Source organism: Deferrivibrio sp., assembly GCF_055117995.1.
Genome location: NZ_JBSQOT010000006.1, coordinates 1 through 57,671 on the forward strand (window position 1 = coordinate 1; position 57,671 = coordinate 57,671).

Here is a 57,671-nt window from a genome sequence, read left to right on the forward strand (position 1 = left end):
TTTGGCAAAATTGTCGGCAAAGTTATTCATCTCATCAACACTTTCAAATGTTTCTAAGATAAAATTAGCTTCTTTCATAAACTCTGCATCCACCATATCTCCAAACAAAAATAATTTTTGTAAATAAGCAGGTTTCATCAGTCTTGGCAATCTTTGTGTCCCTCCAAAACCTGTAATTATTCCAAGCTTTGCTCCCGGATGAGCAAATTTACTCTTTTTAGTAGCAAGCCTAAAATCGCAGCTTGCAGCAAAATCAACCCCGCCACCCATACAAAATCCGTCAATCTCCCCAATTATTACCTGAGGGATACTGTCCATAAGTTTAAAAAGGGAGTTGCCAAGTATAGAAAACTTCTTTGCAGTAAATCCGCTGTATTTAATCATTTGTCTGATATCTGCACCTACGGCAAATGAGCCGCCGTGCCCTTTGACCCTTATCACCTTCGCCTGCGATATAGAAATCTCCTTAAAAGTCTCCCTTAATTTGATTATTGTTGGGATATTTAAAATATTAAATTTATCGTCCGGGAAAAGCTCTATTACGGCTATTTCTTGGTTAATTGTAAATTTTATCATTTTGACTCCATATTTTTATTTATTATCCACTTACCTTTTTTTGTACTTCCCTCTCTTGCGATGATATCTTTTTTCTTTAATATGCTCATATAATTTTTTGTAGTTCTTGTACTTTTATTTATAATTTTACTGATTGCATCAACAGTGATGTAGGGATTCTTTGTGATTATTTCAATCAATTTTGTCACAATTTCTGGTGCAATTTCTGGTGCAATTTCTGGTGCAATTTCTGGTGCAACATAATCTTTAGTGTTAAATATTGTTACCTTGAAAAAGTTGTTAGTGCTTTCAAAAATTGGCTCAGGTAAAAAGGCCTTATTAAATGCATCTATGACTCTTTTTATTCCTGATCCATATTTCTCAATTAAGCCTGCTTCTTTAAATAGAGTGGCAATTAACTTATTTCTTGGAGTTGAGATAAAATTCCCCGACTTTAGATGTTCAATGGTTAATCCTTCCGGCAACCCGCCCGGATTTATAAACTCTATTTTATTGTTAAAAATTTTTATGATTGAGTCGTAGCTACTTTTGTAGTCCCTATGTACAATCATATTTATAACTATCTCTCTTATAGCTTCCATAGGGTAATCCCACTTTTCTTCTCGTTGCGGTTTTCCCGTAAAGATAAGGGCTTTATTTATATGTTTGGAAATAAAATTTATTATTAGTTCGACCTCAGAGAATAAATCTTCCCTAATGGTTACATCATCTTTGATACTAATATCATCTATAAATCTCCCCATTTCAATTGTGGACATTATTGGATTGTCTTTAGTAAATAGTAGATACGCACCAAATGTGATTTTATTATCTCTGATTGCTTGAAGTTTTGTCAAAACAGTCAATGGATCATCTGTTATAGGAAAAGCTCTTTTTTGGTTAGCCATTGAAATAAAACGGTTTATTTTTTCAAATGAAATGTCTTCAATAGTATGCATAGAGTCTTGAAAAAAATCCCAACTTGAGTTTATGGTTTTTAAATGTTCATCGGAAATTTCAGTTGGTGACATTTGATGGTTTGAATTGTTTATCCTTTTAAAGTATCTTCCTTTATAACTTATAGGTTTGATAGGTTGCTCAGTTACATGTATCACTGCTATCGATTTTCCTTTTACCTCTACTTGTTCGATTTCAGGTATGACAGAGGGAGATGTTGATGTTTTAATTTGGTTAATCCAACTTTGGAATGTTTCATCATTTATTTTTAAGCCTTTCAATATGCCATTGTCTGTAACACCAACAATAAGCTTACCCCCTTTTGCATTAGCAAAGGCACAAACTGACTCAATAGCTTCTTTATCAAAAGAAGCTTTAAACTCTACAACTTCAGATTCCCCCTGACTTATTAGTTTATTAAGTTTTTCTATATCCATATTTATAGACTATTTTATCTCCTCAAAATCTTCCCACCTGTCTTTAAACTGTGGTGCTCTTTTTTGAAGAAAGGCGCTCATCCCTTCAATTTTGTCATTGCTGGCAAAGGCTACGGTAAAGGCGTTTTGCTCTATGAGGAGGGCTTGGTTAAAATCCGTTTCAAGTCCGTTATTGATTGTCTCTTTAGCAAGGCCTATTGCAAAGAGGCTTTTTGATTCGAACTTTTCGAGAATTAAATTTAAATTTAACTCCAATTCGTTTTTATCTTTGTAGGTGCTTAAAAATATGCCATACCTTTTAAGAAAGTCCGCATCGACTTTTTCTCCGGTAAAAACCAAGTATTTAGCAAGTGTTTCGTGAGATTTTTTGGCAATTATCTGACTGCCGCCAAACCCCGGGATAAGTCCGAAATTTACCTCGTCAAATCCAAATCTTGCATCGCTTGTGGCAAGAATCAAATCGCAGGCAAGTACAATCTCAAAGCTACCGCCTAAAGTGTCGCCGCATACACAAGCAATTACAGGTTTTTTAATCTCTCGTATCTTTTTTATGATATTTTGGCCTAATTTAGCATAAATTTTTGATTCAGCTTCATTAAACTTGACAAGCTCATCGATAGGCGCACCTTTTGAAAAATACTCAAGCTCGCTTTTTATGACTATGACATCAATGTTTTTGTCTTTTTCCCCTTTTTCAAGTGCGGAGTAAATATTGTTTAGCATACTGACAGTTAGTCTGTTTTCATTGGATTTACTGTTGAGTGATATAAAAAATGCCCTTTTTGAAATTTCAGATTTGATCATCTCTCCCTCTCTAAATTGTGTGCTATAAATTACCCAAACTCACATTTTTATTTATTGCTTATAGTAAAAAATATTGATATTTACAAGAAAATTAAACTTGGAGCGTGCCATGGCAAAGGTCAATCACAGGTCGATGCGACTTTTTGAAGACAGATTAACTGATAGACAGCAAAAATTTATAGATGAATTTTCAATACTTTACGGCAAAAAGTTTGAGTCTTCCAAAAAATGGATTGAGGAGAAAAGATTTGTTTATTGCGACTGGATGAATGCTCTGACTTTTAAAAAAAGTATCAAAGAGCTTATATTCCCCATATTTTCAAAGAGCTCAAAAGGAGCGCATTTTGAGGATATTGACGGAAATATTTTGACAGATATCGCTATGGGGTATGGTGTCAATTTTTGGGGGCACAATCCTGATTTTGTAAAAGAAGCTATTTCAGAAAGACTTGAGCTTGGGCTTGAGCTTGGTCCTCAGCTTAAATTGTCTGCTGAGGTGGCTGAGCTTATTTCTGAGCTGACAGGAGTAGAGCGGGTAGCTTTTTGCAACTCAGGGACTGAGGCAGTTATGACGGCAATCCGAATTGCAAGGGGGAAGACCGGCAAAGATAAAATTGTCATCTTTAAAGGCTCATACCACGGGACATTTGACGGGGTGCTCGGTGTAGGAAGTTGTGAAAATGTTGAGCCGATTTCTATTGGGACACCGGATAACTTTGTAAGAGATTTGTATGTTTTGGATTATGGGGCTACAGAGTCATTAGAATTTATAAAGGAAAATGCGAAAGAGATTGCAGCAGTAATGGTTGAGCCTGTCCAAAGCAGAAACCCGGCACTGAGGCCGAAAGAATTTTTGCAAAATTTAAGAGAGATTACCTTAAATACAGGGGTAGCACTGATTTTTGATGAAACGATAACGGGATTTAGAATACACCCGGGAGGTGCTCAAAAGTATTTTGATGTGATTGCAGACTTGGTTATCTATGGCAAGGCGTTAGGTGGTGGAATGCCGATAAGTGCCGTTGCGGGCAAAGATGAATATATGCAGCTTTTGGATGGCGGAATGTGGCAATTTGGAGATGACAGTATGCCGCATGATAACGTGATATTTCACGCCGGGACTTATTACAAACATCCTTTGTCAATTGCTGCTGCAAAAGCATCGTTGACTGAGATAAAAAAGAGAAGAAATACAGTATATGATGAGATGCGAAACAACATGACCTATCTTGCTGATTCGTTAAACAGCTATTTTAAAGATGAAAATATCCCTCTCAGGCTTGATTATTGCGAAACAATGTTTAGATTTTTCGGGCTTGGGCGATATGACTTGACTCTTGAGCCTTTGGAGCTGGATTTGCTGTTTAAAATTTTGATTTATAACAATATCTACACATGGGAGAAAAGGACATGCTTTATTTCAGATGCCCACACAAAAGAGGATATTGATAAGATAATTGCTTCATTCAAAAAGTCTGTAGAAACCTTAAGAAATGGTGGTTTTGAATTTATAATCGATTGATGAAAAAATATTTTTAAAGTTTAAAAAAAGTGTTGACTTTTTTGTTAGTCTTTTCTAACTTCTCTCAGTGGTTGTTGTAAAAAAGGAGAGGTTATGACAGGCAATAATAAATATAAGGTTTTATTGGTAGGAAATCCCAATGTAGGGAAAAGTCTTTTATTTTACCATATTACAGGCAAATACGCTTCCGTTTCCAATTACCCTGGCACAACGGTTGCAATCACAAAGGGGGTGGCAAAAATTGGTAGCCACCATGAGCTTGAAGTAATAGATACGCCTGGTTTTTACAATATGATTACTATTACTGAAGAGGAAGCTGTTACCAAAAGGATAATTTTTGAAGAAAAACCTGATGTCATACTTCATGTAATCGATGCAAAAAATATTGAGAGAATGCTCCCTTTGACATTGCAGCTTTTGGAGGCAAATTTGCCTGTAATACTTGTGCTCAATATGTATGATGAGCTTAAAAGAAGGGGGCTTGAGATAGAACTTTCCCATCTTGAGCATGACCTTGGAATCCCTGTTGTGTGTACAATTGCCACGAAGAAATATGGCATTGATAATCTGATTTCAAGAATAATAAGTGTAGCTGAAAAAAGATACAAGTTTCAGCCGATTAAAATAGGTTATTCTACGCTTGTAGAAGATGCAATTACAAGGGTAGTAGAGTTAATTAAGAATGAGTATCCGATAAGCAAAAGGTCGCTTGCTACACTACTTTTACAGGGGGACGTTGAGGCCTACAAACTTATTGATAAAGAAGAAGCTGTTGATGAAATCTCGAAGTTTGCAGGTGGTTTTGTAAAAAATGATATCAGTCTTAAGATTGCATATGACAGACACAGGATGGCTGTGGATATTATCGGTGAAAATATTTATGAAAATGAGAAAAAAAAGGTGTCTGGAATAAAGAATCTGCTTGATAAACTTACTCTTCATCCAATCTTCGGATTTATAGCGGTGTTTATAATTTTGTATTTTGGTTTTTACAAATTTGTCGGAGGATTTGGTGCGGGGACACTTGTGGACCTTATTGAAACAAACCTCTTTGAGGAGATTATAAACCCCTATGTAAACAGTTTCTTTTCAAAAATACTGGGAGACAGCATATTTTTTAGTCTTTTTGCGGGGGACTATGGGATTATTACATTGGGTGTAAGATATGCCTTTGCAATAGTGTTGCCGGTAGTCTCAACTTTTTTCCTTATGTTTTCAGTTATTGAAGATTCTGGTTTTTTGGTGAGAATTTCAATGTTGCTTGATAAAATACTCAAAAAAATAGGGCTCAGTGGTAGGTCTGTTATTCCACTTATTTTGGGCCTTGGCTGCGGGACAATGGCAACCGTAGTTACCAGGACTCTTGAAACAAAAAGGGAAAGATATCTTGTTACATTTTTACTGGCGCTAACAATTCCATGCTCGGCACAGCTTGGTGTAATTTTGGGGCTTCTTGGTGGCAGTTTTTCGATGTTGATGATATGGTTTGTGTCCATACTTGTTATTTTCCTGATTTCAGGATTTGTGCTTAACAAATATACAAAAGGGGAGCAGGCTACCTTTTTTATGGAAATCCCACCCATAAGGATGCCAAAACTTGGCAACGTGATGGTAAAAACATTTTCAAGACTAAAATGGTATGCCTTTGAAATTATCCCGATATTTATTTATGCAAGTGCGCTTATATGGATAGGAAAAATTACCAAAATTTTTGACTTTTTGACGTATATATTGACATTCCCAGCAAAATGGGCGGGACTTCCGGATAAAATGGGGGAAATTTTTCTTTACGGCTTTTTCAGGAGAGATTTTGGTGCAGCAGGACTTTATGATATACAGGATATTATGACCAACAAACAGCTTGTGGTAGCATCAGTGGTTTTGACACTTTTTGTCCCCTGTATTGCACAGTTTGCGGTGATGATTAAGGAAAGAGGGCTTAAAACCTCAATTTTTATATTCCTGTCCGTAATACCTTTTGCGTTTATTTTTGGAATGATATTAAACAGTATTCTTGGAATTTGGGGGTATTGATGAATCTTATTGAAGCAAAACTCAACGAGACATATATTGTGGAAAGTATAGATTCAAAGGACGATAATGCTATGAAAAAGCTTCTGTCTATGGGTATTTTGCCAGGGACCGAGTTAAAAGTTTTACAGAAAAAACCTACAATTGTTTTTGAGGTTTATCACAGCAGATTTGCAATAGACAATAGTTTAGGAGAGAAGGTATATGTCACAAAAAATCACCCACAGGGGTAAAGTTGTAAAGAAGGTAGACAAAAATAAATATCTGGTAGAAGTTTTACCTATGTCGGCCTGCTCATCATGCTCCATGAGCGGTGGGTGTCACGGTGCTTCGGAATCGTCTCAGAAGACTTTTACTGTTGTTTCTGACAGGGATATTCAGGTAAGCAGCGAGGTTATAATTTCCCTTACAAAGAAGAATTTACTGTTTTCTATTTTTACTGCATATATTTTGCCGGTTGTCCTTATGCTTGTTATTGCTCTTATAACCGATAAATTGATTGGCAGAGATATAGTTACCGCAATTTTGTCTCTTGCGGTACTTGGCATATATTTTATAATTTTGAAATTTTTTCTTAAAGGTAATTCAAAATTAAATGTCAGTATAGAAAAGGTAGAAGGGGGAGTGTAGCTCCCCTTTGCTATTTTGTAAGAATCTCCATAATTTCAAGATATTTTTTGGAAGTTTGAGATGCAACTTCTTCGGGCAGTTCTGGGCCTGGAGCTGTTTTATCCCAGTCAAGCGTCTCAAGATAATCTCTTACATATTGTTTATCCATACTTTGCTGAGGTTTGCCAACTTCGTATTTTTCCTTAAACCAGAACCTTGAAGAATCAGGTGTAAGGAGCTCATCGATGATAATTATTTTGCCATCATACAGCCCAAATTCCATTTTTGTATCGGCAATTATAATCCCCTTTTGGGCTGCATATTCAGAAGCTTTTAGATAAATTTTGACGGCAAGATTTTTTAGTGTATCCGCATACTCTTCCCCTACAACCTGCTTGAATCTATCAAAATCTATATTCTCATCATGAAGGCCTACTTCAGCTTTTGTGGCAGGCGTAAAAATGGGCTCAGGCAGTTTTTCAGACTCTCTAAGTCCTTCAGGTAATTTAATTCCGCAGACAGCGCCTGTTTTTTGATAGTCTTTCCAGCCAGAGCCGCTTAAATATCCTCTTACGACACATTCAGCCATAAATGGTTTTGCTTTTTTCACAAGCATGCTTCTGCCGTCAAGCTCATCTTTGTACTTTTGGCAAATTACCGGCATTTCATCTACATTTGTTGTTACAATATGGTTTTCCACTATATCTTCCATCATTTCAAACCAGAACTTTGAAAGCTGGGTTAATACATACCCTTTTTTTGGAATTCCTGTCGGTAAAATTACATCAAATGCAGATAGTCTGTCTGTGGTAACTATCAAAAGGTGTTCGCCAAGGTCATAAATATCCCTTACCTTTCCTCTTCCCACCAGTTTCAAATCTTTGAAATCTGTTTTCAATAGAACGTTCATAGTGCCCCCTGATATATTTTTTTAAACCTCTTCACAGCTTCAATCCCCCCCAGAATATTGTAGGCTTTGAAACCCAAGTTTCTAAGAATCCTTGTGGCAAGATATCCTCTAAATCCCACAGCACAGTATACTACAACAGGGGTATCTTTATCAAGAATACCAAGATGGTTTCTCAAATCATTTATATAAATATTTATCGAATTTTCAAGGTGAAACATTTTGTGCTCTATTTTGGTTCTTACATCAAGAAGTTGGAAGTGCCAGTCCCCCTTCTCAAGTTCAAGAAAATATTCAGGGGTGATTCCAAACCCTTCGCCTCTTAACTGGTTTGATGCCACATATCCTGCCATATGCTCCACATCTTTTGCTGAACCATGCGGTGGCGAGTAACAAAGGTCCAAATTTTCAAGGTCAAAAACGGTCATATTTCCATAAATTGCAGTAGAAATAACATCAATTCTTCTTGCAACCCCTTCTTCGCCTGATGCAGTTGCACCGAGGATTTTTCCCGAAGATTTGTCATATATAAGTTTTAAAAAGATAAACTTGGGGTCAGGGTAGTATTCGGCATGATGGGCGTTTTCCACATATATACACTGGGCATCAAAGCCTTCATTTAAAGCCTGCTTCATGGTAAGACCGGTATGTGCTACAACGGCATTGTTAAAACTTACCACTGAAGCACCTACCACACCTTTAAATGTCATATCCCCACCTGCTGCATTGCAGCCTGCCACTCTGCCTTCCCTGTTGGCAGGGCCAGCAAGGGGCATCAGACAGTTTTTTCCTGTTATCAGATTATGTTTTTCTACCATATCCCCTGCGGCGTATATATCTTTTACGGATGTTTCCATCTTTTCGTTTACGATTACACCGCCAAGCTCTCCGATTTTTATCCCGGCAGTTTGGGCAAGTGATGTGTCTGGTCTTACCCCCGTTGCAAGAATCAACAAATCGACTGCAATCTCCCTTTTGTCGGAAAGATAACATTTTATTTTATCATCTACCTTTTCAACCTTTATTAATGCAGTACCTGTTCTAATATCAATGCCACACTTAATTGCTTCATCATATATTTTCAGTGAACACTCAGGCTCAAAAATGGGGAGTATATTTTTTTCATATTCTACAAGGGTTGTATTTAAACCGGCATGGTAGAAGGCTTCGGCCATTTCTATGCCAATGTACCCACCTCCAACGATGAGCACACTTTTTGCAGTGTCCAGTTTTTCTACAATATTTTCGGCATCTTCTACGCTTCTTACAAAATGATATTCAACATCATTCAAACCTTCAATATCAGGAACAACAGGCTTGCCGCCGGTGGCAAGAATCAGTTTGTCATATTCGATTACCTGTCTGCCGCTGTTATTTTCTGCCACAATCTTTTTGGTCTCAGGGTCTATGAATGTAGCAGTAGTATTTAGCATTACATTTGTGTTAAATCTGTTTGAAAATGTGCTTTTTGTGTGAAGGATAATATTTTTTTTCTGTGGGATTATTTTGCCTATGTAGTAAGGCAGTCCACAGTTGGCATATGAAATATATGAATTCTTTTCTATTATTGTTATTTCGGCATCTTCGGATACCCTTCTTGCCTTTGCCGCAGCAGTTGCTCCAGCAGCGACTCCACCCACTATAACAATTTTTTTACCCATTTATCTTCTCCACTATAAGATTTCCGTCAAATGTTACGCTGACAACTTTTGCCTTTATAAAAATATTCCTTTCTATATCTGTCAAAAAGGTTGATTCAAGATAGTTATCCGTAAGCCCTTTGTTATCTTTTTCTGTCAAAATATTTACATTGTTGCCGAAGAATTTTTTTGCAAAATTAAAGTTAAGACTTTCGGAGATTTGCCTTAAATGTTTTGCTCTTTCATTTCTAATTTTTACCGGGACACTGTGGGGCATACTGGCAGCACCTGTGCCTTCCCTTTCGGAGTAGGGGAAAACATGGAGATAATTTATTCCTGAATCATAAATTGTCTGCTCCGTTTCCAAAAATTCATCTTCCCCTTCCCCCGGGAAACCAACAATAACGTCGCTGCCCACACTTGCAAGGGGGTCGGCTTGTTTGATTTTTGAAACGGTTTTGATGAAATCACTTTTTGTGTACTTTCTGTTCATAAGATTTAAGATTTTGTCGCTCCCGCTTTGCATTGGGATATGGAAATGGGAGCAAAATTTATTGCTGTTAATAACGAGGTCAATAATTTCATCATCTATTTCATTTACTTCCAGAGAGGAGAGTCTTATTCTGAAATCTCCTTCTACCTTTTCAAGGTCAAAGAGCAGTTTTTTCAACGAATAGCCTATATCATGGCCATATTTTCCTATATGTATCCCTACAAGAACAATCTCCTTGTATCCGTTGTCTATAAAATTTTTGAATGCAGTCATTACATTTTCAGGTTTTCTGCTTCTTGGCTTTCCACGTAGAGTAGGTATTATGCAGTAAGAGCAAAATGAGTCGCAACCATCCTGAATTTTCAAATATCCCCTTGTTTTGTCCTTTACAAGAGTTTCATTAAATTCCTCAAAATGTTCCACCGTACTGATATCTGTTATAAAATCGGATTCATTTGATATATATTCAAAAATGTTCGTTTTACCTGCGTTGGTAATTATAAGGTCCGCTGTTCCTTTTATCTTTTGCCCCATAAGGTCAGCGCCGCATCCGGTAATGGCAATTTTCTTTTCCGGGAAACTTTTTTTTATTTTTTTTGTAAAAGCTATAAACTTTTTTACAGCCTTATCGGTAACAGCGCAGGAGTTTAAAATAACCATGTCCGATTCTTCCAATGTGTTTACAACTTTGATGTTTTTGGATTCAGCATCGAGCTTTAAATTTTCAGTTTCTACTTGATTTACTTTGCAGCCTTGTGTATAAAAGTATATTTTCACCGTTTCTCCTAAATTTTTTATTGAACTTTATACAATATTGTATATCTTTAGTATGCCCCTGTAGGTTCAACACATAAAGTTACCTTGGCACCCTTAAGTAATTTTGGGTGCTTTTTTATTTTATACCTTGAATAAAAAAAGTGAAGTATTTTATTTAAAAAAAATTGATTATTTGTTATATTATTAATATGGACAGGAAGAAAATTTATATATTAATTTCCGTGGTGCTTGCAGTGTTTTTGATATTGTTTTCCATGAGAGGGCGTATTAATCTTTCTCTTAACTATCTTGTAAATAAAATTGATTTTAAAAATGACACTGTGTTTAAAAACTTCAGTATTACAGATACAAAGGTCAACGGCGAGTATGCAGTCCAGTTCAGGGACATTGTAGCAGGTACAGGGGATATAGAGAAAAGATATTTTCGGGTTGATATGACAATAACAGTCAGCGGAAAAAATGGGCAGAAAATGATTGTGAAAAATGATGCCCTGGCTGCAGCAGTGATAGCCAGTACATTGTCAAATTTTAAAGTCAGTGATGTGTCAACTGTTCGTGGGAAAGAGTTTTTGAAGAAAACAATCAAGAAAAACCTTGAAAATAAATTTGGGGACAATCTTGTAAAGGATGTATACTTTGAAAAATTTATCTACAATTAATCTTGAAAATTTAAAAAATAATTTCTGGTCAGAGTGGAATAATATAAAGGATAACCGGCTTAAAATAACTACATCATGGCAGATAATGAGCAGGTTGACATCTCTTTGTGACAGAACGGTTATTGATATTTTCAAAAGTATCAAAAGTACTACAAACAATATTTGCATTGTTGCCCTTGGTGGATATGCCAGGCAGGAGATGGCTCCATATTCTGATATAGACATTTTGATACTTCATAAAAAAAGATTAAAAGGGGAAGATAAGGATTTAATAAACTTTTTTTCAACTTCACTGTGGGATATGAATCTCCAGCCAGGTATCCAGATAAAACAGCTATCAGAAATAACTGAAGCTGCAGTGGAGGACGAAATAGTAAAAACTTCATTTCTTGACAACAGGTATCTTGCCGGTGAAAAAGGGATATATGATGAGTTTTTGAAAATAGTCGATGAAAAGGTGATAAGCAGAGGGAAAGAAAAATTTCTTCTCCAAAAAGTTTCTGAGCTAAGAAACAGATCAAAGAAATACAGGGATTCCATTTACAAGATTGAACCCAATATCAAAGAAGGCAAAGGTGGAATAAGAGATATCAATACGATTTATTGGACTTCAAAGACACTTTACAAAGATAGTACGCTTAGAAAATTTATAGAGGCAGGAATTATTGATATTTCTGACTATGACAACCTTATTTCTGCTGCGGAATTTTTGTATAGAGTCAGAGTTGAAATCCATTATTTTCACAAAAGAAAATACGATGTGCTCAGTATGGAGTCCCAGAAACAGATTGCTGAAAATTTTGGCTATTTAAATACTTCCAGTATGATGGCAGTCGAAGTCTTTCTTATGGACTATTACAGGGCGGCAAGAAAGATTAAGGAGATTTCAAGAAAAGTTATTGATAACACAATTGTAAAATTTATTTTTAAGGATAAGACTTCAAAGTCTATTCGAAATATTACATCTGATCTTTTTAAATATGAAAACCTTATAACAACAAATAATAAGGATTACTTTTTATCTAACCATAAAAACATACTTTACGTTTTTTACTATGCTGCACAGAATTCATTGAAATTTTCAGACTCTTTGCGGGAGCTTTTAAGTGAAAGTCTTTACCTGATTTCAGAAGGGTTTGTGAAAAAGCATGGGGGACTTTTTTTGAAAATTATTTCCAGTACTCCTTTTGCATCCAAAATACTTACCCTTATGGCTGATACCGGCGTGTTGCAAAAATTTATCCCGGAATTTGAAAAAATTGTCTGCAAGCCTCAGTTTGATATGTATCACCATTATACTGTAGACGAACACACGATACTTGCAGTAAACTATATTGATAAACTTCATGAAATATTGCCGGATAAATATATTGATTACCAGAACGAGTTCAAGGAATTAAAAAGAAAAGATTTGCTTATTCTTGCGATACTTTTACACGATATAGGCAAAGGGCAGGGGAAGAATCATTCGGTTGTGGGTGCCAAGATGTCCAAAATAATCTGCAAAAGGCTGGGAATGAATATGGATGATACGGACACCATTTATAACCTTGTGGAACAACATCTTTTGATGAGCCATATTTCACAGAGAAGGGACATTCATGATATCGAGGTAATAGAGCACTTTATAAGCCATTTGAATAACAAAGAAGAACTCAGATTGTTGTATCTGCTGACATATGCGGATATGAATGCAGTAGGCGGGACTTTGTTTAATGAATGGAAAAACTCTCTGCTTACTGAACTTTACAAGCGAGCATCCATGATGTTTGATCAGGATGATTTGCAGACAGAGTTTCAAAATGTGGTGGAAAACAAGAAAAAAAGGTTGCTGGAAAGAATTGCTGAAGATGAAGAGCTTGTGCAGATTTACAATATGCTTGAAGACGACTATATTTTTTCCAACAAAATCAAACATATTGTAAGACATATAAAGCTTGCGGCAAGTCTGAAAAATAATATTGCCATGCTTGACTATGCTATCAGGAGGGATTTAAATGCAGTTAACATAATGGTCTGCACAAGAGACAAGGCAGGTATACTTAAAAAGCTTGTGGGCGTATTTTCATATTACGGCTTTAACATACTTGGGGCACAGATAAATACTTTTGGGAAAAATATTGCGGTAGATGCCTTTCAGATTTCAGGTGAAAATATTGATTATGAAAAGATTGAGTCAATTATCCATAAACTGGATGACTCAATCAAGAAGGTTTTGTCAGGGGAGACGGATATCGATTATATTTTACAAAAGGCGGGTTCAGGCTTGTTTTTAAAGAAAAAAATCCAGAGAGAGCTTTCTTCCAAAGTAAATATAGACAACAAAATTTCTTCGCAATACTCGGTAATAGATGTCTACACTTATGATTACAGAGGGCTTTTATATGACATTCTCAAGGTTTTTGAAGATAACAGGATATATGTTCAGAATGCTAAAATCTCTACTGATGTTGACAGGGTGGTAGACTCCTTTGCAATCACTGACTTTGACGGCAAAAAACTGACGGATGAGTTTCTTAATGAAAAAGTCAAGCCGGCCATTTTGGAAAAACTTAACAGCAATACAAAAACGTTGCAATAGCAAAAATTAATCTTCTTTGATTACAGTAAGCCTCAAAACTTCTTCTATTGTTGTAATCCCCATTTTTGCAAGCTTTAGACCTGAGTCAAACATGGTGCGAAAACCCATATCAAGGGCTGATTTTCTGATATCTTCAGAGTTGGCACCTTTTACAATCATTTCTCGAAGTTTCGCATTTACCTTTAACACTTCATAAATTCCTATTCGTCCCTGATAACCTGTATAGTGGCATTCTTCACACCCTTCACCCTTTACAAACCTGACATTTTCTTCTATCTCTCCGATTCTGTCCAGAAATTCCTGCGGTGGTGTGTATTCAGTGGCGCAATTTATGCATACTTTCCTTACAAGCCTTTGCCCGACAATTCCAATGAGTGATGAGCCCACAAGAAAAGGTTCAATCCCCATATCAACAAGTCTCACTATCCCGCTTACTGCATCATTGGTATGGATAGTTGAAAGGACAAGATGACCGGTAAGAGATGCCTGTACGGCTATCTCTGCAGTTTCTTTGTCCCTGATTTCCCCAACCATTATAATATCGGGGTCCTGTCTTAAAATAGAGCGAAGTGTTGAAGCAAAGGTAACATCGGCTGATTCATCTACCTGCACTTGATTAATGAGCTTAAAATTGTATTCTATAGGGTCTTCTACCGTAACAATATTTTTTTCTATAGAGTTTAATTTTGCAAGGGTTGCATATAATGTTGTTGTTTTACCGCTCCCTGTTGGGCCTGAGATTAATATTATCCCATAGGGTCTTGAAATTATTGATTCATAAATTTCAAGACTTGAGCTGTCCATTCCTATGCTTTTCAAATCAAGCACAACGTTGCTTCTGTCAAGAATCCTCAAAACAATTTTTTCGCCAAAATAGGTTGGAAGTGTTGAGGCACGGAAGTCTACATCTTTAAAATTTACCCGTATTTTAAACCTACCATCCTGAGGTGCCCTTTTCTCGGCAATGTTCATATTGGAAAGGATTTTAATCCTTGATACAAGGGGGGCATGGAGGTTTTTATTTACGGCAAGGACTTCGTGTAATATCCCGTCTATCCGATACCTTATTCTCAATTTATCTTCGTCAGGCTCAATATGTATGTCACTGGCAGCCTCATTGATTGCTTTGGCAAGAATACCATCTACAAAGCTGATTACAGGGGCATCCTGGGAGAGGCTTTCTAAAAAGTCCTCATCAGAAAGATTGCCTGCAATCTTTTTTCCACATCTGTTGCTATTTTAAAAAGCCTATCTTCAGTGCCATATATCTTTTCCATTCCGTAATAAAGGTCATCGGTTGTCAGAAGTACCGGAGTAATATTTTTTTTTGTTAGCCTTGAAATTTCATCCATTGCATCTATGTTCATAGGGTCGTTTGTGGCAACAACGATGCTGTTATTTTCTATCTTAAGTGGGATTATCTTAAATTTTCTTGCAAACTGTTCCGGTATAAGCTTTTTCAAATCAGGACTAAGGTCATAGTCTAAAATGGAAACAAAACTTACCCCTACCTGTTCTGCCACCGCTCTTAAAAGTTCATATTCGGTAATATAGTTTAGTTCTATGAGTGTTTCCCCAAGCTTTTTACCTGTCCTTGCCTGCTCACTGAGGGCTACCTTATGTTGAGCTTCGCTAATAAGGTTTTTATTGACGAGTAGTTCACCGATTCTTACTTTTTTGAGTTTCATAGATACCTGTCTATATGTAAAATTTTATATCTTCTATCTGGCTTATTGTTTTGTAAAGTTTTTCAAGCTCTTCGTAAGATTTTACCATAACAGTCACGGTAAAGCTCACAAAATTTTCATCTCTACTTTTTTTAGGCTCCGGTATATCAATTTCAAAAAACAGCTTTTTGACAGAAATTTTGAAAGTTTCGCTATTTTTGCCAACAATTTTAAATGTATGGAGAGTGGGAAATTTTATCAAATCCTTCATATCGGGCATACTATTTCCTCTTTGTTTTTTATAGATTGCGATATTTTAAGCTGAGTTATCCATTGTCCAAAAATACGCCCTTTACCTTCAAGACGTTTTATTTCCTTTTCAAACTCCTCCGGTATTATGCTTGGTGTTTCATTTTCCCATCGGCTTCCCGGAAGAGGCATAAAAAAGTGGGAGTGTATCCTTACCTTGCTATGCCATTTGTTAATCCATTCAAAAGTTTCTTTTAATGTCTCTTCGGTTTCATAGGGAAGTCCGAAGATAAAATCAACATCAACACTGAAATTATATTTCAGAAAAAGGCTTATGCTTTCCTCCACTTTTTCAATGTTTTCAGGTCTGTTTATGTTTTTAAGTTGCTTTCTTGAAGCGGTTTGCAGGCCAATAACCACCCTTTTGTTATGACAGAAATCTCTTAAAATTTTGACAAGGTCTTCTGTTACATAATAAGGGTTTATCTCCGAAGGGAATGAGCCGAAAAAGATTCTCGATTTTCCTTCCGTTACTTTTTTTATCCCTGAAAGAAGGTTGAAAATTGCTTCAATATTTACTTTATTATTATACATATAGGATGCTGCATCTGGTGAGATAAATCTGTAATCTTTTTTGCCACGTTTATAGGAGTATTTTATGTTTTCTATTATGTTTTCAATACTTCTGTGGCGAAGTCTTCCGGGAAAAAGGGAGGGTGTCTGGCAGTAGTTGCACCGATATTGACACCCTCTCATAATCTCAATTGCGCCAAACATAAAAGTCTTTTTTGGATAGGCATCAAAATCATCAAGAGAAACTTTTTTATTATTTTGATAAATACCTTTTATGATGGTATTGCCCAAATAATTTTCAACAATTTCCTTTAATACATACTCCCCTTCCCCAATGCAGACTGCATCGAAAAATTCGAGCATTTTTTCTGGCCTTGCTGACGGATGTGGACCGCCGCAAACGGTGATATTTTTATTTTTTAATACTTTTGATAATTCAACGTATTTTAGGTGGTTAAGGGTGTTAAATGAAAATAAAATAAGTTTATTTTCAGGATTTTCAGCTAAAATATTATCGAAATGTACAATCCTATAGATAATCTCCGGGAAAAATTTTTCAAAGGCACACAGAAGAGCCCTAACGGAAAATCTGTTAAATTTATCTATAACAAATATTATTTCAGCATTTTTTGACATAAAGTGTCATATCCTTGTAGTTAGTTACCTGAACCGTATCGCCAACACTTAAAGTATCTTCCGATACAGCATCCCAAAATTCTCCGTTTAAAAATACCTTCCCTTTTTTATCATTCCATACCTTTACTGTCCCAGTCATATTAATCAACTTTTCCATGCCTGTTTCAGGTTTTTTCTTGAAATCTTTTAGCACAAGTCTTCCGATAATAAGTGCAATCAGCAAAATTATTGATACCACAACTGCAATCATCATAGAAGATACCCCTATTCCCATATTCCCCTCTTTGTCAAAAAGCAGTTTCATGCCAAAAACAAGGCTAACCACTGACGCAAAAGTCAAAAGACCAAAACTTGGAATGAAAATTTCCATAATCAAGAGTGCAATGCCTGCAAGTATAAGCAGGAGCGCCATGTAGTTTAGCGGGATTATATTTATTCCAAACAAAAAAAGCAACAGAGCTGAGATGCCTATTCCTGCAAATACGAATGTTCCAGGCATTTTTATCTCAAGAAAGATTGAAAGGATTGCAATTATTAAAAGGAGCATCAATACGTTAGGGTCAGAAAGAAATATTGATATTTTTTCGTAAATATCAGGCTTGATATAGACAGGGCTCAAATTTTTTTCTTGATATTTTTCTTCAATTTTATTAAGTAGCTCAGAATCAGAGTTTACTATTAAATCTATCAGTTTACTTTGCAATGCTTCGCTTGAAGTAAAACTTTTTGAATTCAATACTGTTTGAGTAGCAGCTTGAACATTTCTACCCCTTTTTTCTGCAATAGATTTCATAAAAGCTACCGTATCATTTTCAATCTTTTTGCCAATTTCCCCTTCGATGTCTTTTCCTGTAACACTTACAGGATGAGCTGCTCCTATATTTGTCCCTTCGGCCATTACAGCCATATCTGATGCAAGGACGATGAATGTCCCTGCTGAGCCGGCCCTTGCCCCTTGAGGTGAAACAAATGATATTATTTTTGCTTTGCTTTCAAAAATGTTTTGGACAATTTTTCGTGTGGAATCAAGCACCCCTCCGGGGGTATCTATTTTTAAAACAAGAAATCCGCTGTCGTTTTCTGCCTTTTGAATAGCACCTTTTATATATTTCACTGTAAATGGCGTAATTACCCCTTTTATTTCAAGGAAATAAACATTTTTTGCAAAAAGGTTCTGGGATAGAAGAATCAATATCAGAAGAAAAAGTTTTTTCATAATTACTCTCCCGGTGCTACTTTTTTTAGTTTAAAAAAATATATTTTGCCGGGGATTGCAAACTTTCTATAATATTTTGTCTGGTAATAATCTACAAGGTCTGTGTGGTAAAGAGTTTCGAATGAGGATTTCAAAGAAGTAACCGGTTTTAGATTTTCGCATATTTCCTCACCATAGTCATTGTGATCTGTAGCAATGTAAATATGGCCTCCATCAACAAGTTTGTCGGAAAGCAGTCTCAGAAAGTCAGTTTTGAGCAACCTTCTTTTATGGTGTTTCTTTTTTGGCCATGGGTCAGGGAAGTTGATATAGAAATTGCTTACACTGCCCAAAGGAAAAAGTTTTACAAAGAATGTAGCATCAAAGTGTATAAGCCTAACGTTATTGTTTTCAAGTTTTTCACATCTTTTTATCGCTTTTCTGATGGCCTTTTTATAGATTTCAAACCCCAAAAAATTTTCATCTTTTCTTAAGGCTGCATGAAATACAATAAACTCGCCATTTCCTATACCTATTTCTACATTCACCGGATTGCTGTTACTAAATATATCTGAAAAGTCCAATTTGGTAAAATTGTTATTAATAGATAACTGCCCTTTTATTTCTTCAGAAAACACATAACATTTATTTGCAAAATCTAAATGTAAATCAGTTAGACACGTTTCCATTTTACCCCTTTGTCAATTAAGTGAGCTATTTTTTCGCTTTTTTCAAGATAACTTAAATAACCTTTAATTGTTGAGGAAACAAGCAGGAAATATTCTGTTTCAAAAGGTATATTAAATTTTAGCATAATCTCTGATGATATCTCTTCGCCGGTGAGGGCATAGTTTTTTAATACATTTAAGACTTCCTCACAGACTTTTTCAGTGTGGGCGATATTTTCTGAGATGAGTTCAATTGCTTCGTCTTTTTTTATAATCCCTTTGTGGCAGAATACAATATATTCAAAATTAAGAGATTTTATTTTTTTTAAAGAATACACAAAGTTTTCAACGTCGTAGAGATATAAAATTTTGTGTTTTTCTATAACTTCCTTTGAAAAAAGTGCATCCCCGGCATAAAGCACATTGTTTATAAGAAAGCCAGTATGCCCCGGTGAGTGACCAAAAAGCTCTACAATTTCAATATCCGTTTCTATATTTTCAAGAGTATCTATAGAGTTAAAACCTGTAGCACACAAAAACCTGCTTTTGGAAGCACTGAAAGGGCAGCCGCCGTAAAGCAGAGCAGGTTCAAGCTCAGGAAAATAGCAAAATGAAATTTCTCTTTTATTTATAAAAGATTTGCAATTAAACTTGTTTTCAAAAAAGCTATTTCCCCCTATATGGTCTGCGTGTGAATGGGTGTTTATAATTCTGCCGACATTAAAATTTACAGCCCTTGAGAGTTTTCTTGCATTATCTTTGTTAAGGCATGTGTCAAAGAGCGTGGCAATATCGTTTTTGACAGTAAAAACAGTATTCAACGCTCCTGAATCTACAACAAACAGATCATTTAGAGGAGTAATTTTCATTTATAAACTTTTCCAGCTCTTTTATAAGTATGTTTACGTCCATACCGTGCATAAGGCACCCTTTCTCCAGTGTTTCTGTCTGAATACCCATGCAGCTTATACAACCCATATTCATTTTATTGAAAACTTCCACACACTTTGGATATTTTTTTAAAACATCCGCTATTTTCATATTTTTATCAAGCATTGCATCCTCCTTTAAAAAAATACTTGATTATTTTAGTAATTTTATGTTAGCATCCAGGCTTCTTAAAATCAAGAATTATGTAGGAGGACCTTAAAAATGGCTAGAAAGTGTGATATTTGTGGAAAGGGCCCCATGTTTGGAAATACAATAAGCCACGCTCACAATGTTACTAAAAGGGTGTTTTACCCTAATGTTCACAGAATGAGGGTAGTGGAATCTGACGGTTCAATTGTCAGAAAAAAAGTTTGTACCAAATGTCTTAAGGCCGGAAAAGTTAAAAAAGCATAATATGCCTGCTTTGCCGCAGGCGTCTTTCTCTTCAAAAAAATATTTTATATTTCTTTTTAATAGTGTATAATAGCCTAACTTTTAAACATTCAGGTGCTATTTGAGAGTAGTGATTGTCGGAGCAGGTGAAGTCGGCTACAATATTGCCGAACAGCTTATCCTTGAAAAGAAAGATGTTATCCTTGTCGAAAAAGATTCAGAACGCGCCAAAAAAACGGCAAATCATCTTGACTGCCTTGTTTTGACCGGGGAAGGGACGAATATTGATACTCTGAAAAAAGCAGGGATTGAAGGGGCAGATATCTTCATTAGCGTTACAAACTCTGATGAAATAAATATGATATCTTGCTTTATAGTGGCAAATGAATTCAACGTTCCTGTAAAGCTTGCCAGGGTAAGAAATCTCGAATATGAAAAAACAAGGATGTTTAGCAAGGCAAAAATAGGTATTGATTACGCTGTCAATCCTGAGCTTGAGGCCGCTAAATCCATTGTAAAAACTGTCGAGCATGGCGCCACAACCGATGTATTTTCTTTTGAAGATATGGATGTCCAGTTCAGGGACGTGTTTGTGGATGAAGAGTGTGATCTTGAAGGGAAAAGCATAAAAGATATTAGAAAAACTGTTTCGGGCGATTTTCTTGTTGCCGGGATTTTAAGGGATGATGAGATAATAATACCGGATGGTAATACAGAGGTAAAAAATGGTGACCATTTATTTACTGTAGGGACAAAAAAGGCTATCTATCAATTTTTGCAAAAAAGCGGAATCAGGACAAAAAGGATAAAAAATATTTTGATTGTTGGCGGTGGCAATATAGGCAGTAAAGTGGCAAATTCCCTTACTTTAAGAGGGAGGTCTGTTACGGTGGTGGATAATAATTATGATGTTTGCAAGGATCTGGCGGAAAAGTATCCGGAAATCACCGTACTGCATGGAGATATTTCAGATGATTCTATCTTTGAAGATGAAGGGCTTGATGAGCATGACCTGATTATCACTACTACCGACAATGAAGAACTGAATATTTTGACGGCTGTATATGCAAAAACATTGGGTGTTAAAAGGGCTATTGCCCTTGTAAACAAATCAAACTATCTGAAGGTGTCAAGAAATCTGGGTATTGATGCTACAATAAGTCCAAAAATAAGCTCTGCAAGTGCTGTATTGAGGTTTATCAGAAGAGGGAATATTAAGGCTGTCCATACAATTTTTGACGGAAGGGCTGAGGCGATAGAGTTTAAAGTATCATCGGACAGTTCGATTGCAAATAAGGCGGTAAAGGATTTAAATTTGCCGGAAAAGTGCCTTATAGTAGCTGTTAACAGAAATTATGAGGATTTTATCCCTGACGGAAATTTTGAAATAAAGTCGGGGGATAATGTTATAATATTTGCTAAAAAGGAATCAATCGAAAAACTTGAAGAGTCCGTTATAGTCTGATGCAACTTTTGAGCGTAATCAGAATAATCTCCATTTTGATGATAGTCCTTATAATTTTCATGATTTTTCCTGCCGGTATTGCACTTTTTTATGGAGAATATAATGTAGCGATTGCTTTTTTGAAAACCATAATAGTTATCGGAGTTATATCTGTATTTTTCCTTAAAATGCTTCCAGGCAAAGAAAAGCAGAATTTAAGAGTTAAGGACGGGTTTTTGTTTGTCACATTGAGCTGGATTGTAGCTTCATTGATTGGTGCATTCCCTTTTTATTTAAGTGGTGAAATAAATAGTTTTACGGATGCTTTTTTTGAGACTGCATCAGGTTTTACAACAACAGGTGCTTCAATACTTAGTGAAATAGAAACAATGTCAAAGTCTGCGCTTTTCTGGAGAGCACTTACGCACTGGCTTGGAGGTATGGGGATTGTTGTGCTTACTGTTGCTATCTTGCCGATATTGGGTATCGGAGGGCTACAACTTGTAAAAGCCGAAGCACCAGGACCTACAGTGGACAAGCTTTCTCCAAGAATTGCAGAGACTGCAAAGATTTTGTGGATGATTTATGTGGGGCTTACGCTTGCGCAAACAGCACTGTTAATGTTTGGAGGACTTAGCTTTTTTGATGCTATTACCCATGCTTTTGCTACAATGGCAACGGGCGGATTTTCAACAAAGAATGCCAGTGTAATGGGGTTTCAATCTGCGTATGTAGAGATTGTTATTACAATTTTTATGTTTCTTGCTGGGATTAACTTTGCGATACATTTCAGGTTTCTTACCGGAAAGTTCAGGTTTGTGTTCAAAGACAGCGAGCTTAGAGCATATGTTGTTATATTTGTAGTCACATCACTTTTGATAGCTTCAAATCTTTATAAAAACTACTATCCAACAATTTATGAAAGTTTAAGACATGCTTTTTTTCAGGCGGCTACAATTATAACCACCACAGGTTTTGCTTCTGCTGATTACGAAAAATGGCCTTATTTCTCTCAAGTTGTTCTTTTTATCCTGATGTTTGTGGGAGGTTGTACAGGCTCTACCGGCGGCGGTGTGAAGGTGCTGAGAGTCATTACCCTATTGAAACAGGGGTTAAACGAAATGAAATACCTTCTTCACCCAAGGGGGGTTTTTATTTTGAAAATTTCCGGCAACACTATCAAAAAAGATATTGTTTATGCCATATCGGGCTTTTTCTTCCTCTATATTTTCACTATTCTTACTGTTACCTTGATAGTTTCGTTTTCCGGTCATGATATTATAACTTCTCTTACCACCGCGCTTGCTACGGTGGGAAATATAGGTCCTGGTTTTGGAAAAGTCGGTCCCACAGAAAACTATGCTTTTTATTCTGATTTTATAAAATGGGTGTTGAGTTTTGCAATGATTGCAGGAAGGCTTGAAATTTATACCTTCCTTGTGATATTTTTTCCATATTTCTGGAAAAGATAATGGGATTCAAGATACTTCTAAGAGGAATTGTCCAGGGAGTTGGTTTCAGACCATTTATATACAATCTTGCTTTGAAAAATGGGTTGAAAGGCTATGTTGAAAACAGCTCTGATGGGGTTGAAATATTTGTAGATGGTGAAACTTCTGCTGAAGGTTTTCTTGATGAGATTTTGAGCAATTTACCCCCTCTGGCATATGTGATAGACTACAGTGTTGAAGAAGATGTTACTTTAGATGAGCATATAGAAAGGTTTTATATAAAAAAATCCAGGCAAACCGCCGGGATTACCTTTGTATCACCGGATACCGCAATATGCAGCGACTGTAAAGAAGAGCTTTTTGATGAAAAACACCACAAATATATGTATCCATTTATAAATTGTACCAACTGCGGTCCAAGATATTCCATAATGGAAAATATCCCTTATGATAGAAGCAACACTTCTATGAAATATTTCAAGATGTGCAGTGTCTGTCAATCTGAATATGATGAGCCTGAAAACAGGAGATTCCACGCTCAGCCGAATGCTTGCAATGTTTGTGGCCCCAAGGTGTATTTTAAGGATTTAAGTGGAAAAAAACTTATAGAAATTGCGCGAAAATATCTTAACGATGGCAAAATAATTGGTGTCAAGGGGATTGGTGGCTATCACATTATGTGTGATGCTATGAGGCATGAGGCTGTTTCAAGGTTGAGGGATTTCAAAAGTAGAAAATTCAAACCATTTGCATTGATGATAAAAGATAAAAATACCCTTATGAAATATAATATTAACTTAAGCCTGGAAGAGGAAAAATTGTTTGAAAGTAAAATTGCTCCAATTATTATCAAGGAAATTGATGACAACAGATTTTTCCATATAAACCCACTTGGGAAAAACATAGGGATAATGAAAGCTTACACGCCGCTTCATCTTCTTCTCTTCGATGGATTCAAAGGTGATTTCCTTATTGCAACAAGCGGGAATATCAAGGATGAGCCTATCGCCATTGATGAAAAAACAGCAGAAGAACGACTTTCGGTATGCGAATTGTTTTTGCATAATGACAGAGAGATAGTAAATAGGGTAGACGACTCTCTGGTTAGATTTGTGAATGAAAAACCTTATATGTTAAGGAGAAGCAGAGGTTATGCCCCGCTTCCGGTTGTAATCAGAAATAGATTGCAAAAAGAGATTGTAGGTCTTGGCGCACATTTAAAAAGTTCGATATGTTTTGTAAAGAATGATTATGCTTTTATAAGTCAGTATATCGGTGACCTTGAAAACTATGAGGCGCAAAATTTTTACGAAGAAGTTTATGAGCGTATGAAAAGGCTTTTCAGACTTAACCCTGCGGTTGCAATAACCGACTTGCACCCTGACTTTTTTTCTACAAAATTTGCCAAAAGGCTGAAAATCCCAACCTTTGAGGTGCAACATCATATTGCTCATATGTATGCAAATATGGCTGAAAATAGTTTGACGGATAATGTTATCGGTATAGTTTTTGACGGTACCGGGCTTGGAGACGATGGCAAGATATGGGGTGGAGAAGTTTTTGTGGTTAAAGAGGGGAAAACAAAAAGGGAAATCCATCTTGAATATACTCCGTTGATTGGTGGAGAGTCGGCAATCAAAAATCCGTATAGAATGTTTTTATCGTATATTGTACATTTTGGTATTGATAACGCTGAAATAGACGAAAAATATCTGAAAGAATATGAACTGATCAAGAAGGTTATAAAAAATAATGTAAACATTGTTGAAACATCAAGCATGGGGAGATTTTTTGAAGCAATAGGAGCTTATCTTCTTGGTATAGAGCAAAATGAGTTTGAAGCGCATTCTGCAATAGCGCTTGAAGGGTTATGTGTAGATGGATATGATGAATCATATGAAGCCCATATTTTGGATGGCGAAATAAAGGTAAAAAAAATTGTTGAGAATATAATCAGCGATTTTAAAAATGGCGAGGATATTGGTAAAATTACAACGAAATTTCACAATACAGTTGCCGATTTAATTTTTCGTAGCGCTATTAAAATGAAGGAAAAATATAATATTAACCGAGTATCTCTTTCAGGCGGGGTATTTCAAAACATTTTTCTGCTTAGAAAAACAGTGAATTTGTTTAAAAAGAATGGATTTGAAGTTTTTTTGCATAAAAATGTTCCATCCAATGACGGTTGTATATCTTTAGGGCAGGTTTATTTTTATATTCTTAACAATAGATGAGCTTTTACAGCCCATAAGATGAGCGGATTTGGCTCACCTTTGGTTTGAGTCCCAATAAATTCAGTATATATTTCTGGCATGGTTTTTTCTTTAATATATTTACATTTTAAAAGGAGGAATGTGTATGTTGAAAAAAGTTTTGTCTCTTATTTTGGTGTTTGCTTTTACTTTAGCAGTTGGAGTCAGCAAGGCAAAAGCTGATGATCAGAAACTTATTATTGCCACAGCTACCACCGGTGGCACATTTTACCCTGTTGGGGTTGCTATTGGTACTCTTTTAAGTATCAAGCTTGCAAGCTCTGACAAGATAACAGCAACAGCAATTAACTCAGCAGGCTCAGGAGAAAATATCCAGATGCTTAACAACAAAGAAGCTGACCTTGCTATTTTGCAGGCACTTTTTGGGCTTAACGCCTATAATGGCACCGGTCCATATGAAGGTAAGCCGGTCAAATCATTCAGGTCTATTACAATGTTGTGGAAAAATGTAGAACACTTTCCTGTTCTTGCAAAATATGTCAAGACAGGTACAATTATTGATCTGAAAGATTTTCCAAAGAAATTTTCTATAGGTAAAAGAGGTAGCGGTACAGAAGGTTCAGGAAGGGCAATTTTATCAGCTGTAGGGATTGATCCTGACTCACTTGATCTTGAATATTTGGGATATAACCCTTCTGTTCAGGCGATGATGGATAATCGTATAGGTGGGGCAAATATTCCTGCCGGTGTACCTGTATCAGCAATTACGCAACTTTATGCGCAAATGGGTGCTGACAAAGTAAAAGTGCTTGATTTTACAGATGAGCAGCTTAAGCAGATCAGAGCAAAATATCCTATATGGCTAAGGTATGTAATCCCTGCAGGAACATATCCAGGGCAAAAAGAGGATATCAAAACTATTGCTCAGCCAAACTTTTTGGCTGTAAGAGAAGACTTGCCTGAGGATGTAGTATACAAAATCACAAAGACAATTTATGAAAACCTTCCATTTTTGAACAATATTCATAAGGCAACAACAGCAATGAATATCAAGGAAGCCCTTGATGGACTTCCAGTACCACTTCACCCAGGTGCAGTAAAATATTATAAAGAGGTCGGTCTTGATATTCCTCAGGAGCTTTTGAAGTAATTTATAATGGGGGCTTTGCCCCCCATATATTTCATTTATAAGGAGAGACCATGTTCTTTTTCAAAAAAAAGACCCAAGAAGAGATTGATACAAAAGGTGTTGAAAAGGATGCAAGCGGTGAGGCGATAACTGTACAGAGGGTATTTGAAGGCAGACAGCAGCAGTTTTTATATATTGTCGGCATTTGTATGTCTCTTTTTCATTTGTGGATCAACACGATAGGTATTATGCCCGAGATACAGAGAAATGCTATTCATTTTAGTTTTGTTCTGTTTATGGGATATTTGATTTATCCTGTAAATATGAAACTTGCAAACAAGACATTGAAACTTGATTATGTGATTGCCACATTGGCATTTTTGGTGGGACTTTATCTGGTATTTTTTGAAGATGCTCTTCATGCGAGAAATGAAATACCGACTACAGTTGACTTGATTGCAGCAGGTATTGCCATTATTTTGATGTTAGAGATTACGAGAAGGACTTCAGGCTGGCTTATACCTGTACTTGCTATAATATTTATTTCCTACTCGCTATTTTTAGGGAAAATAATCCCCGGTCTTTGGAATTTTCCGGGTGTTACTATAGAAAGGTTACTATACAGGATGTATTTTGCACCGGATGGACTCTTTGGGACTATTGCAACGATATCATCAACTTTTGTGTTTTTGTTTGTGCTTTTTGCCGCTTTTCTGATTAAATCAGGAGCGGGAGAATTTATTATAAAACTTGCCGTGTCTCTTATGGGACATACTACCGGTGGGCCGGCAAAGATGGCGGTCTTTGCGAGCGGGCTTATGGGGTCTGTTTCCGGTAGCGCGGTGGCAAATACCGTTGGTACAGGCTCAATAACCATTCCTATGATGAAAAAGATTGGCTTCAGTCCCAAATTTGCAGGCGGAGTTGAAGCAGCTGCAAGTACGGGAGGTCAGTTAATGCCGCCTATAATGGGCGCTGGTGCGTTTATTATGGCACAGTGGACACAAATTTCTTATCTTAAAATAGTTGCAGTTTCTTTTATCCCGGCAATAATGTATTTCTTGAGTGTGGCTTTTTTTATTCACCTTCGGGCAAAAAAGCGTGGTATAAAGCCACTGCCAAAAGATGAGTTGCCAAAGTTTCGCGAAGTTATAAAAGAAGGGTGGAACTTTTTTATTCCAATAGCTGTATTGATGGGGCTTTTGATAAAAGGTTACACGCCGACCTATGCAGCATCAATGGGAATTTTATCAATAATTGTTTCAAGCTGGTTTAATCCAAGGACAAGGATGGGCTTTAAGGACATTTTGGATTCCTTGTATCTTGGGGCAAAAAATATGGTGACCACCGGAGTCATTCTTCTTTGCTCAGGAATTATTGTAGGTATAGTTCTTATGGTTGGTATGGGCGTAAAATTTTCCATGATGATAACGGCAATAGCTGGAGATAGTGTCTTCATAACTATTGTTTTGATAGCGCTTGCTTCACTTATTTTGGGTATGGGTTTGCCTGTAACTGCCTCATATATTGTTTTGGCAGTATTGGCTGCTCCTTCTCTTGTGTCCCTGATGATGAAGGATTATCTGATTGCCAATTTCGGACTTACACCTGAGATGGCTCTTGATCCCAATATTGTTCAGCAAATGACTGCCCTTGTCCCTCCGGATGTGGCTATGGGTGCACTTCTTGCTTCACATCTTTTGATATTCTGGTATTCTCAGGATGCAAATGTCACTCCACCTGTATGTCTTGCAGCCTATTCAGCAGCCGGGATTGCAGGCAGTAAGCCTCTTGAGACAGGGCTTGAGTCGTGGAAGCTTGCAAAAGGTCTGTATATTATTCCACTGATGTTTATTTATGAGCCTGCCATATTATTTCAAGGTCCGCTTATTACTACTATTGAAAATATTGTTACCGGTACAATTGGTCTATTTACGTTTGCAGTATTTTTTGAAGGTTATTTTGTCAGAAAGTTAAACTGGCCTGAAAGGATAATAATAGGTATATCTTCATGGCTTTTGTTCTGGCCGGAGACGATTTCAAATATTGCAGGAATAATAATTACAATTATAATGTGGTTGTATTTAAAAAAGACTAAAAACAGGTACGAACAAGCAGAATCTTAAAGACCAATTTTTATAGCCTCTTCAACTGTGAGTGGCTCAGCCAGTATAGTTTTGAAATTTGAATAGATTACAAAGCCCTCCTTTGAGCCGGGGGGCTTTTTCACATATTTCTTAAAGGTATAGTCTATATTCACTTTTTTATCATCCTTTGCCTTGCTAAAATAAGCTGTGATTCTTGCTGCGAAAAGCAAAACGTTTTCAGGGACTTCTTCATTTGTGATATTTTTTATGACAATATGTGCTGACGGGATTTTTTGTGCGTGCATCCAAACGTCATTTGATGAGGCAATGTGAAAAACGAGCTCGTGATTTGATTTGCTGTTTTTACCTATAAGAATATCAAATCCTTGAAAATGAACCTTTTTTATCTTTTCAATGATTTCCTTCTTTTTTATGTTTTTTTTATCGGGAAAATATGTCTGATAAATTATTTCAAGCTCATTTTTTGATGCAGTTTCTATATTGAATTCTTCTTCCGTCAATTCAAGAATTTTTAATTTAACTTCCTCAATACGTCTTTTTATGTGTTCAATACTTCTTTTTAATTTTTTATACCGTTCAAACAGTTTATTGATTGTTTCATCAAGATTTGATATATTGTCAACGTTGATTATTTTTTCGGTTTCTCCGGTTTCGGTATATTCATAGACCAGTACATCCCTTTTGGAGTTTTTCAGCAGGTGATAATTGTTTTTCAAAAGCTCCGCCTCTTTTTTGTAATCATCATATTTGAGCGCATTTTTTAGCTCAGCTTCAAGCTTTTCAAGAAGGGCCTTTTCTTTTTTTATTTTTTTTGAAATCAGCAGCAAAAGTCTGTTTCTTAAATATGTATGCTTTTCGTTGTGTGTTTTTGCAATAGGACGAAAATCATGAATATTACATTTAATAAGGTTGTCTTTTATAGCAAATGGATAAAACTTTCCATTTGAGTCTATGTAAAGGGAATCATTATCAAGATCTTTCTTTAAAATATTCAGGCCTTTTTCAAAGCCATAATGTTCAAATATATGATTTGCATATTTTGCCGTAGGTGGATAAAAGCCTTCTACATCTTCAAATGATTTGAAGCTACTTGCATTCAGGTTGTCAATTGTCATTGCCTTGTTTCTTTTAAAATAACAATAAACAGAGCCTATTGAAATATCTCTGTCCTTATCTGCATTTTTATCATTAAGTTTAAATAAAATTTTCCTATCTTCATTCAGAATAAAAAGGTTTGAATTGCTTCCGATAAATTCGCAGACAATATAAAAAGTTTCAAGTTTGCCACTTTGTTTTCTGCTGATAATTTCAAATTCAAGTATTCTGTCGTATCCCCTTTGCTTTACACTTTTTATTACTCTGTTTTTGTGAAAATATTCAATTTTACCAAGCTTTGGTGCATCAAACCCAAAAAGTATCAGATTCCTGTTGAAATCAAGAAAGATAGTTTCTTTTTTCTCTTTATAAATATCAAGAAGTATCCCACCATCGCTGAAATATACAGCATTAAGCTGGCAGGGGATATATTTTTTTTGTATATATCGTTGAATTTTGAATAATGACAATCCGTCCATCAACTATTTAAAAAACGCTCAAAGGATTTTTTGTCATTAGCCTTGAGATACGCTTCTTCAGGGCTTATAATCTTTTTCATAAGAAAGTCCATTATTGACTGATCCATAAGCTGCATTCCATCCCCTTTCCCGGTTTGTATCATAGAAGGGATTTGAAATGTTTTCCCTTCTCTGATAAGGTTTGCAATCGCGCTGTTTACAAACAAAATCTCCAGTGCAGCTACGCGTCCCGGTTTGTCAATTCTTTTTAACAATTGTTGAGATATAACACCTTTTAAAGATTCAGAAAGCATAGTTCTGATCTGGGCCTGCTGACCTGCGGGGAACGCATCTATTATCCTGTCAACTGTTTTTGCAGCAGAGTTTGTGTGAAGTGTGCCAAATACAAGATGACCTGTTTCAGCGGCAGTTATTGCAAGTTCAATGGTTTCCAGATCCCTCATTTCCCCTACAAGAATGACGTCAGGGTCTTCTCTTAAGGCTGCCCGCAGAGCCGAACTGAATGATTCCGTATGGGTTGAGACCTCCCGGTGATTTACCAGGCACTGTTTATTTACATGTACAAACTCAACAGGGTCTTCAATTGTCAGAATATGATCTTTTCTTGTTGAATTTATATAGTCTATCATTGCAGCAAGTGTTGTGGATTTGCCGCTTCCTGTTGGACCTGTTACAAGGACTAACCCTCTTGAAAGCTTTGTAAACCTCAAAATACTTTCTGGCAGTCCCAGATCCTGAGCTGACAGTATTTTGGAAGGTATTATTCTAAATACTGCCCCAAGCCCCCTTTTCTGGTAAAAATAATTTGCCCTAAATCTTGCAAGACCCGGCATTTCGTAGGCAAAATCGAGATCTTTCTTTTCAAGAAAGCGCTTCTTTTGTTCTTCGGTTATTATTTCAAAAAGGAGCATTTTAAGAATATCATTTGTAAGCTCCTGATATTTTATCTCTTCAAGCTCACCATGTTTTCTAACCTTTGGCTTGCATCCGGCACTCAAATGCAAGTCGCTTGCATCATTTTCAATCATATATTTGAAGAAAGCATCTATTTTAGCCATTTTTCACCTCGAAAGTATAGCCCAGATTGTTGCACTCGTCGCACTTGCTTCCGCTGCAAATTTTACATTTTGTGCAGGCCAGATAGTTTTCCGGTAGCTTTTCGTGCAGATTGTCGATTACATTAATTGCATCTTTAAATTCTGAATATTTTTTGAAGGATATATACGCATAACCTGGCACAGGGTAATCGGATTGAAAAACAGGCAGGTTGCCTGCATATTTCGTATCGGTAAAAATTGGGAATTTGTCAGGGTAAATTCCAAATTCATTGATAAATGATATGTCTTTTGTTTCGATTACCGGGTAAATTTGTATTAAAAAACCACTATCATAATTAAAATTTTCATAAAAAAAGCCGTGCTCTAAATTTTCAAAATATTTGAATATATCTTCAACGGTGATATTACCAGGGTCAATCTCGGTATATGTCTGCATGGTGAATGTTCCAAAAATGTTTATTGTAAGCTTGCCTCTGAAAATAAAATCGAGGCGGTAAAATGAAGTTTTTGTTAGTTTCTTGAGCAGATTTTCGATAACTTCGTTTATTTCACCCAGAAAAACGTTTTGAAGTGATTTTAGTTTTTGCAAAATATCTTTTGATGAGCATGCGGAAACAGATATATCTTTTCCTGTAAACTCTTTGAGTTTATTTATTGCTTCACTATTAAAAGGGTCGTTTGTGGCCACAGATAATAAATCAGCAGTTTCATAAAGAGGAATTATCCTGTTATTTACAAGAAAGTCTCTGGAAAACTTTTTTATCAAATCATTGTCAAGCTTAATATCCCTTAAAAATATAAAGGGAATATCCAGCTGTTTGCTAATAAGATACTGAATATCTTCTTCGGTTACTTTTCCAAGCTCTACTAAAATTTCCCCAATCCTTTTTTTGTTTCCTTGATGCTGGATGTTTAGCGCCTCGGTAAGGTCACTTTGCGTTATTAGATTATACTCAATGAGCAGGTCACCTAAATTCTTTTTACTCATTTTCATCTCCAAAAGGTTCGCCACTGCCAAATTGTTCGTCATATTCACTTAATATTTCATCGCACAGTTCATAACTTTTTTGGGCGGCGATGTAATTTACCTGTTGCATAAGTTTATTGAGCTTGTCTTTACTCACTTTATAGCTGTTTAAAATTATATTTCGCATATTTTCATCTTCACCTATGCAAACAGATATATTATATTCTATCACGGCAGCAAGCAGTTTGGGATTAAAATATTCAAATTTTTCTTTGTTTAAAAAGATAAGAAATTCGGCTGCCTTTTCTATTTCAAATTTAAAATAACCGCGAAGCGACATCCCTTCCACTATCATCCTGAGAGCCGAAGTATATATTTGTGGCATAAAATTTATTCTGTGAATGTTTTTAAAGAAAATATCCTTTTTGTAATCGCGGTAGTTTCTTTCAAGTTCATTTATTTCATATAAAGTATCTTCAGCAATAAAATTGTCAGGAAAGTTGCCAAGGGCAACAAATATTACTTTCTTTGCATTTTCAAAATTCCCTTTTGAAACGTAAGCCATTGCAAGGTCGGCAAAGCTTTGTGGCTCAAGTTTTTTTTGTTTCAACAATTTTTTGTAGATTATTTCAGCCTTTTCGTCATGTCCTGACAGCACGTAACTCCACATAAGCTGTATAAGGATATTGACATTTTGTGGATGATTTTTAAGGTTAATGTTAATCAGCTTATTTGCCATTTTTGTGTTTTGTTCAAACATGTAAACATTAGCCAGATTGTAGTTTGCATCAAAATTGGTTGGGTTGAGTTTTAAAGCTGTATTAAAATATCTTTTTGCTGCAGTAAACTGTCCCGTCAGATAGCGAATTTTGCCAAGCAGTGAGTAAAATGATGCCCTTGTCTTGTTGTCATAGCTGGTATTTGCAAGCATTCTTTTTACCATTTTTTCAGCTATGTCAAATTCATATTCGGAGATTAAAAATTCAATTTTTTGAAAAAGCTTTTTTGAAAAACTGTTTTTTATCTTTTGTGTATTCATGAGATTTGTTTTATAGAAAAAAATGGTTTTGTCAAATTGAAGTTTGCAATAAATTTTGGCTCATTGTGTAGAATGGGTAATCCAAATCTATAATCATACATTCTTCATTTTTTATTCATTTTAAATTTGACAACAAGACATCTGTGCATTAAAATTGGATTACTGTGGAAGTCCGGTGTAAATCCGGCGCTGTCCCCGCAACTGTAAGCTGGACGAAAGCCATTTTGGCCACTGCCTGACTCTTGAAGATAAGAGAAGAGGTGGGAAGGCCGGCAAGTAGGATGAAGGTAAGCCAGGATACACAGTCAAAATAAAACTACGGAGGATAGTAATCATGAATATAGTCCTATCTATTTTTTAACCAGAGTCTAACATATTAACTAATTTATGGAGTGAGTTATGAATATCAAAGTTATTAAACGTGATGGTAGATTTGTGCATTTTGATGGCGAAAGGATAGCAAATGCCATTTTTAAGGCCGCAAAAGCTGTTGGTGGAGAAAATAGAAGCATTGCTGCAAGTCTTACTCAGTCAATAGTTGAGAAAATAGTTGAAAAATATGGTGCAATTGGTTCGGTAACAGTGGAGCAGATTCAGGATATAGTGGAAAAAGAGTTGATTGAAAATGGACATGCAAAGACTGCAAAGGCTTATATCCTTTATCGTAAACAAAGAGCTGATATTCGTGAGATAAAGCAGACTTTTGAAGAAGTTGAAAATATGCTTGATGAGTATCTTAAGGGGTCTGACTGGAGAATTAAGGAAAACAGCAATACAACTTATTCCCTGCAAGGGCTGAATAATTTTATAGCGTCAACTGTCACTGCAAAATACTGGTTGAATAAAATTTATAATGAAAAAATTAAAAACTCTCATGTGAATGGTGATTTTCATATTCATGACCTTGGCTCGTTGTCCGTTTATTGTTGTGGTTGGGACTTAAGAGACCTTCTTCTAAGAGGTTTTGGCGGAGTTATGGGAAAGGTAGAAAGTGCTCCACCAAAGCATTTCAGGACTGCGCTGGGGCAAATAGTAAACTTTTTTTATACATTGCAGGGGGAAGCAGCAGGTGCGCAAGCCTTTGCCAACTTTGACACCTTGCTTGCACCATATGTTGCCTTTGATAATCTCGAGTATCAAGAAGTAAAGCAGTGTATGCAGGAGTTCATATTTAATCTAAATGTTCCGACAAGGGTGGGCTTTCAGACTCCGTTTACCAACCTTACCTTTGATTTGACCGTACCTTATATTTATAAAAATGAGGCAGTTGTGCATGGTGGCAAAATTATGGATTATGTATATGGTGAGTTTCAAAATGAGATGGATATGATTAATAGGGCATTTATAGAAATTATGACAATGGGAGATGCAAAAGGGAGAATATTTACATTTCCGATACCAACATACAATATTTCAAAAGAATTTGATTGGTCAAATGAAGTCATAGATGAGCTTATGGCTATGACGGGGAAGTATGGTATCCCTTATTTTGCAAATTTTGTAAATAGTGATATGTCCCCTGAAGATGCAAGGAGTATGTGTTGCAGGTTGAGACTTGATAACAGGGAGCTGAGGAAAAGAGGTGGCGGGCTTTTTGGAGCTAACCCTCTCACAGGTTCGATCGGGGTTGTAACCATAAACCTGCCAAGAATCGGTTTTTTAGCTGAAGATGAGGAGGATTATTTTAATAGACTATCAGAATTAATGGAAACAGCAAGACAGTCACTTTTTATAAAACGGAAAGCGCTTGAAAACTACACTGAAAATGCTCTTTATCCTTATTCAAGAGTGTATCTTGAAGATGTAAAAAGGCACACAGGCGAGTACTGGAAGAATCATTTCAACACAATTGGTATAATAGGAATGCATGAATCTCTTGTTAATTTTATTGGGGTAGGGATTACTGATGACGAGGGGCTTGAATTTGCTGAGAAGGTGTTGAAATTTATGAATGAGCAACTGGTACGATTCCAGGAGGAAGATGGAATGTTGTACAACCTGGAAGCCACCCCTGCCGAAGGGACAAGTTATAGGCTTGCCATAAAGGATAAAGAGCTTTACCCTCAAATATATACTTCAGGTAGAGAAAAACCGTACTATACCAACTCAACCCAGTTGCCGGTTAATTCTAATTTAAGCCTTTTTTCAGCATTGGAGCATCAGGACAGATTACAGACGCTTTACACAGGGGGTACAGTTTTTCACACATTTATTGGCGAGTCGATTGATGATTTTGGCTCGGTTAAGGAGCTTGTAAGAGAAATTGCCTATAGTTTCAGGCTTCCATATTTTACAATAACGCCCACCTTCTCAGTTTGTCCCGTGCATGGTTATTTGAAAGGTGAGCACAGATTTTGCCCTAAATGTAAAGAAGAGCGAACAAACGAAATTTTGGCTGAAATAAATGTTTTAAAGGAAAAAATAAGGGGGTGATAAGATGAGTATCGAAAAGAGAATCAAGGAGCTGGAAAATGAGCTTAAAAATGTAAAAGGCTCAAAATGTGAGGTCTACAGCAGGATCGTTGGTTATCACAGACCTGTGGACAACTGGAACGAATCGAAGCAGGAAGAATTTAGCGACAGAATGACTTTCGATGTTAAAACTTCAGATAGCAGGATTTGAACCTGTATCGTTAAATAATTTTACCGGTAAAGTTGCCTGCACCGTGTTTACATCTGGCTGCAATTTGCGGTGCAGGTACTGTCATAATAGAGAGCTGGTTGTGAGTACTGCCTCTAACATTGATTTGGATGAGCTGAAAAAAAGAATAATTGCGTGCGGGTTGAAAAATATTGTAATCACCGGCGGTGAGCCTATGCTACAAAGAGGGTTAGAAGATTTTTTAATATGGCTCAAGAACTTAAAAATGGTTATCAAAATTGATACAAACGGAACATTTCCTCATAAGCTTGAGAAGCTGATAAATAGTTCACTTATTGACTATGTGGCAATTGATATTAAAGGTTTTTCTGAAGAGGATTTTAAGTTTATTACAAGAAAGGACGGTTTTTATAAAGTCTTTGATAGTATTTCTATAACAAAAAAATATAAATTACCTTTTGAATTAAGATACACAATGTGGAAAATTCCTGAAATGCATAATGTTAAAATGTTTTTAAGAGATGCCGGGCTTAAAAGCGATGACTGTATTTATCTTCAAAAAATGATAAAAAGTGAGTCAAATCTTGATAAAAGATTTTATCCCCAGATTACTGAAAACGAGGTATACAGGTTTAGAGAGGCTCTCAGTGAATATTTGTCAGTTTACTTGAGAGGATTTTGAAATTTTTTGTGTAAAGTCTTGATTTGGCAAACAAAAGATATTAATTAATTGTACTTAAAACAAAGGATTTTTTTATGTATATAGGTCTTACCGGAAATATTGCCAGCGGGAAGAGCACTGTTGCTAAAATGTTTGAAGAGCTTGGCTGTTACACTATTGATGCCGATGAAATCAGCAGGATTGTTATGCGAAAAGGAGAGACTGCATATTTTGGGCTGGTTAAAGAATTTTCCGAAAAGATTCTTGACAAAGAGGGGAACATAGACAGGGGGAAATTAAAGGGGATAGTTTTCAATAATCCTCAAAAAAAAGAGCTTCTTGAAAAGATAGTGCATCCTGCAATTTTAAATTATGAAAAAAAACTTGTTTCAAACATTAAAGGCAAAGATGATAAGGCTATTATTCTAACTCAGGCAGCTTTGATTATCGAAAAGGGTACATATCGTCGATTTGATGCAATAATGGTGGTATATGTGGATGAGAAGACCCAGTTTGAGCGTCTTTTAAAAAGGGATGAGATAGATGTAGAGCTTGCAAAAAAGATAATAAAATCGCAAATGCCGGTCGAAGAAAAAATCAAATATGCCGATTTTATTATTGATAACAGTAGAGATATTTCCTACACAAAAGCTGAAGTAGAAAGAGTGTATGAGGCAATAAAAATTTACAAATATTGTGAAAGGCAATTGAAAAAGACCATAAAATCAAAATAAAAACGGCCCTCGATTTTAGGGCCGGCTAAATATTTTTCTCCATAAATTCTGAGATTTTTGTTGCAAAATTTACCGGGTCAACCGGTTTTTCACCATCCATTATTAATGCAAGGTCGTATATTAATTTTGAATATTCGTTGACTTTTGTGCTTTTTGGGTCGACTTCGTAGAGAGATTTAACCTTTTTCATTACGGGGTGTTCAAGGTTTATTTCGAGGATTTTCTTTGAATCAAAAGCTGTCTGCCCCATAGATTCCAAGATTCTCTTCATTGTTTCGTCCATTTCATTTTCATCCCCTACAAGGCAACAGAGGGAGTTTTTTAATCTGACACCGGCTTTGACATCTTTTACATAATCCTTTAAATCTTCTTTTATCTTCTCAAGCAACCCTTTATACTCTTTTTCTTTGGTTTCCTTTTCTTTCTTAAGGTTTTCATCAATTTCAATATCACCTTTCAAGATAGACTTAACCTTTTTCTTCTTAAACTCCATCAAAGAATTCATTATGATGCCGTCTATTTCATCGGTGAGGAAAATCACATCGATATTATTTTCTTTAAAGTATTCAAGATGTGGGGATATTTTTATTTCATCTACACTTTCCCCTGTAATATAGTAGATTTCTTTCTGATTTTCAGGCATATTTTCAATATAAATGTTGAAATCAATTTTTTTGTCCTGATTTTTTAATGAGTTAAATATGAGTAATTCGGCAATCTCTTCTTTTCTCGAAAAATCAAAATGTATCCCTTCCTTCAGGATGTTTCCAAATTCGCTATAAAATTTTTCATACTTTTCAAAATTATTTTTTTTCAGCTCTTCAAGTTTAGACAATACTTTTTTTGTAATATTGTTTTTAATCTGGGTTACAACTCTGTTGTTTTGGAGCATTTCTCTTGAAACGTTGAGAGGAAGGTCATTTGACTCCACAACCCCCTTAACAAATCTCAAATAAGGCTCAATAAGTTCCTCGCAGGCATCCATAATCTGTACTTTTTTTACATAGAGACTTGGACCCATTTTGTAATCTTTGTAATAAATATCAAAAGGTTTTTTTGAAGGGATATACAAAAGTGCAGTAAATTCAAGTGTACCTTCAGCTTTGAAGTGGATATAGTCAAGTGGGTCGTTGAAATCGTGTGAGATATGCTTGTAAAATTCTTTGTATTCTTCATCCTTTATGTCAGATTTGTCCTTCATCCAGATAGCCTTTCTGGAATTGAGAGTTTCTTCTTCTATCTTTTTATCTTTTTCTACATCCATTACAATGGGGTATTCGATATAATCAGAATATTTCTTTACAATACTTTTTATCTTCCATTCATCAAGATACTCTTCTGCATCATTTTTAAGGTATAAGATTATGTCAGTCCCGTTGGCATCTCTTGCAGTTTCTTCAATTTCATAATTACCATCAGCTTTTGAAGTCCATTTATAGGCGCTGTTTTCACCGGCTTTTTTTGTTACAACATCTATTTTTTCAGCCACCATAAATGCAGAGTAAAAGCCTACGCCAAATTGACCCACAAGGTTTAAGTCGCCCGTTTCCTTAACTTTTTTTACCATCTCCATAAATTCTTTTGTGCCAGACTTCGCAATTGTGCCTATGTTATTAATAAGGTCATCTTTTGACATTCCAATACCATTATCAGAAATAGTCAGAGTCTTTTTATCCTTGTCGGGAATAATTTTGATTTTAAAATCGTTTGATGAAAGTTTTACCTGATTGGTAAGGCTTAAATATCTTGCCTTATCAATAGCATCAGAGGCGTTTGATATAAGCTCTCTTAAAAATATGTCCTTATTGGAGTAAAGTGAATTGATTACAAGATTTAACAGCTCTTTTACTTCTGCCTTGAATTCAAATTTTTCTATTGTCATCTGCTCCTCCTTAATAATTGATTTTTATCTGTTTGTCAGCGTAGTGCAATTTAATTATTTTGCTCAAAAATTCAAGGTCAGATTTTTTTAAAGAGACTTTATTTTTGAATTCAACTGATATATTCTCTGACACCCTCACCCTTATTCCGGGGTACCTATACCTTAAAATATCCTCAATCTTTTCAACTTTTAGCATATCTTCAAAGTTTATCATTTTGTTTACTATTCTGGTTGCAGCACAGGACTCGACGTTAAAATATATTTTTTTAAATGATGATTTTGCAATGTGAAGGGAGTCCTTTTTTGAAATGCCCAGTTCTTTGAGGGGGGAAAAAACGTTAAATTCTTTAATGGCCTTCATCCCTGGGCGATAATCGTTCAGATCGTCAATATTTGTTCCGTCAAAAATTGCATCGAAGCCTTCTGTTTTTCTGATGTTTTCAATGGATTTTAATATTTCGTGTTTACAGTAATAACACCTCAAATCGTCATTTTTTAAAAAATCCGCACTGTATTGGACAGTAAAAGGCTTCCAGTTTATGTTTAAACTGTCTGCGATTTTTCTTGCATTTTCTATTTCGTAGCCAAACACATGGGGATTGACACAGGTTACTGCAAGTATGTTTTCAGGAGTAATAAATTGTGAAGAAAGTTGCAGTACGGCAGCACTATCAGCGCCGCCGCTAAGTGCTACTATGACTTTATTGAATTTTTTAAAAAAAGTCTTCAATGAATCCGCCTCCAAGAAGGATATCCCCTTCATAAATACCGGCAATTTGACCTGGAGCAGGAAATGACTGAGGTTCATCAAAAAGGAGAAATGCCCTGTTTTCAGGGTGTATTTCCACAAGACAGTCTGCCTCTTTCATGCGATATCTGAGTTTCGCTTTTGCTTTGAAGATTTTTTTGTCTGTTTGAAACACCGTGTCCTTAAGTTTAACCCCTTTCACATTTCCACCATCCTTTCTGCATAACTCTATATCGTTTGTCTTAGGGTCTAATTTCTTCACATACAAAGGTTCATGATATGAAAGTCCAAGCCCCTTTCTTTGGCCCACAGTGTAAAGCTCTATCCCCTCATGTCGTCCTAATATTCTCCCTTCAAATATAAAATTTCCTTTTTTGAAATTGTTTTGATTTATTTTTGATTTCAGATAATCTCTATAGTCCCCGCCTTCAAGAAAACACACTTCCTGACTGTCTTTTTTATTGTGTACGCTGAGTCCGTATTTTTGTGCAAGGTTTCTGGTTGTAATTTTGTCAATTTCACCCAAAGGGAATTCTATTTTCTCTATCTGATAATTTTCCAGTAAAGTAAGGTAGTATGATTGATCTTTTTTCCTGTCGAGCCCCTTTGCAATGTAATATTTACCATCGGTATAAACTTTTCTTGCATAATGCCCTGTGACAATTTTTGTCGCATCATACTTTAGCATTTCATTGTGCAGAAAGTTAAACTTTCCAAATCTGTTGCAGAAGGCACATGGATTTGGTGTTTTTCCTTTTCTGTAAGTACTTATAAAATAGTTTATAATATCTCTTTTAAAATCCTCGCTATAATCTGCCATGTACCACTTTATGCCTATTTCCTGAGCCATTTTCTCTGCATCTGTCAGGTATTTTTCCTGCCCTTCAAAAAGCTTTAATGTGATTCCTATAACTTCATAGCCTTTTTCTTTCATAAGGTATGCCGAAAGTGAGCTGTCTACACCTCCGCTCATCGCCACAACTACTCTTTCTTTCATGGTTGCTCCAAAAATATATTTATAAGGTAGGTTTTTCTTATTATATTCAAATGCAAAAGTCAAACATTAAATGCGGAATAAATATCATAAAAATTATGATATTTATGATAATAATCAGATTTTTCCGGATAAAATGCTTAAAACCGCAGTGAGCAGGTTATCAGTAATTAGCCCCGGCTTGAGCTTCCATTTTGAATAATCGTTTGCTATCTCCCCTTCACCGTATCCCGTTTTAACCATAATTGTTTTGCATTTAGCGTTTATGCCCATCTGAATATCCGTGTATTTGTCGCCAATCATGAACATATTTGAAGTGTCTACAGGGAGCAATTTTATTGCATCATCAATCATTTTTGTTTTCGGTTTTCTGCAATCACAGTCAATATTGTAGGCGGGAATTTTTGAACCTTTGTAATGTGGGCAGTAAAATATCCCGTCTATATCCGTACCATTTTTTTGCAAAATTACCCTCATTTTGTTGTGAACTTGGGACAAGAAGTCTTCGGTAAAAATTCCTCTTGCTATGCCCGCCTGGTTGGTAATAATTACCACAAGGTAGCCATTGTCTTTTAGAAGCTTTATTGCCTGAGGGGCAAAAGGGTACATTTCAAAGTTTTTAAGACTGTTTATATATCCGGCATCTTTATTTATTGTACCATCCCTATCTATAAATACTGTAGGTCTCTTCTTGATTGTCATCCTTTTTCACCCTTTTAAATCTTTTATGCATTAGGTACCACTGCTCTGGATATTTTTTTATAATATCTTCGTAAACTGAATTTATTTTTTCAGCAATATTTAGTATTCTTTCTCCGGGTTTTAAATTTTTGTCAGGGAAAATGGGGTCGTAACAGATAATTTTAAGTGTGTGTTTGTCAACTCTTATGCAGAAAACAGGTACTACAGGGATATTTTTTTTGGCAGATAAAATCGGTATTCCAGCTATAAAAGATGTTTTAAGGCCAAAAAAATCTACATAAATTGAATCTTTCTTGAGTGCACTGTGATCAAGCAGCGTTCCAACAATTATTTTCTTATCAACAAGTTTGGATATTTCGAATGCTATATTTCTGTGGGAAAGGTAGATGATTTTTTCATCACTTCTTAGCCTTTTTATCAAATTATCAATATTTGAATTTTTAATTTTTCTGCCAACGATGCATACAACTTTGTCAAACTTCAGGGTAAAGAGCTTTGGCACAATCTCCCATGAGCCGATATGCGCCGATACTACAAAATAAGGGCCGAATGTTTCATTTAAATTTAAAATTTTGTTTACATCATCATTGTTAATTATTACGTGTTTTTCTAAAAAACTTGTATCTATTTTTTTAATAAAAAATACTTCAAGAAATGAAGCAAAAGAATTTTTAAAACTCTCCTTTGCTACATTGTAAGGGTCTTTTATACCTATTATCTGAGCATTTTTTATGGCCACTTTTCTTCTTGACGGCAGAATATAAAAAGCAATTGTCCCCAAAATTCTTCCTAAGCTTGTAAGTGAATTATAGCTTAATTGTCTTAAAAGAATGTCTAATAAATTAATTAACACTTTCATTTTTGATAAAATCTGTAATCTCTTTTAACGGTTTTTCAGCCATTTTCCTGGTCTCAACGAGGAAATTTTCAAAGTCAGCTTCTTTATAGGTGTCAGTCATAAGATACTCAACAAGATCCTTTTCATTTTCAATTGTGGTTAAAACGTTGTATTTTGTTGCTATTTCATATATTTCTTGAAAATTCTGCATGTTTTTCCCGGCAGCAACTACCTTACTGAAAATAAGGGCCTCATAGATATTGTGCCCACCAATGTTTACGATTGAGCCGCCCACAAAAATTTTCTCTGCCTTGCTGTAAAAATTTTTCAAGATTCCGAAACTATCGATAATAATTACCTTCGTTAACTTATTTTCTGAATATTTGCTGGTTTCAAAATCAGTTGAAAAAAGGTTTACTACTTCATCTACCCTGTTTAGATGTCGGGGAGCCACAACAAGATGCGCAAATCTGTCAGCAACCTTTTTAAAGGCGTTTTTGATAATTTCTTCTTCACCTTTATGTGTGCTTGCAGCAAGGAAAAAGTTTCCGTTTAGGTTTATAGGAGCCGTGCAGGTATCGATAGATGCCTTGATATTGCCGATGTTGGATATTTTTGCAGTATTACCGATAATAGCTTCGAATCGAGCTGCATCATCCGCACTTTTTGCAAATATATGTTCAAACCTGGTTAGCAGATTTTTGAATATGGGTCTGAACAAAAGATATTTTTTGTAACTTTTTTCAGAAATTCTTGCATTTACAAGGATAAGTTTGGAATTTTGTGCTGCGGCATAAATCATGTTTGGCCAGAGTTCTGTGTCGACGATTATAAAGTATTCGGTATTGAGATATGACACAAGGTATTTGATTGCAAAATAATTTTCTATTGGAAGGAGAAAAAAGTAGCCAGCAGAAAGGTTTTTCATGGCGACCGACTTGCCGCTTGCAGTTATTGTGGATACAGCGATTTCAAAATCAGGCAATTCATTTTTTAAATGGTCAACGAGTGGTTTTACGCTCAAGACTTCCCCTACACTGGCACAGTGTATCCAGATGGTTTTTTCAGGTTTTTTGTCAAAAAGTATAAAGCCCAACCTTTCAAAATACCAGATTTCTTCTTTTCTCCTTAAAGCAATAAGATATCCAAGAGGAAAGATTATGGGAAGCAGTGCAAAAAGTAGCAAGTTATATAAAATCAGGAGAATTTTCACGGGTTAACTCTAACATATTTTTTTGTAAGTGTTCAAGAGCAAGGTCAATTTCTTTCTTTGATGTGTTTTCGTTAAGAATCAATGGATTGCCATAAAAAACTTCGATTGTTGCAAAAGGGTAAGGGAGCATAAATTTGTCCCAGCTGTTAAATCTAAAAGATCTATTTGTCTTCCATACTGTTGGGATAATTACCCTGTCTGTTATTTTGGCAAGAAATACGGCTCCGGGCTTTGCAATAAGCCTTGGTCCTTTTGGCCCATCCAGGGTGATTGCTGCGTTAAAGTTACCACTTACCATTTGTTTTTTGCAACTTATGATTGCTTTGGTGCCATTTCTTGAAGATGAGCCTCTTGATATGTTAAAACCGAATCTTTTTAGTAAAAATGCGGCTATCTGCCCATCCTTGCTTTCCGAAACTATACCGACTACCCCCTGATTTCTGTAAAGATATGCATATGGAAAAAGCTGACCGTGCCATAAAGCAAATACAATTTTTTTCCCTTTTACTTTCTCAAAATTATCAAGGCCATACTCTTTATACCTGAAAGTAAACGAGTATGCCTTGATAATAATGTATGCCAGGTAAAGCAAAATTTTGTTCATTAACCTTTAAAATGCAGTTTTCAGCGTGTTGGCTATTACAAGTATTTCTTCATCTTCAAGGTAAGGATTTATCGGCAGTGAGATAACATTTTCAGCCAGGTATTCAGCAACAGGAAGATCACCTTTTTTGTATCCTAAATCTTCAAATGCCTTTTGCAAGTGCAAAGGTACCGGATAATATATTGCAGATGCTATCCCCCCTTCTGAAAGTGCTTTCATTATATCGTTTCTCTTTTCTGTTACAATTGTATACTGATGATATACGTTTAAACCGTTTTCGGTTTCTTTTTGATATTTGACTATTTCACCGATGTATTTCCTGTAAAGATTTGCTACATTTCTCCTTTCTTTGTTAAATCTGTCAATATATTTCAGTTTTACGCTTAAGATTGCAGCCTGAATATCATCAAGTCTTGAATTAAATCCAATTATTTCGTGATAATATCTTTTGTATGAGCCGTGGTTTCGAAGTGCTATAAGTGTGTTGTAAATATTCTCATCATTGGTGGTAACAAGTCCCCCATCACCATAGCATCCAAGGTTTTTACTGGGGAAAAAGCTGAAAGCACCGGCATCACCAATGGAACCTGTTTGTTTGCCGTTGTATGTTGCACCGAAAGACTGGGCGCAATCTTCCACAACCTTTAAGTTGTGTTTTTTGGCAAAAACAATAATTTCATCCATATTTGCAGGGTTTCCAAAAAGATGAACGGGCAGTATTGCTTTTGTTTTATTTGTTATCTTTGTTTCAATAAGGTTTACATCTATATTGAATGTATCAGGGTCAACATCTACAAATACAGGGGTTGCTCCGCAATATCTTATGGCTTCCGCAGTAGCAATAAAAGTAAAGGGTGTGGTAATTACCTCGTCACCCTCTTTTATCCCAATAGCTTTCAGGGCTAAATGCAGGGCATCTGTACCGCTTGCAACACCAACCGCAAATTTACATCCAAGATATTTTGCAGCTTCTTCTTCAAATTTCTTTACATTTGGTCCTAAAATAAACATCGTACCGTTGATGGAAGAATCAACGGCTTTTTTAATTTCATCCCCTATATCGTTTAACTCCCTTTTTATGTCGAGCATTGGTATCATATTTACCTCCTTCCAGTTCAAGCTGTCCATTATATGTGATTTTTTTTATTTGTGCAATAGTTTCAGCCGAAAGTATAAAAGTAAAGCTGCAACCCATATTTGAAAGGGATGCAGCTGAAAGTTTTGACTATTTAAAAGTGTATTTTTTGGCTATTTCAATGGCTTTGTCAATATGGTCTACAATATTTTCATCACCTACAATCTTATTGATGCCTGCCTTTAAAAGTAGCTTTTTGACATATGGTGAAACTCCCGAAAGTATTACAGATGTGCCTTTTTTTTCAAAATCAGAGCAGATTTCTGTAAGGGCATGTATTCCTGTTGCGTCTATCATCGGTACATTTCTCATTCTCAGGATAAATACTTTTGGAGATTGCTCTAATGATGTAATGACCTGTTTGACTTTATCAGCCACGCCAAAAAAGAACGGCCCACTTAATTCATACACCTCAACACCTTCAGGAAATTTTTTGTTATATATAGCATCTTTGTCATCCATTTCGTCGTCCATCAAGTCTTCGGCTTTATCGAGTTGGATATTGATATCTTTTACTTCTGTAATAGATATCATACGTCTCATGAAAAGCAACACTGACAATAACATACCTACCTGAACTGCAACGTTGAGGTCTATTATGACGGTTAGTAGCAATGTAGCCAAAAATACGGTGATATCACTTTTTGGCGCTTTGAAAAGATTTTTTATATGTTCGATTTCACTCATATTGTATGCTACGACAATAAGAATTGCTCCAAGTGTTGCAAACGGGATTTTAATTATTATAGGAGCAAGCAGAAGCATAAACAAAAGAACCCAAATTGAATGAAAAATTCCGCTAAGCGGTGAGTAAGCGCCATTTTTTATATTTGTTGCTGTTCTTGCAATTGTACCTGTTGCAGGGATACCACCAAATAATGGGCTAAAAATATTTGCTACACCTTGCGCCAAAAGTTCCATATTTGATCTGTGCTTGTCCCCCGTCATACCGTCTGCCACTACTGCGCTTAACAATGATTCTACTGCACCCAGAACAGCTATGGTAATAGCATCTGGGATAAGTGCTTTTATCTTCTCAAGAGTAATTACTGGAATTGTAGGTGCAGGAAGAGTACTTGGTATTGTCCCGAACCTGTCCTGAATTGTTTCAATAGGCAATTTAAACAGATAAACAACCAAAATACCAAATACTACGGCAAGAAAAGGCCCTGGAATCTTTAGGGTGATTTTTTTTGAGTATATAATTATAATGATAGATATAAGCCCCACAATCGTGGAATAAATGTCTATCCGGCTTATATTTTCAAAATATAGAAGTAGCTTATCAAAGAATTCCGAAGGGACTTTTTTGATTCCCATGCCGAAGAAATCGTTCAATTGTGTAATGAAGATTATTATCGCAATTCCTGCGCTAAAACCTTTGGTTACAGGGTAAGGTATAAATTTGATAACAGTTCCAAGCTTAAGCAAACCCATTATTATAAGAATTACTCCCGCCATGAAACCTGCAATGAGAAGGCCATCTATCCCTTGCCTTTCGATAATACCATAGATGATAACGATAAAGGCTCCTGCCGGGCCACCAATCTGATATCTGCTTCCACCAAGAAATGAAATAAGAAAGCCTCCAATAATTGCTGTGTAAAGCCCTTTTTCGGGTGATGTTCCGCTTGCAATCGCAAACGCCATTGAGAGCGGGAGGGCAATAATTGCAACAATAAGACCGCTAACCAAGTCTGCAGTGAGGTTTTTGAATCCGTATCCATGTTTTAAGACGGAGAAAAATTTTGGTTTGAATTCTGAAAAGTATGAGTTTGCCTGCATAGACCAACTCCTGAGTTGGTGATTACATATATAAACCGACGGGATGCTCCGTTACTCCCAATTTTTTTGAATGTCAACTGGATTTTTAGTTTTTCAGATGAATTTTGGGCAAGTCGCTGTTGACAGGTATTTCAATTTTCTATATATGTTCTACTTTAGGCTTGAAATTATATGCAAATTGGTATTATAACAAACTTATGTATTGTCGGATTTGTCTTTTATGAATGCAATCAATAAAATGAAATATAAAAAAGGGGAAAAAGATGAAAGTTACTGTTAATGATGCAGAAAAATCACAAAAGGAATTGTCTGTTGAAATTCCATATGCAAAGTATGAAGAGCTTTTTGAGCAGGAGTACAACAAGATAAAACCAAATGTAAAAATTCCTGGGTTTAGACAGGGGAAAGCTCCTCGCGATTTAATAATCAAGGAATACAAGCACAGAATAAGTGTTAATGCACTTGAAAAGCTTGTTAATGATTCTGTTCAACAATCAATAATTTCAAACAACATCACTCCGTTAAATACGCCAAGTGTAAAGGATGTTAAGTTTGAAGAGGGTGAGCCTATTACCTTTAAAATCTATGTGGATGTTTATCCGGAAGTTAAGGTTGAAAAGTATAAGGGTTATGATTTTGTAAAAGAGATTGAAGAAGTCAAACAGGAAGATATAAATAATGTTCTTGAACAGATTAGACAAAAAAATACCTCTTTTGAGCCTGCAGAGGACGGTTATGCTATTCAGAATGGCGATATGGCAGTTATTGATTTTGTGGGCAAGGTTGACGGAGAAGTCTTTGCAGGTGGTTCAGCTACCGATCAGAGTATAGTTGTAGGGAGCAATACTTTTCTGAAAGATTTTGAAGATGGCGTGATTGGAATGAAAAAAGGGGAAACTAAGGCTGTTGATGTTCAGTTTCCTGACAATTATCATGAAAAGAGTCTGGCCGGGAAGGTTGCAACTTTTGATATAACAGTAAAAGAAGTTAAAAAGAAATCTGTACCTGAGATAAATGACGATTTTGCAAAAGATGTGGATGAGGATTGTGAGACTCTTGAAGATTTAAAAAAGAAGGTTGAAGAAGATTTGAAACAAGAAGTAGATATGATAGCAAAAGAAAAATTGTACGACGATATCTTAAAAAAACTTATTGAAGAAAATCCTTTCGAAATCCCTGAATCAATGGTTGAAGAACAGGCTTACAGACTGGCTGACCAGACACTGCAACAGTACCAATATATGTATGGAGTATCACCTGAGGCTCTTGGACTTGACCGCAAAAGTGTTGCAGAGTCAATGAAAGATAGAGCCGAATTTCAAATAAAAGGCGCATTAATTTTAAACAAAATCGCAGAAACAGAATCTATAAAAGTAGAAGAGGCTGACGTTGATGCCAAAATCAGGGAAGTCGCTGAAAAGATGAAAAAAGATTTTGAAGAGTACAAAAAAGAACTCGTGGGAAGAAAAGTGTTGTCAAACGTAGAAAATAATGTTTTGACAGAAAAAATATTCGATTTTCTTATTAAGGAAAATAAAGTGGAAGAAAAAATAGTCGATAGAAAGAAAGAAGCAGAAGAAAAATCTCAGAAGGAAGAAAGTGCTGAGTAATACTAAATTTTAAGGTGGTGCAATGAGCTTTTATATTCCTTATGTAATTGAACAAACTGGACGCGGGGAGAGAGCCTACGATATATATTCAAGGCTTTTGAAAGACAGAATCATTTTCCTTGGAACTCCAATCGATGACAGTGTTGCAAATGTAGTTATTGCGCAACTGTTGTTTCTTGAGGCTGAAGATCCTGATAGAGATATATATATTTATATCAACAGTCCCGGCGGTGTAATAACAAGCGGGCTTGCAATATATGATACCATAAGGTACATAAAGCCTGATGTTTCAACAATATGTCTTGGGCAGGCTGCCAGTATGGGTGCAGTGCTTCTTGCAGCAGGCACAAAAGGTAAAAGATTTGCTGTGCCAAATGCGAGGATAATGATTCATCAGCCACTTGGAGGTTTTCAGGGACAGGCAAAGGATATTGAGATTCAGGCAAAAGAAATACTCAGGTTGAAAAAGATACTCAATGAGATTCTGGCAGAGTCCACTGGCAAATCTATTGAGCAGATTGAACTTGACAGTGACAGGGACTTTTTTATGAGCAGCCTTGAAGCAAAGGAATATGGGCTGATAGATGAAGTAATAACAAAAAGGGGTTGAAAATAACTTTTCCAACTATATTTTTGAAATTTGAAATAAAGCCCTTTTTTGGTTTATGAGGTGAATATGAAAAAGAAAAAAGAGATGCTGTTTTGTTCATTTTGTGGGAAACAGCAGGATGAGGTAAAAAAACTGATTGCAGGTCCTGATGTATTTATCTGTGATGAATGTGTTGAACTGTGCAATGATATTCTAAGTGAAGAGGAGCTTGAGTCTGTTAACACTGGCGACATTAAACTATTGAAGCCTGAAGAGATAAAAAAACTTCTTGATGATTATGTTATTGGCCAGGATGAGGCCAAAAAGATATTAAGTGTGGCAGTTTATAATCATTATAAAAGGATTTTGTTTGCCAAAAAGTCAGAAGTTGAACTTGAGAAATCCAATATTCTTATGATTGGACCTACAGGGACGGGCAAAACGCTCCTTGCAAGAACCCTTGCAAGAATACTGAATGTACCTTTTGCTATTGCTGATGCTACAACACTTACAGAAGCAGGTTATGTAGGCGAAGATGTAGAGAATGTTGTATTGAAACTCCTTCAGGCGGCAGATTACGACGTCCAGAGAGCACAGAAGGGGATTATCTTTATAGATGAAATAGACAAAATATCAAGAAAGACGGACAGCCCCTCAATTACAAGAGATGTTAGCGGAGAGGGTGTTCAGCAGGCACTTTTAAAAATTATCGAAGGGACTGTTGCAAATGTTCCTCCTCAGGGGGGCAGAAAGCATCCAAACCAGGAATATATTCAGGTAGACACAACAAATATTCTTTTTATATGCGGCGGAGCGTTTGATAAGCTTGACAGCGTTATAAAAGAAAGACTTGGTAAAAAAGCGGTAGGTTTCAATTCAAAATCAGTAAATGTAAATCAGATGAAGTTTATGGAGCTTGCTAAAAATCTTCAACCTGAAGACCTTGTGAGATATGGGCTTATTCCTGAATTTGTAGGCAGGCTTCCTGTGGTAGCTGTACTTGACGACCTGACAGAAGATTCTCTTGTTAAAATTTTAAAAGAGCCAAAAAATGCCATTGTAAAGCAATATGAGGAATTTTTTAAATTTGACAATGTAAAACTTAGCTTTACGGACAGCGCACTTCGAGCTGTTGCCAAAAGGGCTATTGAGAGGAAAACAGGGGCAAGGGGACTTCGTTCAATTATGGAAGATATTATGATAGACATTATGTATGATATCCCTTCAATGAAAGGATTGAAAGAATGCGTCATAAATGAAGATGCAGTAAACAAGAAGGGGAAACCTATTTTAATATTTGAAAACGAAAAGGAATCTGCTTAAAAAGGCGCTTAAAGGCGCCTTTTTTTATCGACCTGTTTTAAGAAAGAAGGAGCAGAATATGGAACAATATGCTGTAATACCGTTAAGGGATATTGTCGTTTTCCCAACGATGATAACCCCTATTTTTGTTGGTAGAAAGAGATCACTTAATGCTGTTGAAATTGCCAATGATACTGATAAAAAAATATTTTTAACGCTGCAGAAAAATCCTGAAAGTGAAAATCCGAAAAAAGATGATATTCATCAGATAGGTGTCGTTGCCGAAATATTGCAAACCCTTAAACTTCCTGATGGAACAAATAAAGTTCTTGTTGAAGGGCTTTATAGAGCAAAAGTAGTTGATTATATAGAAGATACGGATTGCAACTATGTAACTGCCCAGAGGATTGATGATGTTGTAAAAGATGAGTCTGTCAATGATGTTTTGAGGGAAACATTGCTTAAAACATTTGGGGAATATGCAAGAAGATTTGGTAAGATTCCAAAGGAGTTGTTTGAGACTATTTCTCAGACAAAGGATATGACGAAACTTATTTACATGGTGGCTTCCAATGTTGCAACAAAAATAACTGAACTTCAGGAAGTGCTTGAGATAAGTGAGATTGATGGGAAAATAGAAAAACTTATTGAAATTATTGAAACCGAGATTGAAATTTCAAAGATTGATGAGCGGATAAAGCAACGAGTAAAAGCACAGATGACCAAAGCACAAAGAGAATATTATCTAAATGAACAGATAAAAGCAATAAACAAAGAGTTGGGAAGAGATGAAGATCTCAAGGCAGATTTGCAGGAAATAGAAGACAAAATTAAATCATTAAATCTAAATGAGCAGACAAGGGACAAGGCGCTAAAAGAGCTTAAAAAGTTGAAATCCATGCCGCCGATGAGCTCTGAGGCAACGGTAGTAAGAAATTATCTGGATTGGCTTATTTCTTTGCCATGGAATGAATACACGGAAGATAAACTTGATATAGATAATGCAGAAAAAATATTGGAAAGGGATCATTACGGTCTTGAAAAACCAAAGGAAAGGATTTTAGAGTTTCTTGCCGTAAAGAAATTATCAAATAATTTAAAGGGGCCGATTTTATGCTTTGTAGGACCTCCCGGGGTGGGAAAAACTTCACTTGCCAAATCTATTGCTGAGGCTATGGGAAGAAAATTTGTAAGGATGAGTCTCGGCGGAGTGAGGGACGAGGCAGAGATAAGAGGGCATAGAAGAACCTATATCGGCTCTATGCCAGGTAAAATTATTCAGTCAATGAAGAAAGCAGGAAGTATGAATCCTGTGTTTCTGCTTGACGAAATTGATAAAATAGGGGTTGATTTTAGAGGTGACCCTGCATCTGCTTTGCTGGAAACTCTTGATCCTGAACAAAATTCAACATTTATAGATCATTACCTGGAAGTAGAGTTTGACTTATCAAAGGTATTTTTCATAACAACGGCCAATAGTCTTGAAACTATTCCACATCCCCTTCTTGACAGGATGGAAGTAATAAGGGTATCAGGGTATACAGAAAAAGAAAAGCATTCCATTGCCAGAAAATTTCTTATTCCCAAACAGCTAAAAGAGCATGGCCTTTCAGATGAGCAGGTAAAGATTACAGATAGTGCCATTATAAGCATCATCAGGCATTATACAAGAGAAGCAGGTGTGAGAAATTTGCAAAGGGAAATTGGCTCAGTCATAAGAAAGGCAGCCAAAAAATTTGTATCGTCTGAAAAAATAAATAAGATTGAGATTTCCGGCAAAAATATTGAGAAGTATCTTGGTATAAAAAGGTACAGGCTTGAAGATTTTAAAGAAGAAAGAGGGGTGGGTGTTGCAACAGGACTTGCCTGGACACCATTTGGAGGAGAGATTCTTCAAACAGAGGTAGCCGTATTTGAAGGTACAGGTAAATTGATCATTACAGGCCACATTGGAGATGTAATGCAGGAGTCCGCCCAGATTGCATATTCGGTAGCAAAGAGCAGGGCTTCCAAATTTGGAATCCCGGGGTACATGTTTAAAGATTACGATATTCACCTGCATGTCCCTGAGGGCGCAGTGCCAAAGGATGGGCCTTCTGCAGGGATTACAATGGCAACAGCAATCATTTCTGCACTTTCTAAAAAAGAGGTAAATTTGCAGTTTGCAATGACAGGTGAGATTACATTAAGAGGTAAAGTACTTGCTGTCGGTGGTATCAAAGAGAAGGTATTGGCGGCCCACCGAAATGGAATCAGAGAAATCATATTACCAGCACAGAACAAAAAGGACTTGACAGAAATTCCTGATGATGTTAGAAGGGTGACTCAATTCTGCCTGGCTGAAACTATTGATGAAGTATTGGATAAAGTTATAATAAAATAAAAGGGGTGATTAGCTTGGCTACAAATGCTGTTGTTAAAGTTGAAGGCGATAATGTCGATTTTGCCATAAGACTTCTCAAGAAGAAAGTTGAAAGAGAAGGTCTTATCAGGGAAATCAAAAAACATGCTTACTATGAAAAGCCTACAGAAGTCAGAAGAAAAAAGATTCTCAAGGCTCGTCGTAAGCAGCAGAAACTTGTCAGAAAACTTCAAGAAAAGTACAAATACTATTAAAAAATCCGGCCACCTGGCCGGTTTTTTTTATATCTTTTTATATCAAATAACAGTTAAAAATCTATCGAAAATGTGCTAACATCTTAAAAAAGGTGGTTTGTTATGAAGATTTCAGGGAATATTGTAGATGTTGTAAACCGTAAAATATTTACCGGTATTATCCATGTAGAAGATGGAAAAATAAAGGACATTTCAGAAGAAAAGTTTGAGTCGGATAAATATATTATCCCGGGTTTTATAGATTCCCACGTGCATATAGAAAGCTCAATGCTGCTCCCTTATGAATTTGGGAGAATTGCTGCAACCCATGGAACGGTTTCATGCATCTGTGACCCCCATGAAATTGCAAATGTAATGGGGCTTAAGGGGGTGGAATTTATGATTGAGAATTCCAGACAATCCCCGATAAAAATATATTTTGGCGCGCCATCATGTGTGCCTGCAACAGGTTTTGAGACTGCCGGTGGTAAAATAGACATAAATGATATTCGGTATCTGTTTAAGCGGTATGGTCTGAAATGTTTAAGCGAAGTGATGAATGTGCCCGGTGTAATTTACAATGATCCTGATGTAGTTGAAAAAATTAACTTGGCAAAAAGTTTGGGCAGAAAAATTGATGGTCATGCACCGAGACTTACAGGGGAGAGTCTGAAAAAGTATGTGGATGCTGGTATTGGCACCGATCATGAGTGTACTGATATCAATGAGGCTATTGAAAAAATCAAACTTGGGATGAAGGTGCAGATTCGAAACGGTTCTGCTGCAAAGGACTTTGATGAGTTGTTTGAACTTATTGATATGTATCCCGAAAACTGCATGTTTTGCACCGATGATTTGCATCCTGACAATCTAGTAAATGGTCATATAAACCTCATTGTAAAAGAAGCTGTGTCAAGGGGTGCGGACTTGTTTAATGTATTGCAGATTGCCTGCGTGAATCCTGTAAGACACTACGGCCTTTGTACTGGAACATTACAGGTTGGGGATAATGCAGACTTTCTCATAGTTTCTGATCTTAAAAATTTCGAAGTATTAAGAACATATGTCAATGGGAAGGTTGTTGCCAAAAATGGGGTTGCTGATTGCAAGCATCAAGAGTTTGATAAGATAAATAACTTTGCAAAGTATATGGTGAGTGAATCTGAGTTTAAAGTCTATTCGGAGATACCAAAGGATGTAAATGTAATTGTTATAAATGATGGAAGTCTTGTCACAGAAAGAGAGAAGGTAAAATTAAGACCACAAAATGGCAATTTATCTGCGGATGTTGAAAATGATATTTTAAAGATTGCAGTGGTTAATCGTTATAAAAAGTCAAAACCATCAGTCGGATTTGTAAAAAATTTTGGTATAAAAAGAGGTGCTGTGGCATCAAGTGTGGCTCATGATTCACACAATATTGTAGCGGTAGGTTGCGATGATTTTAGTTTGTGCAGGGTTGTAAATATCGTTATGGAAAATGAAGGGGGGGTTGCTGTTGTTGACGGCGGCGAACAGTTAATTTTGCCCCTGCCGTTTGGGGGCATAATGAGTGGTGAAGAAGGATATCGTGTTTCAAATCAATACAGGCTTTTGGATGAAAAAGTTAAAAAAATGGGCAGCCCACTTATGTCCCCCTTTATGACTTTGTCATTTCTTGCTTTGCTGGTCATACCAAGTTTGAAGATAAGCGATAAGGGGCTTTTTGATTCAGAAGATTTTAAGTTTATTAGTGTATTGGAATAACAGGTGACAAGTGTGAAAAAATAGTGTAAATAGTTTTTTATGAAGGAAGTTTTACTTTTTTTAGTAGGGATTTTGACCGGTTTTGTGAATGTGATAGCAGGTGGAGGTTCATTTTTAACGATACCTCTACTAATATTTATGGGGCTTCCGCCTACAGTTGCAAATGGTACCAACAGGCTTGGTATCTTTCTTCAAAGTCTTTTTGCGGTTAGAAAATTTCACCAGTATGGCGTAATCCCGGTAAAATTTGCCATCTTTGTAGCAATTCCTGCTACTTTAGGAAGTTTACTTGGTGCATATTGGGCAACAATTATCAGTGAAACTTCATTTAAGAAATATCTTGCAATTTTGATGATTGTTATCACTTTGATAACACTTTACAATCCTCTTAATAAGTTAAAGACCAAACAGGACGAAGACTTCTCTTTAAGAAGAAAAATTGCAATTTTTATTGTATTTTTCATTATTGGAATTTATGGGGGATTTATCCAGGCTGGCGTTGGTTTTTTGATTCTTGCAGGAATGATGCTAACCGGTTATGACCTTGTCGCCGGTAATGCCGTAAAAACATTTGTAATACTCATATTTACCCTTTTTGCCCTTGTCATTTTCATTGCAAATTCAAAGGTTAATTTTACGCTTGGACTGATTCTTGGTGCTGGCAGCATCATAGGGGCAATTCTTGGCACTACCGTAAGTGTTAAAAAAGGCAATAAGTTTATTCAATATTTTGTAACAGTCTGTATTTTTATTTTTTCCGTAAAACTTCTCTTTTTCAAATAAAATTCAATTTACATTTTTGAAGGAATTTTTGTCTTGAATAAATTTCCGTTTTGTTTATATATACCCCTATAGGGTATAGGAGATTATGTATGAATTATATTTTATCCGTAAAAGGTATGACTTGCGCTGCCTGTGCAAGACGAATAGATGTCAGCCTCAATAAGATTGAAGGCGTTAAAAATGTATCGGTTAACCTTGTGGCGGAAAAGGTTACTTTTGAGTCAAACAAAAATGGGATTCTTGATGAAGTTATATCAAAAATAGAGGGGCTTGGCTACGAGGTTGAAAGGGAAAGGGTTGATTTCATGATTGACGGTATGACCTGTGCAGCTTGTTCAAGCAGGATAGAAAAGCAGGTTGCTAAGATGAATGGAGTTTTAAGCTCGACAGTGAATCTTACTACGGGCAAAGGTACGTTTTATATTGCAAAAGGGATGATTTCAGAAAAGGACATAAAAGATAAAATTGAAAGCCTTGGCTACCAGCCCAGAGCATTAAAAAATGAAATATTGGCTGAAAGTGACAAAGCGATAGTTGAGAAAAAAATCAAACTGTTGCTTTCAATTTTTGTGTCTTTACCATTGTTGTTTTCAATGTTTGATATGATTTTTGATATATACATAATACCTGATTTTCTTTCTAACAAATATGTCCAACTTGCCCTTGGCAGCATTGTTCAGTTTTATTGTGGATTTCAGTTTTATAAAGGTGCATATGCAAATTTGAGACATTTTAGTGCAAATATGGATGTCCTTGTCGCTCTTGGAACATCTGCAGCGTATTTTTTTAGTGTTTACAATATGTTTTCGGGAGGACATCTGTACTTTGAGACTTCTGCAATTCTTATCACTCTTATACTTCTTGGAAAATACCTTGAGGAAAGAGCTAAAGGCAAAACCAAAGAAGCAATTTCAAAACTTATGGACCTTACCCCCAAAAAGGCAAGGGTCGTCAGAGATGGTGTTGAGTTGGATATCCCCACTGAAGAGGTTAAGGTGGGTGATATTGTTATAGTAAGACCAGGTGAAAAACTGCCTGTTGATGGTGTCATTGTGGAAGGGCAGACATACATTGATGAATCTATGCTCACCGGGGAAAGTGCTCCTGTGAAAAAAGGTGTTGAAGATGAAGTAATAGGCGCGACAATAAATAAAAACAATACATTCAAATACAAGGCGACAAAAGTAGGCCAGGATACAATGCTTTCTCAGATAGTTAAAATTATTGAAGAAGCACAGGGCTCTAAAGCTCCAATCCAGCGATTTGCTGACGTTATATCAGGTTATTTTGTCCCTGTTGTTATAGTTATATCAATTTTAACATTTATCTACTGGTATTTATTGGGAAGTCAGCACGATATAAATATAAGTATAATTAATATGGTGGCAGTGCTTGTCATAGCTTGTCCATGTGCCCTTGGGCTTGCAACACCCACTTCAATAATGGTGGCAACGGGGAAGGCGGCAGAAAACGGTATTTTGTTTAAGGGAGGGGAATATCTTGAAAAGCTGCACAAAGTGACAGCGGTGGTCTTTGATAAAACAGGAACAATTACCATAGGAAAACCGGTGGTCAGTGAAATTGTTGGAGAAAATAAAAATCTCATTTTAAAATATGCCGCATCGATTGAGAAATATTCCGAACATCCTATAGCAGAAGCAATAGTTTCTTCTTATAAAAATGATTTCTTTGATGTCAAAAATGTGGAAGCAATCCCTGGAAAAGGTATCATTGGTGAAATCGATGGCAAAAAGGTATTGGCAGGTTCAAAAAGATTTATAGAGGAGCACCTGAAATTGGATTCAGATGAATACAAAATTTCAGGAACAATCGTTTATGTTGCATATGATGGTAAACTTCTCGGAAAAATCTCTGTAAA

Annotated in this window: 49 protein-coding genes, 1 pseudogene and 1 riboswitch (1 of these 51 running past the window's edge); of the genes and pseudogenes, 23 read left to right on the plus strand and 27 right to left on the minus strand. The window is 36.1% G+C overall.

The features are described from left to right. From ACTCAF_RS02975 to ACTCAF_RS02985, 3 genes are all read right to left on the minus strand, one after another. Positions 1-576, minus strand: a 576-nt coding sequence (locus ACTCAF_RS02975; protein ID WP_463061815.1) for an enoyl-CoA hydratase/isomerase family protein, incomplete at its 3' end; no start/stop codon positions are given. Continuing rightward, on the minus strand, positions 573-1,949 hold the full coding sequence (locus tag ACTCAF_RS02980; RefSeq protein ID WP_463061816.1) for an RNA-binding domain-containing protein: 1,377 nt from the start codon (positions 1,947-1,949) through the stop codon (positions 573-575). The genes ACTCAF_RS02975 and ACTCAF_RS02980, both read right to left, overlap by 4 nt. Before the next feature lie 9 nt (positions 1,950-1,958). Next, positions 1,959-2,753: an enoyl-CoA hydratase/isomerase family protein gene (locus tag ACTCAF_RS02985; RefSeq protein WP_463061817.1), complete on the minus strand. Its 795-nt coding sequence runs from the start codon at positions 2,751-2,753 to the stop codon at positions 1,959-1,961. A gap of 109 nt (positions 2,754-2,862) precedes the next feature. Between ACTCAF_RS02985 and ACTCAF_RS02990 the strand changes: the two genes are divergently transcribed. From ACTCAF_RS02990 to ACTCAF_RS03005, 4 genes are all read left to right on the plus strand, one after another. Continuing rightward, entirely contained in the window at positions 2,863-4,275 is a 1,413-nt protein-coding gene (locus tag ACTCAF_RS02990; RefSeq protein ID WP_463061818.1) for an aspartate aminotransferase family protein, read from the plus strand. Between the two features lie 93 nt (positions 4,276-4,368). Then, on the plus strand, positions 4,369-6,309 hold the full coding sequence (feoB, locus tag ACTCAF_RS02995) for a ferrous iron transport protein B (protein WP_463061819.1): 1,941 nt from the start codon (positions 4,369-4,371) through the stop codon (positions 6,307-6,309). After that, entirely contained in the window at positions 6,309-6,539 is a 231-nt protein-coding gene (locus tag ACTCAF_RS03000) for a FeoA family protein (protein WP_463061820.1), read from the plus strand. The genes feoB and ACTCAF_RS03000 overlap by 1 nt, the downstream gene beginning before the upstream one ends. Then, on the plus strand, positions 6,511-6,936 hold the full coding sequence (locus ACTCAF_RS03005) for a SoxR reducing system RseC family protein (protein WP_463061821.1): 426 nt from the start codon (positions 6,511-6,513) through the stop codon (positions 6,934-6,936). Before ACTCAF_RS03000 ends, ACTCAF_RS03005 begins: the two co-directional genes overlap by 29 nt. Before the next feature lie 10 nt (positions 6,937-6,946). On the opposite strand, the gene ACTCAF_RS03010 is transcribed toward ACTCAF_RS03005, so the two are convergent. From ACTCAF_RS03010 to mtaB, 3 genes are read right to left on the minus strand one after another with little or no spacing between them, the layout of a single operon-like run. Then, positions 6,947-7,825, minus strand: a complete 879-nt coding sequence (locus ACTCAF_RS03010) for a phosphoribosylaminoimidazolesuccinocarboxamide synthase (RefSeq protein WP_463061822.1) — start codon at positions 7,823-7,825, stop codon at positions 6,947-6,949. Beyond that, positions 7,822-9,483: an FAD-dependent oxidoreductase gene (locus ACTCAF_RS03015; protein ID WP_463061823.1), complete on the minus strand. Its 1,662-nt coding sequence runs from the start codon at positions 9,481-9,483 to the stop codon at positions 7,822-7,824. The genes ACTCAF_RS03010 and ACTCAF_RS03015 overlap by 4 nt, the downstream gene beginning before the upstream one ends. After that, positions 9,476-10,732, minus strand: a complete 1,257-nt coding sequence (mtaB, locus tag ACTCAF_RS03020) for a tRNA (N(6)-L-threonylcarbamoyladenosine(37)-C(2))-methylthiotransferase MtaB (RefSeq protein WP_463061824.1) — start codon at positions 10,730-10,732, stop codon at positions 9,476-9,478. The genes ACTCAF_RS03015 and mtaB overlap by 8 nt, the downstream gene beginning before the upstream one ends. 188 nt (positions 10,733-10,920) lie before the next feature. Here mtaB and ACTCAF_RS03025 point away from each other — a divergent pair, with 188 nt between their 5' ends. Together ACTCAF_RS03025 and glnD are read left to right on the plus strand one after the other, a co-directional pair. Further along, positions 10,921-11,391: a flagellar basal body-associated FliL family protein gene (locus ACTCAF_RS03025; RefSeq protein ID WP_463061825.1), complete on the plus strand. Its 471-nt coding sequence runs from the start codon at positions 10,921-10,923 to the stop codon at positions 11,389-11,391. After that, positions 11,369-13,972: a [protein-PII] uridylyltransferase gene (glnD, locus tag ACTCAF_RS03030; protein WP_463061826.1), complete on the plus strand. Its 2,604-nt coding sequence runs from the start codon at positions 11,369-11,371 to the stop codon at positions 13,970-13,972. Before ACTCAF_RS03025 ends, glnD begins: the two co-directional genes overlap by 23 nt. A gap of 6 nt (positions 13,973-13,978) precedes the next feature. On the opposite strand, the gene ACTCAF_RS03035 is transcribed toward glnD, so the two are convergent. Genes ACTCAF_RS03035 through ACTCAF_RS03070 form a run of 8 tightly spaced genes read right to left on the minus strand, consistent with a single transcriptional unit; the run spans position 13,979 to position 20,016 of the window. Beyond that, the gene (locus tag ACTCAF_RS03035) at positions 13,979-15,187 is read right to left on the minus strand and encodes a GspE/PulE family protein (protein WP_463061875.1); all 1,209 of its coding nucleotides are present in this window, start codon (positions 15,185-15,187) and stop codon (positions 13,979-13,981) included. Further along, positions 15,154-15,660: a GspE/PulE/PilB domain-containing protein gene (locus ACTCAF_RS03040; protein WP_463061827.1), complete on the minus strand. Its 507-nt coding sequence runs from the start codon at positions 15,658-15,660 to the stop codon at positions 15,154-15,156. Before ACTCAF_RS03040 ends, ACTCAF_RS03035 begins: the two co-directional genes overlap by 34 nt. Before the next feature lie 10 nt (positions 15,661-15,670). Next, positions 15,671-15,919 (minus strand): HP0495 family protein, encoded by a 249-nt coding sequence (locus ACTCAF_RS03045; RefSeq protein ID WP_463061828.1) that lies wholly within the window; start codon positions 15,917-15,919, stop codon positions 15,671-15,673. Further along, the gene (locus ACTCAF_RS03050; RefSeq protein WP_463061829.1) at positions 15,907-17,097 is read right to left on the minus strand and encodes a TIGR04013 family B12-binding domain/radical SAM domain-containing protein; all 1,191 of its coding nucleotides are present in this window, start codon (positions 17,095-17,097) and stop codon (positions 15,907-15,909) included. Before ACTCAF_RS03050 ends, ACTCAF_RS03045 begins: the two co-directional genes overlap by 13 nt. Beyond that, positions 17,081-18,313 (minus strand): NfeD family protein, encoded by a 1,233-nt coding sequence (locus tag ACTCAF_RS03055; RefSeq protein WP_463061830.1) that lies wholly within the window; start codon positions 18,311-18,313, stop codon positions 17,081-17,083. The genes ACTCAF_RS03050 and ACTCAF_RS03055 overlap by 17 nt, the downstream gene beginning before the upstream one ends. A 2-nt stretch (positions 18,314-18,315) precedes the next feature. Continuing rightward, positions 18,316-18,981: a tRNA (guanosine(46)-N7)-methyltransferase TrmB gene (gene trmB / locus ACTCAF_RS03060; RefSeq protein WP_463061831.1), complete on the minus strand. Its 666-nt coding sequence runs from the start codon at positions 18,979-18,981 to the stop codon at positions 18,316-18,318. Then, a complete protein-coding gene (locus tag ACTCAF_RS03065; RefSeq protein WP_463061832.1) occupies positions 18,966-19,829 on the minus strand; it encodes an MBL fold metallo-hydrolase in 864 nt (287 codons plus the stop codon). Before ACTCAF_RS03065 ends, trmB begins: the two co-directional genes overlap by 16 nt. After that, positions 19,807-20,016 carry a DUF1858 domain-containing protein gene (locus ACTCAF_RS03070; protein ID WP_463061833.1) on the minus strand — a complete coding sequence of 70 codons (210 nt, stop codon included), beginning with the start codon at positions 20,014-20,016 and terminating at the stop codon, positions 19,807-19,809. The genes ACTCAF_RS03065 and ACTCAF_RS03070 overlap by 23 nt, the downstream gene beginning before the upstream one ends. 96 nt (positions 20,017-20,112) lie before the next feature. Here ACTCAF_RS03070 and rpmB point away from each other — a divergent pair, with 96 nt between their 5' ends. The 6 genes from rpmB to ACTCAF_RS03100 all read left to right on the plus strand — a co-directional run bounded on the left by rpmB (position 20,113) and on the right by ACTCAF_RS03100 (position 28,649). Continuing rightward, positions 20,113-20,304, plus strand: a complete 192-nt coding sequence (gene rpmB, locus ACTCAF_RS03075) for a 50S ribosomal protein L28 (RefSeq protein ID WP_463061834.1) — start codon at positions 20,113-20,115, stop codon at positions 20,302-20,304. Between the two features lie 109 nt (positions 20,305-20,413). Next, a complete protein-coding gene (trkA, locus tag ACTCAF_RS03080) occupies positions 20,414-21,748 on the plus strand; it encodes a Trk system potassium transporter TrkA (protein ID WP_463061876.1) in 1,335 nt (444 codons plus the stop codon). Beyond that, the gene (locus tag ACTCAF_RS03085) at positions 21,748-23,199 is read left to right on the plus strand and encodes a TrkH family potassium uptake protein (protein WP_463061835.1); all 1,452 of its coding nucleotides are present in this window, start codon (positions 21,748-21,750) and stop codon (positions 23,197-23,199) included. The genes trkA and ACTCAF_RS03085 overlap by 1 nt, the downstream gene beginning before the upstream one ends. Further along, positions 23,199-25,415 (plus strand): carbamoyltransferase HypF, encoded by a 2,217-nt coding sequence (hypF, locus tag ACTCAF_RS03090; RefSeq protein ID WP_463061836.1) that lies wholly within the window; start codon positions 23,199-23,201, stop codon positions 25,413-25,415. The genes ACTCAF_RS03085 and hypF overlap by 1 nt, the downstream gene beginning before the upstream one ends. A 124-nt stretch (positions 25,416-25,539) precedes the next feature. Next, the gene (locus tag ACTCAF_RS03095; protein WP_463061837.1) at positions 25,540-26,544 is read left to right on the plus strand and encodes a TAXI family TRAP transporter solute-binding subunit; all 1,005 of its coding nucleotides are present in this window, start codon (positions 25,540-25,542) and stop codon (positions 26,542-26,544) included. Positions 26,545-26,594: 50 nt separating this feature from the next. Next, complete coding sequence (locus tag ACTCAF_RS03100; protein ID WP_463061838.1) at positions 26,595-28,649, plus strand: TRAP transporter permease; 2,055 nt, start codon at positions 26,595-26,597, stop codon at positions 28,647-28,649. Here the strand turns inward: ACTCAF_RS03100 and ACTCAF_RS03105 are convergent. Genes ACTCAF_RS03105 through ACTCAF_RS03120 form a run of 4 tightly spaced genes read right to left on the minus strand, consistent with a single transcriptional unit; the run spans position 28,646 to position 33,269 of the window. Continuing rightward, positions 28,646-30,205 carry an NFACT RNA binding domain-containing protein gene (locus tag ACTCAF_RS03105; RefSeq protein ID WP_463061877.1) on the minus strand — a complete coding sequence of 520 codons (1,560 nt, stop codon included), beginning with the start codon at positions 30,203-30,205 and terminating at the stop codon, positions 28,646-28,648. The genes ACTCAF_RS03100 and ACTCAF_RS03105 overlap by 4 nt on opposite strands. Beyond that, positions 30,205-31,263: a type IV pilus twitching motility protein PilT gene (locus ACTCAF_RS03110; RefSeq protein WP_463061839.1), complete on the minus strand. Its 1,059-nt coding sequence runs from the start codon at positions 31,261-31,263 to the stop codon at positions 30,205-30,207. Before ACTCAF_RS03110 ends, ACTCAF_RS03105 begins: the two co-directional genes overlap by 1 nt. Then, entirely contained in the window at positions 31,256-32,251 is a 996-nt protein-coding gene (locus tag ACTCAF_RS03115) for a GspE/PulE/PilB domain-containing protein (protein ID WP_463061840.1), read from the minus strand. Before ACTCAF_RS03115 ends, ACTCAF_RS03110 begins: the two co-directional genes overlap by 8 nt. After that, positions 32,244-33,269 carry a tetratricopeptide repeat protein gene (locus ACTCAF_RS03120; protein ID WP_463061841.1) on the minus strand — a complete coding sequence of 342 codons (1,026 nt, stop codon included), beginning with the start codon at positions 33,267-33,269 and terminating at the stop codon, positions 32,244-32,246. Before ACTCAF_RS03120 ends, ACTCAF_RS03115 begins: the two co-directional genes overlap by 8 nt. 110 nt (positions 33,270-33,379) lie before the next feature. After that, positions 33,380-33,593: riboswitch (cobalamin riboswitch) on the plus strand. Positions 33,594-33,668: 75 nt separating this feature from the next. Between ACTCAF_RS03120 and ACTCAF_RS03125 the strand changes: the two are divergent. From ACTCAF_RS03125 to coaE, 3 genes and pseudogenes are all read left to right on the plus strand, one after another. After that, positions 33,669-35,892: pseudogene (locus ACTCAF_RS03125) on the plus strand (ribonucleoside triphosphate reductase). Then, positions 35,864-36,553, plus strand: a complete 690-nt coding sequence (locus tag ACTCAF_RS03130) for an anaerobic ribonucleoside-triphosphate reductase activating protein (protein ID WP_463061842.1) — start codon at positions 35,864-35,866, stop codon at positions 36,551-36,553. Before ACTCAF_RS03125 ends, ACTCAF_RS03130 begins: the two are co-directional and overlap by 29 nt. Positions 36,554-36,627: 74 nt before the next feature. Beyond that, positions 36,628-37,266, plus strand: coding sequence for a dephospho-CoA kinase (gene coaE / locus ACTCAF_RS03135; RefSeq protein WP_463061843.1), 639 nt, complete (start codon positions 36,628-36,630; stop codon positions 37,264-37,266). 25 nt (positions 37,267-37,291) lie between these two features. Here coaE and htpG read toward each other — a convergent pair whose 3' ends face one another. The 9 genes from htpG to ACTCAF_RS03180 form a co-directional block, all read right to left on the minus strand. Beyond that, entirely contained in the window at positions 37,292-39,148 is a 1,857-nt protein-coding gene (gene htpG, locus ACTCAF_RS03140) for a molecular chaperone HtpG (RefSeq protein WP_463061844.1), read from the minus strand. A 10-nt stretch (positions 39,149-39,158) separates the two neighbouring features. After that, a complete protein-coding gene (larE, locus tag ACTCAF_RS03145) occupies positions 39,159-39,878 on the minus strand; it encodes an ATP-dependent sacrificial sulfur transferase LarE (RefSeq protein WP_463061845.1) in 720 nt (239 codons plus the stop codon). Continuing rightward, positions 39,862-40,893 (minus strand): tRNA 2-thiouridine(34) synthase MnmA, encoded by a 1,032-nt coding sequence (gene mnmA, locus ACTCAF_RS03150; RefSeq protein WP_463061846.1) that lies wholly within the window; start codon positions 40,891-40,893, stop codon positions 39,862-39,864. Before mnmA ends, larE begins: the two co-directional genes overlap by 17 nt. Positions 40,894-41,007: 114 nt before the next feature. Beyond that, entirely contained in the window at positions 41,008-41,592 is a 585-nt protein-coding gene (locus ACTCAF_RS03155) for a D-glycero-alpha-D-manno-heptose-1,7-bisphosphate 7-phosphatase (RefSeq protein WP_463061847.1), read from the minus strand. Continuing rightward, positions 41,555-42,451: a lysophospholipid acyltransferase family protein gene (locus ACTCAF_RS03160; RefSeq protein WP_463061848.1), complete on the minus strand. Its 897-nt coding sequence runs from the start codon at positions 42,449-42,451 to the stop codon at positions 41,555-41,557. The genes ACTCAF_RS03155 and ACTCAF_RS03160 overlap by 38 nt, the downstream gene beginning before the upstream one ends. Next, a complete protein-coding gene (locus ACTCAF_RS03165; protein ID WP_463061849.1) occupies positions 42,435-43,643 on the minus strand; it encodes a 3-deoxy-D-manno-octulosonic acid transferase in 1,209 nt (402 codons plus the stop codon). Before ACTCAF_RS03165 ends, ACTCAF_RS03160 begins: the two co-directional genes overlap by 17 nt. Then, complete coding sequence (locus tag ACTCAF_RS03170) at positions 43,618-44,247, minus strand: lysophospholipid acyltransferase family protein (RefSeq protein ID WP_463061850.1); 630 nt, start codon at positions 44,245-44,247, stop codon at positions 43,618-43,620. Before ACTCAF_RS03170 ends, ACTCAF_RS03165 begins: the two co-directional genes overlap by 26 nt. Positions 44,248-44,253: 6 nt before the next feature. Further along, entirely contained in the window at positions 44,254-45,345 is a 1,092-nt protein-coding gene (locus ACTCAF_RS03175) for a DegT/DnrJ/EryC1/StrS family aminotransferase (protein ID WP_463061851.1), read from the minus strand. A gap of 127 nt (positions 45,346-45,472) precedes the next feature. Then, a complete protein-coding gene (locus tag ACTCAF_RS03180) occupies positions 45,473-47,167 on the minus strand; it encodes a SulP family inorganic anion transporter (RefSeq protein WP_463061852.1) in 1,695 nt (564 codons plus the stop codon). Between the two features lie 263 nt (positions 47,168-47,430). Here ACTCAF_RS03180 and tig point away from each other — a divergent pair, with 263 nt between their 5' ends. The 8 genes from tig to ACTCAF_RS03220 all read left to right on the plus strand — a co-directional run. After that, positions 47,431-48,777, plus strand: coding sequence for a trigger factor (gene tig / locus ACTCAF_RS03185; protein WP_463061853.1), 1,347 nt, complete (start codon positions 47,431-47,433; stop codon positions 48,775-48,777). Between the two features lie 22 nt (positions 48,778-48,799). Continuing rightward, positions 48,800-49,387, plus strand: a complete 588-nt coding sequence (gene clpP / locus ACTCAF_RS03190) for an ATP-dependent Clp endopeptidase proteolytic subunit ClpP (RefSeq protein WP_463061854.1) — start codon at positions 48,800-48,802, stop codon at positions 49,385-49,387. A gap of 66 nt (positions 49,388-49,453) precedes the next feature. Next, a complete protein-coding gene (gene clpX / locus ACTCAF_RS03195; RefSeq protein WP_463061855.1) occupies positions 49,454-50,689 on the plus strand; it encodes an ATP-dependent Clp protease ATP-binding subunit ClpX in 1,236 nt (411 codons plus the stop codon). 58 nt (positions 50,690-50,747) lie between these two features. After that, positions 50,748-53,051, plus strand: coding sequence for an endopeptidase La (gene lon, locus ACTCAF_RS03200; protein ID WP_463061856.1), 2,304 nt, complete (start codon positions 50,748-50,750; stop codon positions 53,049-53,051). 5 nt (positions 53,052-53,056) lie between these two features. Continuing rightward, positions 53,057-53,284: a 30S ribosomal protein S21 gene (gene rpsU, locus ACTCAF_RS03205; RefSeq protein WP_242818939.1), complete on the plus strand. Its 228-nt coding sequence runs from the start codon at positions 53,057-53,059 to the stop codon at positions 53,282-53,284. Between the two features lie 102 nt (positions 53,285-53,386). Next, a complete protein-coding gene (gene ade / locus ACTCAF_RS03210; RefSeq protein ID WP_463061857.1) occupies positions 53,387-55,009 on the plus strand; it encodes an adenine deaminase in 1,623 nt (540 codons plus the stop codon). 39 nt (positions 55,010-55,048) lie between these two features. Beyond that, the gene (locus tag ACTCAF_RS03215; protein WP_463061858.1) at positions 55,049-55,792 is read left to right on the plus strand and encodes a sulfite exporter TauE/SafE family protein; all 744 of its coding nucleotides are present in this window, start codon (positions 55,049-55,051) and stop codon (positions 55,790-55,792) included. Between the two features lie 89 nt (positions 55,793-55,881). After that, positions 55,882-57,671, plus strand: partial view of a heavy metal translocating P-type ATPase gene (locus tag ACTCAF_RS03220; RefSeq protein WP_463061859.1) — the 5' portion only. Its footprint extends 544 nt past the window's final position; 1,790 of the gene's 2,334 nt are visible here — the first part of the coding sequence; it begins with the start codon at positions 55,882-55,884; its stop codon lies off the right edge, out of view.

What these genes read in the sequence shown, in the direction of transcription:
- ACTCAF_RS02980 (WP_463061816.1), bottom strand. Translation starts at nt 1,949, where the DNA reads ATGGATATAGAAAAACTTAATAAACTAATAAGTCAGGGGGAATCTGAA.
- ACTCAF_RS02985 (WP_463061817.1), bottom strand. Translation starts at nt 2,753, where the DNA reads ATGATCAAATCTGAAATTTCAAAAAGGGCATTTTTTATATCACTCAAC.
- ACTCAF_RS02990 (WP_463061818.1), top strand. Translation starts at nt 2,863, where the DNA reads ATGGCAAAGGTCAATCACAGGTCGATGCGACTTTTTGAAGACAGATTA.
- feoB (WP_463061819.1), top strand. Translation starts at nt 4,369, where the DNA reads ATGACAGGCAATAATAAATATAAGGTTTTATTGGTAGGAAATCCCAAT.
- ACTCAF_RS03000 (WP_463061820.1), top strand. Translation starts at nt 6,309, where the DNA reads ATGAATCTTATTGAAGCAAAACTCAACGAGACATATATTGTGGAAAGT.
- ACTCAF_RS03005 (WP_463061821.1), top strand. Translation starts at nt 6,511, where the DNA reads ATGTCACAAAAAATCACCCACAGGGGTAAAGTTGTAAAGAAGGTAGAC.
- ACTCAF_RS03010 (WP_463061822.1), bottom strand. Translation starts at nt 7,825, where the DNA reads ATGAACGTTCTATTGAAAACAGATTTCAAAGATTTGAAACTGGTGGGA.
- ACTCAF_RS03015 (WP_463061823.1), bottom strand. Translation starts at nt 9,483, where the DNA reads ATGGGTAAAAAAATTGTTATAGTGGGTGGAGTCGCTGCTGGAGCAACT.
- ACTCAF_RS03025 (WP_463061825.1), top strand. Translation starts at nt 10,921, where the DNA reads ATGGACAGGAAGAAAATTTATATATTAATTTCCGTGGTGCTTGCAGTG.
- ACTCAF_RS03040 (WP_463061827.1), bottom strand. Translation starts at nt 15,660, where the DNA reads ATGAAACTCAAAAAAGTAAGAATCGGTGAACTACTCGTCAATAAAAAC.
- ACTCAF_RS03045 (WP_463061828.1), bottom strand. Translation starts at nt 15,919, where the DNA reads ATGCCCGATATGAAGGATTTGATAAAATTTCCCACTCTCCATACATTT.
- ACTCAF_RS03050 (WP_463061829.1), bottom strand. Translation starts at nt 17,097, where the DNA reads ATGTCAAAAAATGCTGAAATAATATTTGTTATAGATAAATTTAACAGA.
- ACTCAF_RS03055 (WP_463061830.1), bottom strand. Translation starts at nt 18,313, where the DNA reads ATGAAAAAACTTTTTCTTCTGATATTGATTCTTCTATCCCAGAACCTT.
- trmB (WP_463061831.1), bottom strand. Translation starts at nt 18,981, where the DNA reads ATGGAAACGTGTCTAACTGATTTACATTTAGATTTTGCAAATAAATGT.
- ACTCAF_RS03065 (WP_463061832.1), bottom strand. Translation starts at nt 19,829, where the DNA reads ATGAAAATTACTCCTCTAAATGATCTGTTTGTTGTAGATTCAGGAGCG.
- ACTCAF_RS03070 (WP_463061833.1), bottom strand. Translation starts at nt 20,016, where the DNA reads ATGCTTGATAAAAATATGAAAATAGCGGATGTTTTAAAAAAATATCCA.
- rpmB (WP_463061834.1), top strand. Translation starts at nt 20,113, where the DNA reads ATGGCTAGAAAGTGTGATATTTGTGGAAAGGGCCCCATGTTTGGAAAT.
- ACTCAF_RS03085 (WP_463061835.1), top strand. Translation starts at nt 21,748, where the DNA reads ATGCAACTTTTGAGCGTAATCAGAATAATCTCCATTTTGATGATAGTC.
- hypF (WP_463061836.1), top strand. Translation starts at nt 23,199, where the DNA reads ATGGGATTCAAGATACTTCTAAGAGGAATTGTCCAGGGAGTTGGTTTC.
- ACTCAF_RS03095 (WP_463061837.1), top strand. Translation starts at nt 25,540, where the DNA reads ATGTTGAAAAAAGTTTTGTCTCTTATTTTGGTGTTTGCTTTTACTTTA.
- ACTCAF_RS03100 (WP_463061838.1), top strand. Translation starts at nt 26,595, where the DNA reads ATGTTCTTTTTCAAAAAAAAGACCCAAGAAGAGATTGATACAAAAGGT.
- ACTCAF_RS03105 (WP_463061877.1), bottom strand. Translation starts at nt 30,205, where the DNA reads ATGGACGGATTGTCATTATTCAAAATTCAACGATATATACAAAAAAAA.
- ACTCAF_RS03110 (WP_463061839.1), bottom strand. Translation starts at nt 31,263, where the DNA reads ATGGCTAAAATAGATGCTTTCTTCAAATATATGATTGAAAATGATGCA.
- ACTCAF_RS03115 (WP_463061840.1), bottom strand. Translation starts at nt 32,251, where the DNA reads ATGAGTAAAAAGAATTTAGGTGACCTGCTCATTGAGTATAATCTAATA.
- ACTCAF_RS03120 (WP_463061841.1), bottom strand. Translation starts at nt 33,269, where the DNA reads ATGAATACACAAAAGATAAAAAACAGTTTTTCAAAAAAGCTTTTTCAA.
- ACTCAF_RS03130 (WP_463061842.1), top strand. Translation starts at nt 35,864, where the DNA reads ATGTTAAAACTTCAGATAGCAGGATTTGAACCTGTATCGTTAAATAAT.
- coaE (WP_463061843.1), top strand. Translation starts at nt 36,628, where the DNA reads ATGTATATAGGTCTTACCGGAAATATTGCCAGCGGGAAGAGCACTGTT.
- htpG (WP_463061844.1), bottom strand. Translation starts at nt 39,148, where the DNA reads ATGACAATAGAAAAATTTGAATTCAAGGCAGAAGTAAAAGAGCTGTTA.
- mnmA (WP_463061846.1), bottom strand. Translation starts at nt 40,893, where the DNA reads ATGAAAGAAAGAGTAGTTGTGGCGATGAGCGGAGGTGTAGACAGCTCA.
- ACTCAF_RS03155 (WP_463061847.1), bottom strand. Translation starts at nt 41,592, where the DNA reads ATGACAATCAAGAAGAGACCTACAGTATTTATAGATAGGGATGGTACA.
- ACTCAF_RS03160 (WP_463061848.1), bottom strand. Translation starts at nt 42,451, where the DNA reads ATGAAAGTGTTAATTAATTTATTAGACATTCTTTTAAGACAATTAAGC.
- ACTCAF_RS03170 (WP_463061850.1), bottom strand. Translation starts at nt 44,247, where the DNA reads ATGAACAAAATTTTGCTTTACCTGGCATACATTATTATCAAGGCATAC.
- ACTCAF_RS03175 (WP_463061851.1), bottom strand. Translation starts at nt 45,345, where the DNA reads ATGATACCAATGCTCGACATAAAAAGGGAGTTAAACGATATAGGGGAT.
- ACTCAF_RS03180 (WP_463061852.1), bottom strand. Translation starts at nt 47,167, where the DNA reads ATGCAGGCAAACTCATACTTTTCAGAATTCAAACCAAAATTTTTCTCC.
- tig (WP_463061853.1), top strand. Translation starts at nt 47,431, where the DNA reads ATGAAAGTTACTGTTAATGATGCAGAAAAATCACAAAAGGAATTGTCT.
- clpP (WP_463061854.1), top strand. Translation starts at nt 48,800, where the DNA reads ATGAGCTTTTATATTCCTTATGTAATTGAACAAACTGGACGCGGGGAG.
- clpX (WP_463061855.1), top strand. Translation starts at nt 49,454, where the DNA reads ATGAAAAAGAAAAAAGAGATGCTGTTTTGTTCATTTTGTGGGAAACAG.
- lon (WP_463061856.1), top strand. Translation starts at nt 50,748, where the DNA reads ATGGAACAATATGCTGTAATACCGTTAAGGGATATTGTCGTTTTCCCA.
- ade (WP_463061857.1), top strand. Translation starts at nt 53,387, where the DNA reads ATGAAGATTTCAGGGAATATTGTAGATGTTGTAAACCGTAAAATATTT.
- ACTCAF_RS03215 (WP_463061858.1), top strand. Translation starts at nt 55,049, where the DNA reads ATGAAGGAAGTTTTACTTTTTTTAGTAGGGATTTTGACCGGTTTTGTG.